The sequence below is a fragment of the Deinococcus depolymerans genome, assembly GCF_039522025.1.
Classification (GTDB): Bacteria; Deinococcota; Deinococci; order Deinococcales; family Deinococcaceae; genus Deinococcus; species Deinococcus depolymerans.
Genome location: NZ_BAAADB010000007.1, coordinates 112,442 through 168,492 on the forward strand (window position 1 = coordinate 112,442; position 56,051 = coordinate 168,492).

At 70.8% G+C, this 56,051-nt stretch carries 50 protein-coding genes (2 of these 50 running past the window's edge); 28 read left to right on the forward strand and 22 right to left on the reverse strand.

What is annotated here, in order from left to right:
- The 4 genes from ABDZ66_RS04965 to ABDZ66_RS04980 form a co-directional block, all read right to left on the reverse strand.
- Positions 1–854 carry the 5' portion of a 4Fe-4S binding protein gene (locus ABDZ66_RS04965; protein WP_343756752.1) on the reverse strand. The gene continues 160 nt to the left of window position 1, outside the view, so only the first 854 of its 1,014 coding nucleotides appear in the window; it begins with the start codon at positions 852–854; the stop codon falls past the left edge of the window.
- A 9-nt stretch (positions 855–863) separates the two neighbouring features.
- The gene (locus ABDZ66_RS04970) at positions 864–1,268 is read right to left on the reverse strand and encodes a YbaN family protein (protein WP_343756754.1); all 405 of its coding nucleotides are present in this window, start codon (positions 1,266–1,268) and stop codon (positions 864–866) included.
- Between the two features lie 71 nt (positions 1,269–1,339).
- The gene (gene rraA, locus ABDZ66_RS04975; protein WP_343756756.1) at positions 1,340–1,864 is read right to left on the reverse strand and encodes a ribonuclease E activity regulator RraA; all 525 of its coding nucleotides are present in this window, start codon (positions 1,862–1,864) and stop codon (positions 1,340–1,342) included.
- Positions 1,865–2,101: 237 nt separating this feature from the next.
- Entirely contained in the window at positions 2,102–3,214 is a 1,113-nt protein-coding gene (locus ABDZ66_RS04980; protein WP_343756758.1) for an XdhC family protein, read from the reverse strand.
- 444 nt (positions 3,215–3,658) lie between these two features.
- Between ABDZ66_RS04980 and ABDZ66_RS04985 the strand changes: the two genes are divergently transcribed.
- The 6 genes from ABDZ66_RS04985 to ABDZ66_RS05010 all read left to right on the forward strand — a co-directional run bounded on the left by ABDZ66_RS04985 (position 3,659) and on the right by ABDZ66_RS05010 (position 11,285).
- A complete protein-coding gene (locus tag ABDZ66_RS04985; RefSeq protein ID WP_343756760.1) occupies positions 3,659–4,636 on the forward strand; it encodes a LacI family DNA-binding transcriptional regulator in 978 nt (325 codons plus the stop codon).
- Positions 4,633–5,874, forward strand: a complete 1,242-nt coding sequence (locus ABDZ66_RS04990) for an extracellular solute-binding protein (RefSeq protein ID WP_343756762.1) — start codon at positions 4,633–4,635, stop codon at positions 5,872–5,874. The genes ABDZ66_RS04985 and ABDZ66_RS04990 overlap by 4 nt, the downstream gene beginning before the upstream one ends.
- A gap of 134 nt (positions 5,875–6,008) precedes the next feature.
- A complete protein-coding gene (locus ABDZ66_RS04995; protein WP_343756764.1) occupies positions 6,009–7,103 on the forward strand; it encodes a carbohydrate ABC transporter permease in 1,095 nt (364 codons plus the stop codon).
- On the forward strand, positions 7,100–8,620 hold the full coding sequence (locus ABDZ66_RS05000) for a carbohydrate ABC transporter permease (RefSeq protein ID WP_343756766.1): 1,521 nt from the start codon (positions 7,100–7,102) through the stop codon (positions 8,618–8,620). The genes ABDZ66_RS04995 and ABDZ66_RS05000 overlap by 4 nt, the downstream gene beginning before the upstream one ends.
- Before the next feature lie 73 nt (positions 8,621–8,693).
- The gene (locus tag ABDZ66_RS05005) at positions 8,694–10,553 is read left to right on the forward strand and encodes an amylo-alpha-1,6-glucosidase (protein ID WP_343756768.1); all 1,860 of its coding nucleotides are present in this window, start codon (positions 8,694–8,696) and stop codon (positions 10,551–10,553) included.
- Positions 10,554–10,760: 207 nt separating this feature from the next.
- On the forward strand, positions 10,761–11,285 hold the full coding sequence (locus ABDZ66_RS05010; RefSeq protein ID WP_343756770.1) for a hypothetical protein: 525 nt from the start codon (positions 10,761–10,763) through the stop codon (positions 11,283–11,285).
- 184 nt (positions 11,286–11,469) lie between these two features.
- On the opposite strand, the gene ABDZ66_RS05015 is transcribed toward ABDZ66_RS05010, so the two are convergent.
- Complete coding sequence (locus ABDZ66_RS05015; protein WP_343756772.1) at positions 11,470–12,258, reverse strand: enoyl-CoA hydratase-related protein; 789 nt, start codon at positions 12,256–12,258, stop codon at positions 11,470–11,472.
- 51 nt (positions 12,259–12,309) lie between these two features.
- Between ABDZ66_RS05015 and ABDZ66_RS05020 the strand changes: the two genes are divergently transcribed.
- The 9 genes from ABDZ66_RS05020 (at position 12,310) to ABDZ66_RS05060 (ending at position 24,626) form a co-directional block, all read left to right on the forward strand.
- Complete coding sequence (locus tag ABDZ66_RS05020) at positions 12,310–12,741, forward strand: RuvX/YqgF family protein (protein ID WP_343756774.1); 432 nt, start codon at positions 12,310–12,312, stop codon at positions 12,739–12,741.
- 198 nt (positions 12,742–12,939) lie between these two features.
- On the forward strand, positions 12,940–15,327 hold the full coding sequence (locus ABDZ66_RS05025) for an alpha-amylase family glycosyl hydrolase (protein WP_343756776.1): 2,388 nt from the start codon (positions 12,940–12,942) through the stop codon (positions 15,325–15,327).
- A 184-nt stretch (positions 15,328–15,511) separates the two neighbouring features.
- The gene (locus tag ABDZ66_RS05030; protein ID WP_343756778.1) at positions 15,512–17,215 is read left to right on the forward strand and encodes a long-chain fatty acid--CoA ligase; all 1,704 of its coding nucleotides are present in this window, start codon (positions 15,512–15,514) and stop codon (positions 17,213–17,215) included.
- Between the two features lie 271 nt (positions 17,216–17,486).
- Complete coding sequence (locus tag ABDZ66_RS05035; RefSeq protein WP_343756780.1) at positions 17,487–18,494, forward strand: alpha/beta hydrolase; 1,008 nt, start codon at positions 17,487–17,489, stop codon at positions 18,492–18,494.
- Positions 18,495–18,699: 205 nt separating this feature from the next.
- Complete coding sequence (locus ABDZ66_RS05040) at positions 18,700–19,785, forward strand: peptidase C39 family protein (RefSeq protein ID WP_343756782.1); 1,086 nt, start codon at positions 18,700–18,702, stop codon at positions 19,783–19,785.
- Positions 19,786–19,830: 45 nt separating this feature from the next.
- Positions 19,831–20,691 carry a hypothetical protein gene (locus ABDZ66_RS05045; RefSeq protein WP_343756784.1) on the forward strand — a complete coding sequence of 287 codons (861 nt, stop codon included), beginning with the start codon at positions 19,831–19,833 and terminating at the stop codon, positions 20,689–20,691.
- Between the two features lie 90 nt (positions 20,692–20,781).
- Positions 20,782–22,422 (forward strand): adenine deaminase C-terminal domain-containing protein, encoded by a 1,641-nt coding sequence (locus ABDZ66_RS05050; protein ID WP_343756786.1) that lies wholly within the window; start codon positions 20,782–20,784, stop codon positions 22,420–22,422.
- A 255-nt stretch (positions 22,423–22,677) separates the two neighbouring features.
- Entirely contained in the window at positions 22,678–24,216 is a 1,539-nt protein-coding gene (locus ABDZ66_RS05055; RefSeq protein ID WP_343756788.1) for a sensor domain-containing diguanylate cyclase, read from the forward strand.
- 26 nt (positions 24,217–24,242) lie between these two features.
- The gene (locus ABDZ66_RS05060) at positions 24,243–24,626 is read left to right on the forward strand and encodes a 2Fe-2S iron-sulfur cluster-binding protein (protein ID WP_343756790.1); all 384 of its coding nucleotides are present in this window, start codon (positions 24,243–24,245) and stop codon (positions 24,624–24,626) included.
- Between the two features lie 167 nt (positions 24,627–24,793).
- Here the strand turns inward: ABDZ66_RS05060 and ABDZ66_RS05065 are convergent, their stop codons facing one another.
- The 4 genes from ABDZ66_RS05065 to ABDZ66_RS05080 all read right to left on the reverse strand — a co-directional run bounded on the left by ABDZ66_RS05065 (position 24,794) and on the right by ABDZ66_RS05080 (position 27,882).
- Positions 24,794–25,630, reverse strand: a complete 837-nt coding sequence (locus tag ABDZ66_RS05065; protein ID WP_343756792.1) for a DUF421 domain-containing protein — start codon at positions 25,628–25,630, stop codon at positions 24,794–24,796.
- On the reverse strand, positions 25,627–25,824 hold the full coding sequence (locus tag ABDZ66_RS05070) for a hypothetical protein (protein ID WP_343756794.1): 198 nt from the start codon (positions 25,822–25,824) through the stop codon (positions 25,627–25,629). The genes ABDZ66_RS05065 and ABDZ66_RS05070 overlap by 4 nt, the downstream gene beginning before the upstream one ends.
- Before the next feature lie 67 nt (positions 25,825–25,891).
- Positions 25,892–26,920 (reverse strand): endolytic transglycosylase MltG, encoded by a 1,029-nt coding sequence (gene mltG / locus ABDZ66_RS05075; RefSeq protein WP_343756796.1) that lies wholly within the window; start codon positions 26,918–26,920, stop codon positions 25,892–25,894.
- The gene (locus ABDZ66_RS05080; RefSeq protein WP_343756798.1) at positions 26,917–27,882 is read right to left on the reverse strand and encodes a carbohydrate kinase family protein; all 966 of its coding nucleotides are present in this window, start codon (positions 27,880–27,882) and stop codon (positions 26,917–26,919) included. Before ABDZ66_RS05080 ends, mltG begins: the two co-directional genes overlap by 4 nt.
- A 90-nt stretch (positions 27,883–27,972) precedes the next feature.
- Here ABDZ66_RS05080 and ABDZ66_RS05085 point away from each other — a divergent pair, with 90 nt between their 5' ends.
- From ABDZ66_RS05085 to ABDZ66_RS05100, 4 genes are all read left to right on the forward strand, one after another.
- Positions 27,973–28,524 carry a putative pterin-binding protein gene (locus tag ABDZ66_RS05085; RefSeq protein WP_343756800.1) on the forward strand — a complete coding sequence of 184 codons (552 nt, stop codon included), beginning with the start codon at positions 27,973–27,975 and terminating at the stop codon, positions 28,522–28,524.
- Between the two features lie 4 nt (positions 28,525–28,528).
- Complete coding sequence (locus ABDZ66_RS05090; RefSeq protein WP_343756802.1) at positions 28,529–29,854, forward strand: sensor histidine kinase; 1,326 nt, start codon at positions 28,529–28,531, stop codon at positions 29,852–29,854.
- An 87-nt stretch (positions 29,855–29,941) separates the two neighbouring features.
- Positions 29,942–31,987, forward strand: a complete 2,046-nt coding sequence (locus tag ABDZ66_RS05095; RefSeq protein ID WP_343756804.1) for an ATP-binding protein — start codon at positions 29,942–29,944, stop codon at positions 31,985–31,987.
- 404 nt (positions 31,988–32,391) lie between these two features.
- Positions 32,392–34,425: a cation:proton antiporter domain-containing protein gene (locus ABDZ66_RS05100; RefSeq protein WP_343756806.1), complete on the forward strand. Its 2,034-nt coding sequence runs from the start codon at positions 32,392–32,394 to the stop codon at positions 34,423–34,425.
- Positions 34,426–34,482: 57 nt separating this feature from the next.
- Here ABDZ66_RS05100 and ABDZ66_RS05105 read toward each other — a convergent pair whose 3' ends face one another.
- From ABDZ66_RS05105 to ABDZ66_RS05120, 4 genes are read right to left on the reverse strand one after another with little or no spacing between them, the layout of a single operon-like run.
- Positions 34,483–35,133, reverse strand: a complete 651-nt coding sequence (locus tag ABDZ66_RS05105; RefSeq protein ID WP_343756808.1) for a hypothetical protein — start codon at positions 35,131–35,133, stop codon at positions 34,483–34,485.
- Entirely contained in the window at positions 35,130–36,578 is a 1,449-nt protein-coding gene (gene gatB, locus ABDZ66_RS05110) for an Asp-tRNA(Asn)/Glu-tRNA(Gln) amidotransferase subunit GatB (RefSeq protein ID WP_343756810.1), read from the reverse strand. The genes ABDZ66_RS05105 and gatB overlap by 4 nt, the downstream gene beginning before the upstream one ends.
- Positions 36,579–36,623: 45 nt before the next feature.
- Positions 36,624–37,016, reverse strand: coding sequence for a hypothetical protein (locus tag ABDZ66_RS05115; protein ID WP_343756812.1), 393 nt, complete (start codon positions 37,014–37,016; stop codon positions 36,624–36,626).
- A gap of 4 nt (positions 37,017–37,020) precedes the next feature.
- Positions 37,021–37,482: a GNAT family N-acetyltransferase gene (locus tag ABDZ66_RS05120; protein WP_343756815.1), complete on the reverse strand. Its 462-nt coding sequence runs from the start codon at positions 37,480–37,482 to the stop codon at positions 37,021–37,023.
- Between the two features lie 43 nt (positions 37,483–37,525).
- Here ABDZ66_RS05120 and ABDZ66_RS05125 point away from each other — a divergent pair, with 43 nt between their 5' ends.
- The 4 genes from ABDZ66_RS05125 (at position 37,526) to ABDZ66_RS05140 (ending at position 40,630) form a co-directional block, all read left to right on the forward strand.
- Positions 37,526–38,047: a DUF1697 domain-containing protein gene (locus tag ABDZ66_RS05125; RefSeq protein WP_343756817.1), complete on the forward strand. Its 522-nt coding sequence runs from the start codon at positions 37,526–37,528 to the stop codon at positions 38,045–38,047.
- Positions 38,048–38,082: 35 nt separating this feature from the next.
- Positions 38,083–38,994, forward strand: a complete 912-nt coding sequence (locus ABDZ66_RS05130; RefSeq protein ID WP_343756818.1) for a DMT family transporter — start codon at positions 38,083–38,085, stop codon at positions 38,992–38,994.
- 76 nt (positions 38,995–39,070) lie between these two features.
- Positions 39,071–40,015 carry a hypothetical protein gene (locus ABDZ66_RS05135; RefSeq protein ID WP_343756819.1) on the forward strand — a complete coding sequence of 315 codons (945 nt, stop codon included), beginning with the start codon at positions 39,071–39,073 and terminating at the stop codon, positions 40,013–40,015.
- Between the two features lie 114 nt (positions 40,016–40,129).
- The gene (locus tag ABDZ66_RS05140) at positions 40,130–40,630 is read left to right on the forward strand and encodes a hypothetical protein (RefSeq protein ID WP_343756821.1); all 501 of its coding nucleotides are present in this window, start codon (positions 40,130–40,132) and stop codon (positions 40,628–40,630) included.
- A 76-nt stretch (positions 40,631–40,706) separates the two neighbouring features.
- On the opposite strand, the gene ABDZ66_RS05145 is transcribed toward ABDZ66_RS05140, so the two are convergent.
- A complete protein-coding gene (locus tag ABDZ66_RS05145) occupies positions 40,707–41,054 on the reverse strand; it encodes a hypothetical protein (RefSeq protein ID WP_343756822.1) in 348 nt (115 codons plus the stop codon).
- Between the two features lie 128 nt (positions 41,055–41,182).
- Between ABDZ66_RS05145 and ABDZ66_RS05150 the strand changes: the two genes are divergently transcribed.
- From ABDZ66_RS05150 to ABDZ66_RS05160, 3 genes are all read left to right on the forward strand, one after another.
- Entirely contained in the window at positions 41,183–42,634 is a 1,452-nt protein-coding gene (locus tag ABDZ66_RS05150) for a sigma 54-interacting transcriptional regulator (RefSeq protein WP_343756823.1), read from the forward strand.
- A 390-nt stretch (positions 42,635–43,024) separates the two neighbouring features.
- Positions 43,025–43,738 (forward strand): hypothetical protein, encoded by a 714-nt coding sequence (locus ABDZ66_RS05155; RefSeq protein WP_343756824.1) that lies wholly within the window; start codon positions 43,025–43,027, stop codon positions 43,736–43,738.
- A gap of 467 nt (positions 43,739–44,205) precedes the next feature.
- Positions 44,206–45,027 (forward strand): CAP domain-containing protein, encoded by an 822-nt coding sequence (locus tag ABDZ66_RS05160; RefSeq protein ID WP_343756826.1) that lies wholly within the window; start codon positions 44,206–44,208, stop codon positions 45,025–45,027.
- 61 nt (positions 45,028–45,088) lie between these two features.
- Here ABDZ66_RS05160 and msrB read toward each other — a convergent pair whose 3' ends face one another.
- The 8 genes from msrB to ald all read right to left on the reverse strand — a co-directional run bounded on the left by msrB (position 45,089) and on the right by ald (position 54,917).
- Complete coding sequence (gene msrB, locus ABDZ66_RS05165) at positions 45,089–45,541, reverse strand: peptide-methionine (R)-S-oxide reductase MsrB (protein ID WP_343756828.1); 453 nt, start codon at positions 45,539–45,541, stop codon at positions 45,089–45,091.
- Between the two features lie 106 nt (positions 45,542–45,647).
- Positions 45,648–47,210: an acyl-CoA carboxylase subunit beta gene (locus ABDZ66_RS05170; protein ID WP_343756829.1), complete on the reverse strand. Its 1,563-nt coding sequence runs from the start codon at positions 47,208–47,210 to the stop codon at positions 45,648–45,650.
- Positions 47,211–47,456: 246 nt separating this feature from the next.
- Positions 47,457–48,038 carry a xanthine phosphoribosyltransferase gene (xpt, locus tag ABDZ66_RS05175; protein WP_088247021.1) on the reverse strand — a complete coding sequence of 194 codons (582 nt, stop codon included), beginning with the start codon at positions 48,036–48,038 and terminating at the stop codon, positions 47,457–47,459.
- A gap of 308 nt (positions 48,039–48,346) precedes the next feature.
- On the reverse strand, positions 48,347–49,282 hold the full coding sequence (locus ABDZ66_RS05180; protein WP_343756835.1) for a quinate 5-dehydrogenase: 936 nt from the start codon (positions 49,280–49,282) through the stop codon (positions 48,347–48,349).
- Positions 49,283–49,322: 40 nt separating this feature from the next.
- Entirely contained in the window at positions 49,323–50,342 is a 1,020-nt protein-coding gene (locus tag ABDZ66_RS05185) for a Gfo/Idh/MocA family protein (RefSeq protein ID WP_343756837.1), read from the reverse strand.
- Positions 50,343–50,683: 341 nt separating this feature from the next.
- Positions 50,684–51,577 carry an aldo/keto reductase gene (locus ABDZ66_RS05190; protein ID WP_343756839.1) on the reverse strand — a complete coding sequence of 298 codons (894 nt, stop codon included), beginning with the start codon at positions 51,575–51,577 and terminating at the stop codon, positions 50,684–50,686.
- A gap of 25 nt (positions 51,578–51,602) precedes the next feature.
- Positions 51,603–53,441, reverse strand: a complete 1,839-nt coding sequence (locus ABDZ66_RS05195) for an ABC transporter ATP-binding protein (protein ID WP_343756841.1) — start codon at positions 53,439–53,441, stop codon at positions 51,603–51,605.
- Between the two features lie 369 nt (positions 53,442–53,810).
- Positions 53,811–54,917, reverse strand: a complete 1,107-nt coding sequence (gene ald, locus ABDZ66_RS05200; protein ID WP_343756843.1) for an alanine dehydrogenase — start codon at positions 54,915–54,917, stop codon at positions 53,811–53,813.
- A 162-nt stretch (positions 54,918–55,079) separates the two neighbouring features.
- Between ald and ABDZ66_RS05205 the strand changes: the two genes are divergently transcribed.
- A complete protein-coding gene (locus ABDZ66_RS05205) occupies positions 55,080–55,550 on the forward strand; it encodes an Lrp/AsnC family transcriptional regulator (protein ID WP_343756845.1) in 471 nt (156 codons plus the stop codon).
- Between the two features lie 51 nt (positions 55,551–55,601).
- Positions 55,602–56,051 carry the 5' portion of a peptidylprolyl isomerase gene (locus ABDZ66_RS05210; RefSeq protein ID WP_343756847.1) on the forward strand. The gene runs 258 nt beyond the window's last position, so the window shows 450 of its 708 coding nt (coding positions 1–450); it begins with the start codon at positions 55,602–55,604; its stop codon lies beyond the right edge, outside the window.

Sequence of the window (56,051 nt, forward strand, 5' to 3'; positions counted from 1 at the left end):
GGCTGCAGGTCGCGCGTGATGGCGTCGGTGGGGCACACGTTCGCGCACACCGGGCAGTCGATGCAGGTATCGTCCACCAGCGGGGCGGGCCAGTGCAGGCCCACCCCGGCGGGCGGGGCGGGTTTCAGGGTCCGGGCGCGCCACTGCCATTCCTGCGGCGTGCGGTCCTCGGGCACGCTCCAGTCCACGAACGGCAGCGGACTTTCCGGGATGCTCTGCGCGACCTGCTGCCCGGCCGCGCGGAACATCGCGCCGAACGCGCCGCGCCGCGAGACCTTCAGGGCGCGGCCGGCGTCGTCCGGCGTGACCGCGCGGACCGTGACCTGCGCGGGGTGGCCGGTGGGCGCACGCAGGCGCTGCGTTTCCTCCAGCACCCGCGTCAGGCGGGCGGGCACGTCGGGCGCGCCGACCGCGCAGGTATCGCAGGCCCCGTGAATCAGGGTCAGCGGGGTGTTCCACGCGCCGGCCGCCGAGAGCAGCGCCGGGGTCACGCGCCCCAGGCAGGGCAGGCTGGGACCGCCGGCCCCGCTCTGCGAGCAGGTCAGGCTGGCGTCCTGCGCCGGGCGGCCCGGCTGGGACTGCTGGTCTTTCACGCTCTGCAGCGTGGGCAGCAGGTTGTACTCCAGCGCGCCCGTCGGGCAGACCTGCACGCAGATCCCGCAGCCGGTGCAGAGGTCCGGGTCGATCTGAATGCTGGCCCCGAGCATTCCGACGTTGATGGCGTCGTGCGGGCAGGCGGCGTGACAGGCGTCGCAGCCGCCGACCGCCTGCCGTTCCAGCAGGCAGCGGGGCGGCGTGAACCGCGGAACGTGATTCCCGGAATCATCCAGGCGGGCCAGAACACCTTGCAGCATGGCCGGAGTCTACGCGCCGGAGCGGCCGTCCGGGCGGGTCGGGACGCGCCGCGTGATGAACAGCACGCCCGCCAGCCCCACCAGCACCCAGGCGACCTGCCCCGCCAGCACCGGAATGCGGCCCACGCTGAACCCCACCGCCAGCGTGATGCACAGGCACGCGGCCCACTTGGCACGCCGCGGCATGCCCAGGCCGGCGCGGTAGTCGCGGATCAGGTCGCCCACGACCGGCCGGGACAGCAGCCACGCCTCCCAGCGCGGATCGCCGCGTGAAAAGCAGGTGGCCGCCAGGATGAACCACACCGTCCCTGGAAAGCCCGGCAGGAGCAGGCCCAGCACGCCCAGGCCGCAGAGCACGAAGCCCAGCGCGACCCACAGGGGCCGCGCCGGGGTGGGGGAAGGAGAGCGGGACATGCGTTCAGGGTAGCGCCGGGGGCCCGCAGGAAGGGCCAGGCGGCCACGTCCCCGGCCCGCACGCCCGGGCGTCAGGCCGGGTCGTGCGCGTCGGGGGGAAGGATCAGGATGCCGTCCTCGTCGGCGCTGATCCGGTCGCCGGGGTGGATGGTGACGCCCGCGAAGGTGACGGGCACGTCCCGCTCGCCGCCCGGCTGCTTGCCGCTGCGGCGTGGGTGGGCGGCCAGCGCGCGGATGCCGAGGTTCAGGCCCTGCAGTTCGGCGGTGTCGCGCACGCAGCCGTTCACGATCACGCCCGCCCAGCCGCCGCGCTCGCCCAGTTCCCCGAGTTGCCCGCCCAGCAGCGCGCAGTTCAGGCTGCCGCCGCCGTCCACGACGAGTACGCGGCCCTCGCCGGGGGTGGACAGGGTCTCGCGGACCAGCGGGTTGTTCTCGTGGACGCGCAGCGTGACGGCCCGGCCCGTGAAGCGCGGGCGGCCTCCGAATTCCCGGAACAGCGGCGCGACCACCGGCGCGTCCGGATACAGGTCACTCAGGTCGGTGGTGGGCAGGTCGGCCAGCGGCAGGTGCTGCGGCCCTTCCGGGTTGTGGGTCATGCCGCAGTCAAGCAGGCGCGCGACGTGGGGAACCGGTACCCGCGCGGGAACGCCCCTGCAACCCGCGCGGGTACGGGTCATACGGACTGCCGTTTGTTTCGTTGACAACCCGGAACAGCACCGGGTCGTCAACTCCACGTCCGGAGGGGCGCCCAGCTCCCACTCTGCAGGGCAGCTCTGCGAGTCGCATCCGCTCCGATTGAATGGTCTTTGCAGCCCATTCAATCGGAGTCCGTATCAGGCGGGTGTGGGCGCGGCCGGGTGGGTGGGAACGTCGTGGATGCGGCCCGCGTGTCCGCTGAGGAACGAACCGTCGTACCCGCGGCGCCACGCCATGAGTTCCGCCAGGATGCTCAGCGCGACCTCCTCGGGCGCCTCGGCACCCAGGCGCAGGCCGATGGGCGCGCGCAGGCGCGCGAGTTGCGCGTCGGTGAAGGTCACGCCCTCCCCTGCCAGGGTGCGCAGCAGGTCCAGTGCGCGGCTGCGTGGTCCCAGGACTCCCACGTACGCCGCGCCGGATTCCAGGGCGTGGCGCAGGCAGAGCCGGTCGCGGTCGAGGTGGTGGTTCATGACGATCAGGTGGGTGCGCGCGCCCGGCGTGAAGGCCGCGAGGTCCTCGGGGGCCAGGGCGTGCAGGGTCGCGCCGGGAAAGCGGCCGGGCGTGAGGTACGCGCCGCGCGGGTCGATCACGTGCACGTCGTAGCCCAGCGCGTGCGCCTGCGCGGCGAGCGGCATGGCGTCGTGCCCGGCGCCGTACAGCGCGAGCTGCGGTGGGGGGCTGCTGATGTCCACGAACACGGGCGTGCCGTCCGGGGCGGTCAGGGTGGCGGCGCGTGGTTCGCGGCTGCCGAGGCGTTCGAGGGCGGCGGGCACGGCGAAGGCCTGCAGGGCGGGGGGCAGGTCGCCCAGCAGCGGGCCGTCCGGGCCGATCAGGGCGCGGCCCTCGCCGGTCAGCGGCACGATCAGGGCGGCGGCCTGACCGGCCTGCAGCGCCGAGAGCCACGCGGCGGTGACGGGGTCGTGCGGGTCGACGCGTTCCACGCGCACGTCGACGCTGCCGCCGCAGCCGATCCCCAGGCCCCAGGTGGCGTCCTCGGAGAGGTCGTAGTGGGTCAGGGCGCTCTGGCCGCTGCGGATGACTTCCAGGGCGACCTCGACGACCTCGGCTTCCAGGCAGCCGCCGGAGAGCATGCAGACCTGCGCGCCGTCGTCGAGGACCAGCATGCGGGTGCCTTCGCGGCGGTAGGCGCTGCCGCGCACGCCGACGACGGTGGCGATGGCGGCGCGCTGGCCTCTGGCGTGGGCGTCGGCCAGGGCGCGCAGCAGGGCGCGGGTTTCGGCGGCGTTCATGGTGGGCCTACTGTAGCGCCGGGCAGGTTGGTGGATGGTGGCCCGTGGAAGGGCGCCGGTCGAATTGGGTGTCATACGGACTCCGATTGAATGGCTTACAAAGCCGTTCAATCCGAGCGGACTCGTAGGGCTGCGCCGCAGAGCGAGCAGGAGAAAACCGGGTTCCGGACGTGGAGTTGACGACCCGGTGCCGTTCCGGGTTGTCAACGAAACAAACGGAATCCGTATCAGGGGGATTGACAGGTCGGGCTGTGGGTGCAGAATGGGTTCTGTAACCGCTTACATTCGTCGGACCACCGGGTCCGGACGGCCTTCCGGTCTGGTGCACCGGGCACCGGAGGGCCACTGAACCGTCCCCGCAGTTGTAACCGGTTACACAGAGCGGCTGTTCCCCCATCCACACACCCCTCCCCGCCGCGCGGCAAAGGTCGGCACAATCACTTCATGAATCCAGGCACCCGCACCACCATCGACGACATCGCCCGCGAAGCCGGCGTCAGCAAGGGCACGGTCAGCCGCGTCCTGAACGGTCACCCGACCGTCGCCGACCGCACCCGCGCCCGCGTGCAGGCCGTCATGGCCCGCCTGGACTACGCCCCCGACCCCGCCGCGCGGCACCTCAGCTGGCGCACCGGCCAGACCCTCGGCCTGTCCCTCGACCGCGACGACCCCCTCCTGCACCCCTACCACGTCCTGCTGCGCCGCGCCCTGGAAAGCCAGACCGCCCCGCAGGGCGTGCAGCTCGTGGACCTGCGCGCCGACCTGACCCGCATGGCCCGCCTGCCCAGCGCCGTGCTGGTCATGCACGCCGTCGAGGGTGACCCCCGCCCCGCGTACCTGCGCTCACGCGGCGTGCCCTGCGTCCTGATCGGGCATCAACCCGGCGAGTTCTGGGTCGCGCCGGAAGACGTGGGCGGCGCCCGCCTCGCCACCGACCACCTGATCCGCGCCGGACACCGCCAGCTGGCCTTCCTGGGCCACGGCGACAGCCAGGTCGCCCAGGACCGCGAGCGCGGCTGCCGCGACAGCGCCCGCGCCGCCGGGCTGGACGTGCAGGCCATCACCAGCGACTTCACGGTCCTCGGCGGGTACCGCGCCGTCCGCCGCGCCTGGGAGACCGGCACGCGCTTCACCGGCCTGTTCGCCCAGAGCGACGAGAGCGCCGCCGGCGCCGTCGCCGCCCTCGAGGACCTGGGCGTGGACGTCCCCGGTCAGGTCAGCGTGGTGGGCTTCGACGGCCTGCCGGAACTGCCCATCCGACAGACACTCACCACCGTCGCGCAGGACATTCCCCGCATCGCCGCCACCGCCCTGGCCCTCGTGCAGGACGCCATCAGCGGCCAGGCCCCCAGAGGCGAATTCATTCCCGTGCAGCTCATTCCCGGCGCGACCGTCGCGCCGCCCCCCGGAGGCACCCCATGAACGCACCCCGACGCACCCTGCTCGGCCTGACCCTCGCCGCCTGCGCCGCCCTGGGCAGCGCCCACGCGCAGACGACCATCAAGATCAACGGGTACGGCGGCACCGACCCCGCCGTGGTCGGCGACCTGATCAACCGCTTCGTGAAACCGGCCCTCGCCAAGGACCGCATCACGGTCGTGTACGAACCCCTGCAGGGCGACTACAACAAGTCCCTGACCACCCTGCTGGCCGCCGGGAACGCCGGGGACGTGTTCTACCTGCCGGCCGAGACGCTCGACGGCTTCGTCGCCACCGGCAAGGTCCTGCCACTGAACGGCCTCGTGAACACCGGCCCGTTCATCAAGAGCCTGAACGCGGCCTTCACGCGCGGCGGCCGCCTGTACGGCGTCGCCAAGGACTTCAACACCCTGACCCTGGTGTACAACCGCTCACTGTTCGACGAGGCCGGCGTGAAGTACCCCGACGGCACCGACACCTGGGCGACCCTGCAGACCAAACTGACGACCCTGAAGCAGAAACTCGGGCCGGACTACGCCGGGATCTGCCTGCAACCCAACTGGGACCGCTTCGGGGCCTTCGCGTTCGCGACCGGCTGGACGCAGTTCGACAGCAAGGGCCGCACCAACCTCGCCGACCCGCGCTTCGCGGAGGCGTTCAACTTCTACACCGGACTGGCCCGCAACAAGGTCGGCATCCAGCCCAGCGAGGTCAGCGAAGGCTGGACCGGCGGCTGCCTGAAAACCGGGAAGGTCGCCGTGGGCATCGAGGGCAACTGGGTCGTGAACTTCCTGCGCGACAACGCCCCCAACCTGAAGTTCGGCACGGCCCTGATGCCGAAGAACCCGAAGACCGGCCAGCGCGGCAACTTCCTGTACACCGTCGGCTGGGCCATCAACAGCGGCACGAAAAACCGCGCGGCGTCCCTGAAAGTCCTGAACATCCTGACCAGCCCGCAGGTGCAGCAGTACGTCCTGGAGCAGGGCCTCGCCATTCCCAGCCGCACCGCGCTGACCAGCAACGCGTACTTCAGGAAGACCGACCCCGGCGCGCAGAACAGCCGCCTCGTGTTCGACGGAGCCGACGACGGCAATGTCCGCGCCTTCACGTTCGGTCCGCAGGGTGCCGACTGGAGCAAACCCATCAACGAGGCGCTCGCCGCCGTCCTGAGCGGCCAGAAGAGCGCGGCCGACGCCCTGAAGAAGGCGCAGGCGGACATGAACACCTTCCAGAAGCGCTGACTTCCGGTGCGCTGATGCGCTGATCCGGCGCGGCGGGAGGGCTCTCCCCTGCCCGCCGCGCCCCGCCCGTTCTTCTTCCTGTCCGGTCCCGGCCCTTCTCTGCCGGGGGCCGGCACCCCCCTGGAGGGCCTGCCATGCTCCGACGAGGCCAGACGCCCGCCGCGCTGCTGTTTCTCGCGCCGTTCCTGATCACCACCGCCATCTTCTTCTTCTACGCGTTCGGGCGGGCCATCTACTACTCGTTCACGGACTTCAACCTGTTCAACGATCCACGCCTGATCGGCGTGAAACCGTACGCGGACGTGCTGGGCGACCCGTCGTTCCGGCGGGCGCTGGCCAACAGTCTGGTGTTCGCGGTCATCACCACCACGTTGCAGACCGTGGGCGCGCTGCTGATGGCCGTCGCCCTGAACACCCGCATCCGCGGCATGGGCTTCTTCCGTTCGGCGTGGTACATGCCGTCCATCACGAGCAGCGTGGTGATCACGCTGATCTTCCTGTGGCTGTTCCAGCGGCGCGGCGTGGCGAACTACCTGATCACGCAGTGGCAGGCGTTCCAGCCGCTGATCCTGACCTTCCTGGGCGTGCTGATCGCCGCGCAGGTCGCGCAGGTGCTGTGGGAACGTTCGCGGCGACTGCCGGCCGGCTGGCTGGACCCGGCGCTGGCCGCCACGAGTGCGCTGCTGGCGGTGGCCGTGACGGCCGCGCTCGCCTGGACGGGCGTGGTCACGGCGCGTGAGGTGCCGCCCTTCGATTACCAGTACTTCGCGGACCGCTGGATCAGCGTGGGCGGCTTGCGCGTGCTGAGCGTGCCGATGCTGGTCGTGATCATCCAGAACACCTTCACGACCATTCCCACCCTGATGCTGTTCTTCCTGGCGGGCTTGCAGAACATTCCCGGCGCGCTGTACGAGGCGGCCGACATCGACGGCGCGACCCCCTGGCAGAAACTGACGCGGGTGACGGTGCCCATGCTGCGGCCCGTGACGTTCTACGTGATCACGGTCGGACTGATCGGGACCATGCAGATGTTCGATCAGGTGGCCGTGATCGGCAGCGCCGCGCCGGGCGACACGCTGATCACCCTGGCGTACTACGTGTACTCGAACACCTTCAAGGCCGGGGCCGCGCCCGTGAACATGGCGTCGGCCGGGGCGATCATCCTGGCGCTGATCATCCTGGTGATGGTGGCCGCGCAGCGCCGCTTCTTCCCGTCGGAGGCCCCATGACCGCCCCCGCTCCCATTACCCCCGCCGTGCGGGAACGCTGGCTGGCCCGGCGCCGCTGGGCGCGCGCCGCGTGGCTGTACGCGTTCATGCTGGTCATGAGCTTCTTCTTCCTGGGGCCGTTCGTGACCGGCCTGCTCAGCAGCCTCAAGGACAACCCCAACGAGTACCCGCCCACCCTGAACATCCCGCAGCTGACGCCCGCCGTGATCGGGCGCGCCTGGGCGCAGGGCGTGCAGGGCAGCGGCGACGGCTGGCAGGGCGGCCTGCACCCGGGCCGGACCGTCACCTTCGAGGTGCAGGTGCAGTCCCCGCCCGGCGCGCCGCAGGCCCCCCCCGCCGTCACGCTGTTCCCGTACCAGCCGGTCAGTCTGGTCGCCGTGGCCCGCCAGGCGCAGGCGCGCGACTACGCCACCCTGGACACCCGCGAGGTGGCCCGCCGCGGCGACACCCGCACGTACCGCGTGACCGTCCGCAGCCCGCTGCTGACCCGCCAGACCGGCGAGACCGTCCGCGCCACCCTGACCGAACCCGACACGGACCTGCGCGCCCGCCTGCGCAACGGGCAGACCGTTCCCGTGCGCCTGGACACCCCGCAGGCGCAGGAGCGGCAGTACGAACTGAACGCCGGGCAGACCGTGGAACTCACGCGCGGCCCCGCCGGGTACACCCTGCGCGGCCCGGTGTTCGAGCGCACGCCGCTGCAGGTGGACGTGCAGCGCGGCCAGCGCATCGTGGGCAGCACCCTGCCGCCCAGCGACCGGCAGGACTTCGGGCGGTCCTTCGCGTTCCGGAACGTCACGCCGGGCGTGCTGGGGTACACCTTCAACAACTACCGCCGGGCGTTCCGGGAGACGGCGGACCCCGCCTCGGGCCGCAGCCTGTTCTTCTCGTGGGTGCTGAACTCGTTCCTGTACGCCTTCCTGCGGGTCGCGGCGGCCGTGGTGTTCTGCTCGCTGGCCGGGTACGCCCTGGCCCGCATGACCTTCCCGGGCCGCAACCTGATCTTCCTGGTGGCCGTGCTGTTCGTGCAGATGGTGCCCAGTCAGGTGAACCTGGTCAGCAACTACGTGCTGCTCAAGGACCTGGGCCTGCTGAACCTGTGGGGCCTGTGGCTGAACGGGCTGGTCGCGGCGGGCGGCGTGTTCCTGATGAAGCAGTTCTTCGAGGGCATGCCGCGCGAACTGGAGGAATCCGCCGCCATCGACGGCGCGGGGCCGCTCACGACCTTCTTCCGGGTGATGCTGCCGCAGGCCGGCCCGGCCCTGATCGCGCTGTCCATCACGCAGTTCCAGGGCGCCTGGAACGATTTTTTCTGGCCGCTGGTGATCCTGCGGGACAACGCCAGCTTCACGCTGACGGTGGGCCTGTCGAACTTCCGGGAACTGTACGGCGGGCAGGGCGACTACGGCCTGATCCTGGCCGGCGCGGTCCTGAGCGCCATTCCGGTGATCGTGCTGTTCGTGGTGTTCCAGCGGTACTTCGTGGACACCGGGGCCGACAGCGCCGTCAAGGGCTGACCGGCCCCCCACTCCCCCGTGCCTCCCGCCCCGCTTCCTCCCCACGCCGACTCTTCACCGAAGGATTCCCACCATGCTGAACACCCGCACCGTCCTGAAAGAAAATGACCTGTACCTCGTCGGGGACGCGCACTACCGCGTCGCGGACGGCGAGAGCGGTCTGTACCGCCGCGACACCCGCGTCCTGTCCCGTTACGAATGGCAACTGGACGGCGAGACGCCCCAGACGCTCGCGCAGCACGAACACGGCCCGTACTGGCTGCACCAGCAGAGCGCGAACGCGAACGTGGGCTACACCATGCGCGTCGGCCTGCGCCGCGACCTGCAACTGACCGCCACCGAACTGCGCGACACGCTGCGCGTCACCCGCTACCTGGGAGACGGCCCGCACGAACTGCGGCTGCACCTGAACGCCGACTACCTGGACATGTTCGAGGTGCGCGGCTGGCCCGGCGAACTGGGCGCGCGGGACGTGCAGGTGCGCCCCGGCCCGGACGGCGTGGACTTCGAGCATACCGCCCTGGACGGCCTGCGCAGCCGCACCTGCGTGCGCACCAGCCCGCCCGCCCGCTGGGACGGCGGGGCGCTCGTCTGGACCCTCACGGACGCGCAGACGGACGTGCGGGTCAGCGTCTACCCGCTGCAGGGCGACGAGACGCCCACCCCCGGCGACCCGGACGCCCTGCACGCCGAGTACGCCCGCCTGACCGCTCAGGTCCGCGCGGACCTCACCCTGCCGGACCCGCAGGACCAGCGGATCCTGGAGCGCAGCGTCGCGGACCTGCGCAGCCTGAGCTTCGAGACCGCTTTCGGGGCGTTCCCGGCGGCGGGCCTGCCGTGGTTCGTCGCGCCGTTCGGGCGGGACTCCATGCTGATCGCCCTGATGGTCCACCGGCACCTGCCGCAGCTGGCACTGACCGTCGCGCGCTTTCTCGCGGCGCACCAGGGGCAGCGGCACGACCCGGTCACGCTGGAGCAGCCGGGCAAGATCCTGCACGAGATGCGCGTCGGGGAACTGACGCGGCTGGGCCGCACGCCGCACCGCCCGTACTACGCGACCGCCGACGCCACGCCGCTGTTCGTGTGGCTGATCGGGGAACTCGCGGAGGCGCACCCGGACCTCGCGCGGGAACTGCGCCCCCACTGGGAGGCAGCCCTGAACTGGCTGCTGACCGACGGCGACCCGGACGGCGACGGCTTCATCGAGTACACCCCGGACCCCGGCGGCATCACGAACGCCGTGTGGAAGGACAGCGGCGACAGCACCTTCACCGAGGACGGGCAGGACGTCAGCGGGCACGTGGCCGTCATCGAGGTGCAGGGCTACGCGTACGCCGCCTACCGCGCCGCCGCCCGCCTGTACCGCACGCTGGGCGAAGCGGACCGCGCCCCCGAGTGGGAGGACCGCGCCGCGCAGCTTCAGCGGGCCTTCCAGCGGGCCTTCTGGTGGCCGGAACGCGGGTACTACGTGCACGGCCTGAACGGCGACAAGCGGCCGCTGCGGGTGCTGGTCAGCAACGCCGCGCACACCCTGTGTACCGGCATCATCGCCCCGGAATTCGCCGCGCAGGTCGCCCGCACCGCGCTGGGCGCGGAACTCTGGAGCGGCTGGGGCATCCGCACGCTGGGCAGCGGGGAGCCGCGTTTCAATCCGGTGTCGTACCACAACGGCAGCGTCTGGCCGCACGACACCGCCCTGGCGGCGCTGGGCATGGCCCGCCTGGGCCTGCACGCCGAGGCGGCGCAGGTGACCCGCGCGCTGTTCGACGCGGCCCGCGCCGCCCCGGACGGCCGCCTGAGCGAACTGTTCGCCGGTTTCCCCCGCGAGGACGGCACCCCGCCCGTGCCGTACCCCGCCGCGTGCCACCCGCAGGGCTGGGACGCGGCCATTCCGCTGGCGCTGGCCGGACTCCTCCAGGCCCGCCGCGACTGACGCGGATGCCTGGCACGGACGGAGCGCTGCGCCTCAGAGCGAGTGGAAGCAGAACGGACTGACGGGCGTGGAGGCAGCAATCCGGTGCGCTGACGGGGTGTGAACGAGACGGCAGGCCGTGCGACTGGCGCACCTGCGGGGGCAGTCCCAGGGTTCCTTGGGACACCCCTCACGCGCCTGCCCCCGCAGGTGCGGCACACTGTGGGCATGCTGGACAACATTCTGAACACCGTCAAGCGCGGGGCCGAGCGCGTGCAGCGCCGCGGCGAGGAGGTCGCGCACGCCACGCGCCTGCGCATGGAGGTCTTTCAGCTGTCGCGTGAACTCGACGGCCTGTACGCCCGCCTGGGCCGCTCGTACCATGCGGGCGCCGAGCTGGAGGTCCTGAGCGGCGTGCGTGAGGACATCCGCCGCGTCGAGGAGGAGATCCGCGCCCGTGAGCGCCTGATCACCGAACTCGGCGCGGACCCCGCCCCGGACACGCCGGCCCACAGCGATCCCGCACAGCCCGCCCCCGCGCCCGCCCCTCACCCCACCCTGGAGGTCCGCATGACGAAAGACACGCCCACCACTCCCGACCCGACCGTGCAGCACAGCGACGAGAAACTCGTTCCTGGCGAGCAGACCGCCAGCATGGGCAGGGAAGCGGCCCGCGACGAGATGGCCCGCCACGATCACATGATCGAGGAGGGCCAGGCGGCCAGCCGCAACCCCGATCCGCTGGACAAGTAAGACGGACTCGGAGAGCTGCTCCGCAGAGGAGGAGAGAAACGGGTTCCGGACGTGGAGTTGACGACCCGGTGCTGTTCCGGGTTGTCAACGAAACAAACGGCAGTCCGTATAAGCCGCACCCGGGTTGAACGGTGTTGGTCAACCGTTCAACCCGGGTGCGGCAATCCGGAGAGCTGCTCCGCCTTTACCCTGCGTCCCGCACGAACTGTGCGGGGCGTTTCTCCTTGAAGGCGGTGACGCCTTCCTCATGTTCCCAGTGGTCGCCGGCGAGCTGCTGCAGGCGCGCTTCCTCTTCGAGCGCCGCGTCGAGGGTGCTGGTCATGGCGGCATTCAGGGCCTGCTTGGTGAGGTTCAGGGCGTGCGCGGGCCGCGCGGCGAGGCGTTCGGCGTACGCCTGAACGTCCTGCGCGAAGGTGTCGTCCGGGAACACCTGTTCGCACAGGCCCAGGCGCAGGGCGTCGTCGGCCCGGACGCGCTCGGCGAGGGCCATCATCTCGAACGCGCGGTGGTAGCCGACGAGGCGCGGCAGGAACCAGGTGCTGCCGGAATCCGGGACGAGCGCAATGTTGCTGAACACCTCGATCAGGCTGGCGGACTGCGCCCACAGGCGGATGTCGCCGCTCAGGGCGAGGCTGGCACCGGCCCCGGCCGCGACGCCGTTCACGGCCGTGATCACGGGTTTGCCCAGGCTGCGGATGGTGCGGATCAGGGGGTTGTAGGTGGCGTTCAGGTGTTCGGTGAAGGTCATGTCGCGGCCCGACACGTCCCCGAGGTCCTGTCCGGCGCAGAAGCCGCGCCCGGCGCCGGTGATGACGACCACCCGCACGTTCCCGTCGGTGTCGGCGGCGCGCAGTTCGGCGGTCAGGGCGAGCAGCAGGTCGTCGTTGGCGGCGTTCAGGCGGTCCGGGCGGTTCAGGGTCAGGGTTCGCACGCCCGCGCTGGTGTGCGCGGCAATCACGCTGGAGTGGGTCATGGGGTTCAGGGTAACGCCTGCCGGGGCGGGACGCGGGGTACACTCGCCCGCGTGAACGACCCCCACCCGGCCCCCGCCACGCCCCCCGTTCCGGAGACGCCGGCTGCCCTGCCCGTGATCCTGGCGCTGGACGTCAGCAAGACCCGCATCGGCTTCGCGGTGAATGCGGGCCGGCTGGCGTTCGGGCGGGGCAGCGTGGACCGCAAGCGGCTGCCGCTGGACCTGAAGGCCGTGCGGCTGAAGGTCGCGGAGACCGGCGCGACCCGGCTGCTGCTGGGCCTGCCGCTGCGCACGGACGGCGCACACAGTCCCGCCGCGGACCGGGTGCGGGCCTTCGGGAAGGTGCTGCAGGAGAAGGGGTACGCCGTCGAGTACCAGGATGAGCGCTTCACGACCCGCCGCGCCCGCGACCTGGGGGCCACCGATGAGGACGAGGCGGCCGCCGTGCAGATCCTGGAACTGTACCTGCTGGGCCGCTCCTGAGGCGGACTCCGGCTGACAGCTTCCGGTGAGGGGGGTGGGGGTCGCGGGCAGGGCGGCGCGGCAGGTGACCGGCCGCGCTTCCGCACCGGCGGGCCGGCATGGTACACCATCGTGGAATCGCTCCCGATGTTCCTGCCGTGTTCGCCCGTGATCACGGCTCCTTCCTGTCTCGGCCCGACCGTGGGCCGGAGGTCCTCCATGCACCGTCCTGCCCTGCTGTCCCGCCCCGCCCTGACCCTGACGGTCACCGCGCTGCTGAGTGCCTGCGGCGCGCCCGCACCCACACCCGCGCCCGCACCCGCGCGGCCTGACAGGCTGACCACGCAGGCGCTCAGTCCGACCAGCCTGGGCGCCCGCTACACCGACTCGACCGGCACGGCGACCGGCACGACCCACCTGACCTTCCGGGTGTACTCGTCGCGCGCCACGCGGCTGGAGGTGAACCTGTACGCCGCGCGCAGCGGCGCGGACGAGAAACTGCGCTACACCCTGACGAGGAACACCAGCACGAACGTCTGGTCGGTCACCGTGCCGGTCAGCAGCCTGACCGGCGCCGGGATCGGCACGGTGTACTACGGGTACCGCGCGTGGGGCCCGAACTGGCCGTACAGCGCCAGCTGGGTCAAGGGCAGCAGCGTGGGCTTCGTGAGCGACGTGGACGCCAGCGGGAACCGCTTCAACCCGAACAAGCTGCTGCTCGACCCCTACGCGCTGGAGGTCAGCCACGACCCGCAGGGCCCGGCCAGCGGGGTGTACTCGAACGCGGTGTACGCGACCGGCGCGGCGAACCGCGCGCTCGACAGTGGCCGCGCGGCGCCCAAGGGCATCGTGCTGAGCAGCACCGCCGCCGCCGTGGGCACGAAGCCCACCCGCTCGCTGAAGGACGACGTGGTGTACGAGGTTCACCTGCGCGGCCTGACGAAGGGGGACGCCAGCGTGTCCTGCGCGGGCACGTACGCGGGCGCCGCCGCGCGGGCCGCCAGCCTGAAGGCGCTGGGCGTGACGGCGGTGGAATTCCTGCCCGTACAGGAAACCGACAACGACGCGAACGACGTGACCGACGCCGCCAGCGGCCGCTCGGCGACCGGCACCACCGGCGACAACTACTGGGGCTACATGACCACCAACTACTTCGCCCCGGACCGCCGTTACGCCTGCGATCAGACGGCGGGCGGCCCCACGAAGGAATTCCAGGCGATGGTCAAGGCCTTCCACGATCAGGGCATCAAGGTGTTCATCGACGTGGTGTACAACCACACCGCCGAGGGCGGCACCTGGGGCCCGAACGACACCGCGACCACCCTCTCGTGGCGGGGCCTGGACAACGCCGCGTACTACACCCTGACGGCCGACAACCAGAACTACTGGGACAACACCGGGATCGGCGCGAACTTCAACACCTTCGGCGCGGCGGCGCAGAACCTGATCGTGGATTCCCTGAAGTACTGGCGCGACGAACTGGGCGTGGACGGCTTCCGCTTCGACCTGGCGTCCGTGCTCGGCAACACCTGCGTCAGCGGCTGCTTCAACTACGACAAGGTGAACGCGGGCACCGCCCTGAACCGCGTCGCGCGGGACCTGACCCCCCGCCCGGTGGGCGGCGGGAGTGGCGTGGACCTGATCGCCGAACCGTGGGCGATCGGCGGGAACTCGTACCAGGTGGGGAACTTCCCGTCCGGCTGGAGCGAGTGGAACGGCCAGTACCGCGACACCCTCCGCAAGGACCAGAACAAGATGGGCGTGGAGGTAATCACGCCGGGGCAGCTCGCGTCCCGCCTGTCGGGCTCCAGTGACCTGTACGGGGACGACGGGCGCCGCCCGCAGCATTCCGTGAACTTCATGGTCGCGCACGACGGGTTCACGCACGCGGACCTGTACCGCTGCACGACCAAGAACAACACGCAGGCGTGGCCGTACGGTCCGTCCGACGGCGGCGAGGACAACAACCACTCCTGGGATCAGGGGGGTGTGGCGGCCGATCAGCGCAAGGCGGCGCGCAACGGCATGGCGCTGCTGCTGCTGAGTGCCGGGACGCCCATGCTGACCGGCGGGGACGAGATCCTGCGCTCGGTGAACTGCAACAACAACCCGTACAACCTGGATTCCAGCGCCAACTGGCTGCCTGCCACCGCCAGCGCGGACGGCGCGACGTTCCGGACGTTCACGCAGAACCTGCTGGCGTTCCGCGCGGCGCACCCGGCGCTGCGGCCCGCGAACTTCTACGCGGCCACCGACACGAACGGGAACGTCATGGAGCAGCTGCGCTGGTTCAAGCCGGACGGGACGGTCGCGGACAGCGCCTACTTCAATGACGGGAACAACCACGCGCTGGCGTACCGCCTGGACGGGACCGAGTTCGCCGATCCGGCGGGCGCGATCTACGTGGCGTACAACGGCTGGTCCGGGAACGTGAACTTCACGCTGCCGTGGCCCGGCACCGGCCGGAGCTGGTACCGCGTGACCGACACCTGTGCCTGGGCGGAGGGCAGCGCGCAGGTGGACCTGAACGCCACGGCCGGGGTGGGCGGCGAGAACGCCACCTACGGCCTGTGCGGGCGTGGGGTGCTGGTCCTCGTCGCGCGCTGAGTGCCGCCGGGCAGTGGCGGCGGCGGGACCGGTCCCGCCGCCACCACCCGGTGTCCCCCACGCCGGAACCCGCCCGCGGCTGGTGCGGGTTCAATTTTCCTTATACTCCCGGCATTCACAGCACTCAGGTGACGCTGGCCGGGCCGCCTGTGGTCCGCAGGGCAGCGCACCCACGGAGGGTTCCATGCAAGGCAACATGATGGACGTTCAGCTGACCGTACCGACCATTCTCGAACGCATCCGCACGCAGTACGCCGGGCGCGAAGTGGTCAGCCTGCTGGTCGCCGGACGCGACGGGCAGGGCAACCCGGTCCCGCACAAGCACCGCACCACCTACGGACAGGTCGCGGACCGCGCGCTCCGCCTCGCGGGGGGCCTGCTGGGCCTGGGCCTGCAGAGCGGCGACCGCGTGGCGACGCTGGCCGTGAACTCGTTCCGGCACCTGGAGGCGTACCTGGGCGTGCCCAGCGCCGGGCTGGTGCTGCACACCGTGAACATCCGCCTGCACCCCGAGCAGATCGCCTGGATCCTGAACCACGCCGAGGACCGCGTGCTGCTGATCGAGAACGTGTTCGCCGCGATGATCCCCGCCCTGAAGGCCGCCTGCCCGAAACTGGAGCACATCTTCGTGCTGGGGCCCACGCCGCAGCCCATCCCGCTGCCCGGCGTGGCCGACTACGACACGTTCGTGCAGGACAGCGCCCCGCTGGCCCGCTACCCGCAGATTCAGGAGACCGACGCGGCCGCCATGTGTTACACCAGCGGCACCACCGGCAACCCCAAGGGCGTGGTGTACACGCACCGCTCCACGCTGCTGCACTCGATGATCAGCGCGCCCAAGGACGCCCTGAACGTCGGTGAGGCCGACAGCGTGCTGCCCATCGTGCCCATGTTCCACGTGAACGCCTGGGGCCTGCCGTACACCTGCGCCATGTACGGCGCCAAGCAGGTGTTCGCCGGGGTGTTCGCGGACGGCCGCAGCGTCGCCAGCCTCCTGCGTGACGAGCAGGTGACCATCACGGCGGGCGTGCCCACCATCTGGATGGGCCTGCTGGGCGAACTGGACCGCGCCGCTGCCGACGGGCAACCCTACGACCTGAGCCGCGTGGAACGCATGATCGTGGGCGGCAGCGCCGCGCCCGAAAGCATGATCCGCGCCTTCTCGGACCGCCACGGCCTGAGCCTGTTACAGGCCTGGGGCATGACCGAGACGCACCCGCTGGGCACCGCCAGCGCCGTTCCGGCCGGCGTGGACCCCACCAGCGACGAGGGCTTCGCCCTGCGCGCCAAGCAGGGCCGCACCGTGCCCCTGATCGAACTGGAGATCCTGGACGATGACGGCAACCGCCTCCCGCACGACGGGAAGACCATGGGCCGCCTGATCACGCGCGGCCCGTGGGTGGCGAACAGTTACTTCAAGGGCGAGGGGCAGAAGAACTTCTTCGACCTCGACGGGCAACTCTGGTTCGACACGGGCGACATCGCCACGCTGGACGAACGCGGCTACATGCACATCCAGGACCGCGCCAAGGACCTGATCAAGAGCGGCGGCGAGTGGATCGGCAGCGTCGACCTGGAAAACGCCATCATGGCCCACCCGGCGGTCGCGATGTGCGCCGTGATCGCCATGGACGACCCCAAATGGGACGAGCGGCCCCTGGCGATCGTCGTGCCCCGCCCCGGCCAGAGCGTCACGCACGAGGCCCTGATGGACTTCATCGCGCCCAGGTTTGCCAAGTGGTGGCTGCCCGACGCGACCGTGTTCACCGACCAGCTGCCCATCGGCGCGACCGGCAAGATCCTGAAACGCGAACTGCGCGACCAGTACCGCGGGTACAGCAGCAACCCCGGCCTCGTGCCGCCCGCCAGCCCCGACCGCAGCGAGTAATACGGACTCCGATTGAATGGGCTGCAAAGCCCGTTCAATCCGAGCGGATGCGACTCGCAGAGCTGCCCCGCAGAGTAAGAGAGAAACGGGTTCCGGACGTGGAGCCGGCAATCCGGTAAAGTTCCGGATTGTTGGCGAAACAAACGGAATCCGTATAAGCGAGTAAGCGGGAGGCGGGAAGCGGTGAAGGACTGACCGCTTCCCGCCTCCCGTTTCCCTGACTGGGCGCCGCGCACTGCGTCCTGCGCACCGCTCCCTTACACTTGCGGGCATGGCTGTTTCGGTGGATGGGCAGTGGGTGACGTTCTCGCCTCCGGCGGGTGCGGTGGGCCTGATCGGGGACATGACGGACTGGCGCAAGCGCGCGCCGCTGCCGGTGGTGGACGGCGCGCCGCTGCGCCTGCGGCTGCCGCGTGGGGCGTGGGTGGAGTACGCGTGGGTGGACGCGGCCGGCGAGGCGTTCGCGGACCCGGACAACGCGCAGAAATCGCTGAATCCGTGGTGGCCGTACCCGCGCGCGGCCGTGGTGGGCGAGTACGCCCGGCATCCGCTGTGGCAGGCGCCGGACGCGACCCTGAAGGGCACGGCGCACCGCCTGACCTGGGAGGGCACGGTGTTTCCGGGAACGCGGCGGGCGATCGTGTACACGCCGCACGGGTACGCGGGGGGGCCGCTGCCGGTGTACTACGTGCAGGACGGCGTGGCGTTCTACCGCACCGGGAAACTGGGCGACGTGATGGACCGCGCGGTGCAGGCCGGGCTGACGGAGGGCGCGGCCCTCGTGTTCGTGGAGCCGGGCGACCGGAACGGGGAGTACTACCTGAACCCCCGCTACCTGGACTTCCTGACCACCGAGGTCATGCCGCGCGTGGAGGGGCCGCTGGTGCAGGCGTCCGTGCGGGGCCTGTGGGGTGCGAGCCTGGGCGGACTGATCAGCCTGTTCCTGGGCGCGCGGCACCCGGAGCTGTTCAGCCGGGTGGCGGCGCACAGCGGGGCGTTCATCGCGCGGCCCGGCGCGACCCGGGACGGCGTGATCGACACCACCACCGCCGGCGAGTGGCTACTGGAGCAACTGCGCGCGAACCCGCCCACGCACCTGACGACCAGCCTGGATACCGGCACGCTGGAATGGCTGACCGGCCCGAACCGCCGCATGGCGGGCCTGTTCGCGGACCTGGGCCTGAACCACCAGTACCGCGAGTACCCCAGCGGGCACAACTGGGTCACGTGGCGCGAGGCGCTGCCCGAGGCGTTCCTGTACCTGCAGGGCGGGGCGTAAGGCGGGGTCCGTCTGTTTCGTTCACAACCCGGAACGACGCCGGGTTGCCAACTCCACGCCCGGAACCCGCTTTGCTCCCACCCGCTCTGCGGGGCAGCTCTGCGAGTCCGCTCGGATTGAACGGTTTTTGCAAACCATTCAATCGGAGCGGGCCGGGCACTCCTCACCACCGGGGCGGCGCGGCGCGGCATAGTCCGGGGCACACATGCGACTTCCTTTCCTCGTCCTTTCAGCTGTCCTGGGCCTCTCGGGTGCGGGCGGCGCTGGAGCCGTCACGATGACCTACCCGAACAGCACGACCATCCTTCACGAGCGGCCCGGCGACTGGGCGGGCGCGCAGGCCAGCGGCGTGACCGCAGGCGCGGGCGGCCTGAGCCTGAACGCTGGCGCGGCGAGCGGCACGCTGACCTCCGGCACGCTGAAGGCGGCCGCCTTCGATGAACTGGTGCCGTCGTGGAACGCCGTGACCCCGGCGGGCGGCAGCGTGAGCGTGGAGGTCCGGGCGGAACTGACGGGCGGCCGGTGGTCCCGGTGGTTCAGTTTCGGCAGCTGGAGCAGCGGCCCCGAGCGGGCCAGTCTGGACGGGCAGAAGGACGCCGCCGGGCAGGTCCTGACCGACACGCTGCGCCTGAACGCGAAGGCAGCGGCCTTCCAGTACCGCGTGACCCTGCGCGGCGCGGGGACCCGCGTGACCCTGCTGGCCTTCAACACCTCGGACCGGGCGCGGCGCGCGGCGGGCCTGGGCACGCCCGGCGACCGGGCCGCGTGGGGCCGCGAGGTGCGCGTGCCCATGCGCTCGCAGATGCTCTACCCGGACGGCGGCGAGGTCTGGTGCAGCCCCACCAGCGTCAGCATGATCCTGGCGCACTGGGGCCGCGCCGTGACCGTGCCGGACGCCGCGCGCGGCACCTTCGACCGCGTGTACGACGGCACCGGCAACTGGCCGTTCAATACCGCGTACGCCGCCACGCAGGGCATGCGGGCCTTCGTCACGCGCCTGCCCAGCCTCGCGCAGGCCGAGCGGTTCACGGCGGCCGGAATTCCGCTGGCCGTCAGCCTCGGCTGGAAGGCCGGGGAGTTGCCGGGCGCGGCCATTCCCAGCTCCAGCGGGCACCTGATGGTCCTGACCGGCTTCGACGCGAAGGGCAACCCGGTCCTGAACGACCCGGCCGCGCCCACCGACGCGGGCGTGCGCCGCACGTACCCCCGCGCGGCCTTCGAGAAACTCTGGCTGACCCACAGCGGCGGCCTGAGCTACGTGATCGCCCCCCCCGGCACGCGCCTGCCCTGATGCCCGTTCCCCTGCCACCAGAGGCGCGCGGGTAGACTCGCGGGTATGGAGTTCCCGACCGTCTGCCCGGCGTGCGCCCGTGAGAACCGTGCGGAGTTCACGGACAGTTCCGTGCATGACCTGACCTGCGGGCACTGCGGGGCGCGGTACTGCGTGTTCCTGCGCAAGCAGCGCTTCGAGGTGCTGTTCGACCTGGGCACGCGGGCGCTGATGGACGGGTACGCGCGTGAGGCGGTGGCGAGTTTCGCGGCGGCGCTGGAGCGGTTCTTCGAGTTCTACGTGTGGGCGTTCACGCTGGAGCGCGCCGCGAACGCCGAGCAGGAGTTCGGGGCGGCGCTCGCGGGTCTGGAGGGCACGTGGCGGCACGTGGCCAGTCAGTCCGAGCGGCAGCTGGGGATGTTCGCGCTGGCGTACCTGCTGCGTGAGGGCCGCGAGCCGGATTTCCTGACGGCGCGGGGCCTGGGCACGGATTTCCGCAACCGCGTGATTCACCGGGGTGCGCTGCCGTCGCGGGCCGAGGTGGAGGCGTACGCGGCGCTGGTGTTCGCGCTGATCGACCGCCTGCTGACGGAACTGGGGCCGGGCGCGGCGCACGCGGAACTGGCGCAGGAGCAGGGGTTCGCGGCGCATCTGGCGGCCCTGCCGGACGGGGTGACGGCGGTGTTCGAGGAACATCCGGGCATGTTCCGTGCGCGGCGTTCCGGGGGGCTGGCGTCCGCGCCGACACTCCCGCCCACGCCGGGGCTGGTGCCGGGTCAGGTGGCGGGGCAGACGCGCAAGCCCGGCAAGGCCGTGAACGACGCGCGGGCGTACCAGCAGGCGCTGTTCCGGCAGGCGCTGGAGGAACGCGGGGCGCTGCTGCGGTCGTTCAAGGGCCCGCCGCCGGGCGGGCCGGACCGGGAGTAGCGGGGGCGCGTCCGGGCAGGCGGGGTGCGCGGGCGGGCTTCTCCCCTACACTGCGTCATGTCTGGTGTGTCTGCGGGTGTGTCTGAAGGAATGCGTGGCCTGGATCGCCGCCGTCTGGTGCGGGTGGCGCGTGGTGAGGAACCGGGGGACCTGCTGGTGCGGGGCGCGCAGGTGGTGCAGCCGGCCACGCGCGAGGTGTTCGGGGCGGACGTGCTCGTCGCGGACGGGCGGATCGCGGCGCTGGGGTCGGGCTTTCAGGCGGCGCGGGTCGTTGAGGCGCGCGGGGCGTTCCTCGCGCCGGGCTTCATCGACGCTCACGTGCACATCGAGTCGAGTCTGCTGACCCCGGCGGGCTTCGCGGGCGCGGTGCTGGGGCGCGGCACGACGGGCGTGGTGGCCGAACCGCATGAACTGGTGAACGTGCTGGGTGCCGGCGGCCTGGAGTGGATGCTGGAGGCGGGGCGCACGTCGGGCCTGCGGGTGTGGGGGTCGGCGCCGTCGTGCGTGCCGGCCAGTCCGTTCGAGGCGGGTGGCGCGGTCGTGGACGCGGCGGCCACCGCGCGGATGCTGCGCGTGCCGGGCGTGCTGGGCCTGGCCGAGATGATGAACTACCCCGGCGTGCTGGGCGGCAGCGGGGACGTGTGGGAGGTGCTGGAGGCGGGGCGGGCGTCGGGCCTGCGGCTGGACGGGCACGCGTCGGGCGTGCGGGGGCGGGACCTGATGGGGTACGCGGCGGCGGGCCTGCACTCGGATCACGAGGCGACCACGCCCGACGAGGCCCGCGAGCGCCTGCGGGCCGGGCTGTGGCTGATGGTCCGTGAGGGCTCGGCGGCGCGGAATCTGGAGGCGCTGCTGCCGGTGCTGCTGGAACGCCCCCGGCGGGCGATGCTGGTCAGTGACGACGTGAGCGTGGACGAACTGCTGGAGCTGGGTCACCTGGACCGGCTGCTGCGGATGTGCGTGGCGGGCGGGCTGCACCCGGCGGACGCCGTGGCCCTGGTGACCTGCAACCCGGCCGAGTACTGGGGCCTGCATGAGTTCGGGCTGGTCGCGCCGGGGTACCACGCGGATTTCGTGCTGCTGCGGGACCTGTCGGACTTCGGGGTGCTGGAGACCTTCGTGGGCGGGCAGGAGGCGCGGGCCGGGACGGTCACGCCGCCGCTGCCGGGTGGGGGCGTGACCCTGGGGGCCGGGTGGGACGCGGCGACGTTTGACGTGCCGGGGCACTGGCCGGTCATGCAGGTCAGCGCGTCGCAGATCACGACCGGGGTGGGCGAGCCGGGCAGCGGGGACGCGCGGCTGGTCGTCGCGGACCGCTACGGGCGGGGCGAGTGGTCGGCGTGCCTGACCTCCGGCACCGGCATGGACGGGGGGACGCTGGGCATCAGCGTGCTGCACGACGCGCACCACGCGGCGTTCCTGGGCGGCACGGACGCGGACGTGCGGGCCGCCGGGCGGGCGCTGGAGGCGATGGGGGGCGGCGTGGTGGTCGTGTCGGGCGGCGAGGTGCGGGCCAGTCTGCCGCTGCCGTTCGCGGGCCTGATGACCGACCGGCCGCCGGCCGAGGCGGCCGCGCGGCTGGGCGAGGTGACAGCGGCGTGCCGGGCGCTGGGCTGCCGCCTGCCGTACCCGGTGACCACCCTGAGTTTCCTGGGCCTGACCGTGATTCCGGCGCTGAAGCTCACGCCGCGCGGCCTGCTGGACGTGAACGCCTGGGCGTACCTGCCCTGACCCGGCCGGCACCCCTGGGCCCTCCCAGCACCTCCCGCCGGCACGCAGTGACCCTGCGCCCAGTTACCCCCGGCTGGGGATACCCGCTGGGGGGGGCAGGCCCTAGACTGCCGTGAGGTCTTCCGTATTTCCCAGGTTCGTCCCAGGCCAGCTGCCGCCAACTCACTGACGCCCACGCAGGCGCTCCGGGCGTTCTCATGGTCCCGCGGCTGGCTGCTGGCGGCGCTGGTCATCACGCAGGCCCTGACGCTGCTGGTGGCCCTCTGGAGCGACCGGCAGGGGTCCGAACAGACCGTCAAGTCCCAGGCGCAGGGGGCGCTGGAGCAACTGGCGCGGGTCGCGTCCGAGAACGTCGCCGGGTACCTCCAGTTCGCGTCGCAGATCGTGCAGGTCAACCGCGCGAACATGGCCAGCGGCCTGCTCAGCGCCGACGACGCGGCCGGGCAACTCCTGAACTTCCAGGCGCTGCTAACCAGCGTGCCGCAACTGAACGGCGTGCTGGTCGGCCACAGCGACGGCCGCTTCGTGTTCCTGCGCCGCGACGGCCCGGACAGCCTGGGGCGCTTCTCCCGCGTGATCGAGGTCCGCCCGGAACGGCGCGTGCTGACCAGCACCTACGACGCGCGGGGCGTCCTGACCGGCCAGTCGGCGCAGGCGGACCCGTACGACCCGCGCGAGCGGCCCTGGTACCGGCAGGCGCAGGCGGCCGCCGGGCATGTCGTCTGGACCGACCCGTACGTGTTCGCGTCGTCCGGGCAGCCGGGCGTGACGGTCGCGTCGGCCCTGTCCACGCCGGGCGGCGCGGTCGTGATCGGCGCGGACGTGCAGCTGCGGCAGCTCGCCGAGTTCCTGCAGGACGTGCAGATCAGCGCGAACGGACGGGCGTTCGTCACGGACGAGCGCGGGCACGCCATCGCCACCTCGCGCGCGTGGCCCGGCGAGGCCAGTGCGGGCAGCATCCCGCTGCTGCGGGACGTGGCCGACCCGGCGCTGCGGGCGCTGCTGGACCGGGAGGCGCGCCCCGCCCTCGCGCCGGGCACGCACTGGTACGACGTGTCCGGGCAGCAGTTCGCCGCCGTGATCCGCCCGGTCGAGGTGCAGCCTGGCGTGACCTGGATGATCGGCGTGTACGCCCCCACCACGGACTTCACGTCGGGCCTCGGCGGCAACCGGCGCCCGCTGATCTTCGTGCTGCTGGTCAGCCTGATCGGCAGTCTGCTGGCGTGGCCGGTCGTGCTGCGCGCCACGCGCCCGCTGGTCGAGCTGCAGCGGCAGGCGACCACCGATTACCTGACGGGCCTGCCCAACCGCGCGAGTTTCGTGGCGCAGCTCGAGGAGTCGCTGCGCGGAGGGGGTGCCGGGGCGCTGGGACTGGCCGTGTTCGATCTGGACGGCTTCAAGGCCGTGAACGACACCTTCGGGCACCACGCGGGCGACGAGGTGCTGCACGCCGTGGGCGCGCGGATGCTCGCGGCGCTGCGGGCCGGTGACACGCTGGGCCGGCTGGGCGGCGACGAGTTCGCGCTGCTGGTGCAGGCCACGTCCCGCGAGGAGGTCCGCCTGCGCGTCGAGGGCGTACTGGAGGCCGTCGCACGCCGCCCGGTCGTCGTGGACGGCGTGGCGCACGCGCTGGCCTCCACGGCCGGACTGGCGTTCCTGGACCTGCACGAGGGCACCCTGAGCAGCGGTCAGTGGCTGGCGCGGGCCGATACCGCCCTGATCCGCGGCAAGCGGCGCGGCAAGGGCCGCGTGTGGGTGGAGGGCGAGGTCACCATGCCCACCCTGTTCCGCTGAGCGGGCGCTGTGCGATGCTGGGCGGCATGACGCAGACGTTCACGGTGCAGGTGGCGGGATTCGGAGAGATCGAGGCGGGCAGCGGCGAGCGGCTGGTGCGGGCGCTGGAACGGGGCGGCGTGGACATCCTGCACCGCTGCGGCGGCGTGGCGCGCTGCACGACCTGCCGCGTGACCTTCGAGGAGGGGGAACCGGACGCCATGACCGCCGCCGAGTTCGACAAGCTGAGCGAGAAGGGCCTGCTGGGTCAGGCGCGGCTGTCCTGCCAGATCGAGTGCGCGCCGGGCATGAGCGTCACGCCCCTGCAGACCGAGGCGAGCAGCGGCCTGGAGCGCGGCAAGGCGCCCGCCGAGCAGATCGAACCCGACCCGGTCTGGACCACCCGGCCCGGCGCGTCCACCGAGGGCTGAGCCGCGCGGCCCCGGCGCACCCCGGCCCTGTTATACGGACTCCGATTGAATGGGCTGCAAAGACCATTCAATTCGAGCGGATGCGAGGAGGAGAGAAACGGATTCCGGACGTGGAGTTGGCAGATCGGTGGTGTTCCGATCTGTCAACGAAATAAACGGAATCCGTATTAGCCGGGCGGTCCGGCACCGGGGCCGCGGCCACCCCCATCGCGCGCCGGCGGCGCGGCCGGGGTCGACCGGGGGGCGCCCTCGTCACGCAACGGGTCGGTGGTGGCGGGCGTCCAGCGGTCGCTGCCGCAGGCGCACACCGGCCGGTCCGTGGTGAGCGCGAGCTGCCCGGCGTCTTCCTGCTGGCCGCCCAGCGGGTCCGGCGTCCCGTGCAGGTCGCCGCAGCCCAGGCAGGCCAGGGGACCGTGGTACGCCTCGCCGGGCTGGATGACGCGGGGCGGTTCCAGGTCCCAGGGGGGCACCACGGGCAGGCCGGGCGGCGGATCGTGCGGGTGCGTGAAGACGGTCAGGTTGCCGTCCTGTTCGAAGTACGCGCGCTGCACCTCGCCCAGCTGCCGTACGCCCTGGGCGCGCAGACGTTCGAACAGATCCTCGCGGCTCAGGTTGGCGCGTCGCAGCGCCTCGCCGCTCAGGACGCCGCGCCGGACCAGTTCGACCGGCACGCCCTCGATGAACGTCTCGACCCGTTCGCTGCGGATCACGAGGTGCGACAGCAGCCGCTGCAGGCCCACCACCAGGGTCAGGACCAGCATGGCGTGCAGCAGCGGCACTTCCGGGTAGAACATCGGGTCGCCGGCCGCCGAGCCCAGCCCGATCACGATGGCGAGTTCCAGCGGGCTGAGCTGCGCCAGGCCGCGCTTGCCGGTCACGCGCAGCAGGAACACCAGCCACAGGAAGATCACGGCGGTGCGGAACACGATCTCCAGCAGGAACAGCGGGGGCGTGTCGCCCAGCAGCATCCGCGCCCAGTCGAAGGGAATCACCTCGGCGCTCACGGGTTCCCCGCTGGCGTGCCCGGCGGCAGGCCCAGTCCGGCCAGGATGCGGGCGCGGTCCCAGCCGGTCAGGGCCGACAGGGCCGCCACGGCCGCCTCGAATTCGGGAGTGTCGGGCGTGGGGGGCAGCGCCCGCAGACGCTGCCAGAGTGCGTTGCGGCGCCGCAGCCAGTCACCCCGCGTGGAATCGGTCATGGCCGGAGTGTAGGCCCCGCCTCCGTTCCCGGGCCTTCAGGAAGGGTTCAGCAACCCGGGGAACGGCTCAGCGGTAGCGGGCCACGTCCCGCAGGTGCGCGGCGTAATCGTGGTTCACGTAGATCTTCCCGTTCAGGCCGTGCAGGAAGTACACGGCGTCCCGGCCGTCGCTCATCTTGCGCTCGGGGTTCAGGACGGCCAGCAGCGCCGCCTGACCGGGGTTGTTGATCGGCCCGGCCGGCAGGCCCAGGCGGGTGTACGTGGAGTACGGCGTGTCGCGCGTGAAATCCCCGGCGCTGCGGTCCAGCTGTGGCAGGTCCTTACCCAGCCCGTACGCCACGGTGGGATCGCTGCCGAGCGCGATGCCGTCGCGCAGGCGGTTCAGGAACACGCCGGCAATGATGGGCATCTCGGCGTCGTTGGCGGCCTCGGCCTGCACCATGCTCGCCAGGATCACCCAGTCACGCACGCCCAGACCCAGGGCCCTGGCGGCCGCCACGTTCGCAGGCGTGAATTCGGCCTCCATGCGCCGCACCATGCTCTGCACGATCCGCTGCGGGGTTTCCGCGGGCCGGAACTCGTACGTGGCAGGAAACACGAAGCCCTCCAGGTTCGGCTGCGTGCCCGCGTGCCGGCTGAGCCGGGTGTCCTTCAGGACCTTCAGGATGGCCGCCCCGTCGAAGCCGGCCTTCTGGAAGATGCCCGGCAGGTCCTTCACGCGCCGACCCTCCGGAATGGTGACGGATATGGTCGGAATGCGGGCCGGGCCGGCCAGTTTCTCCGCGACCTGCGCGGCCGTCATCTGCCCGTTCAGGTCGTACAGTCCCTCTTTCAGGCTGCCGGCCGTGCCGTTGCGCCGCATCAGGAAACGCAGCGCGTCCGCGTTCTTCACGACGCCCTTTTGCTGCAGCGTGCGGGCCACGCCGCCCAGCGTGTCGCCCGGCTTCACTTCCAGCGTGAACGCCGCGCCGCCCGCCGGGCCCAGCAGCGACTGCAGGTACAGCGCCGCGCCGCCCGCCGCCAGCAGCGCCAGCAGCAGCAGGACCAGCAGCGCCCGCGCCCAGCTGGGCAGGCCGCGCCGCGCGGGGCGGGTCACGCCTCACCGCCGGTGGTCACGCCGTGACGGGCCAGCCGGCCGCGCAGGTCGTCGTCCGCCGGGGGCCGCGCCCCGAACCGCGCGACGACCCAGCCGCCCACCTGTACCGCCAGGTCCGCGGCGCGCACGGCGTCCCCGTGCGTGAGCCAGCCGGCCAGGAAGGCCCCGCCGAACGAGTCCCCGGCGCCCGTGGCGTCCACGGCGCGGTCCTGCGTGGCGGCGACCGCCACCCGCGCCTGACCGGGACCCTCGATCAGCACGCCGTCCTCGTCGAGCTTCATGACGATCAGGGCCCGCGGGTAGTGCGCGCGGAACCAGTCCATCGCGGCGTGCCGGTCCGCGTGACCGCTCATGGCGCGCGCCTCGTCGTCGTTCGGGAAGAACACGTCGAACGGCACGTCCTCCAGCACCCGCAGGAAGGTCTCGCGGCCCATCTGCTGGATCATCTGGAAACTGCCGGGGTCCAGGCTCAGGGTCGCGCCCGCGGCCTTGGCGACCTGCGCGGCGTGCAGCGCCGCCCCGCGCGGCGGGTCACGGAACAGACTCCAGGCGGTCAGGTGCAGGTGCCCCGCCCGGCGCAGCGTGTCCAGCGGCAGTTCGCCGGGCAGCAGTTCCCAGTCGGCGCCCTGGCCGGTCAGCATGGCCCGCTGGCCACGCCGGTCGATCAGGCCCAGGATCACGCCGGTCGGATGCTCGGCGCTCAGGACGACGTCCGCGCCGACGCCCTCGGCCCGCAGTTCGGCGGTTGCCAGCTCACCGAAGCGGTCCTGGCCGATCTTCCCGGCGAACCGCGCAGGATACCCGGCCCGGCTGGCCCACACCGCCAGGTTCGCGGCGCTGCCCCCGCCGGACAGTTCGATGCGGCCGGTGCTGTCGCCGCCCGGAAGCAGCATGGTGTCGGGTTTCGCCAGGACGTCCCAGGTCAGGTCACCCAGCGAAACAAGAGGGTTACGGTCAGTCATTCCAGCTGGAAGCATAGCGCCTCCCCTGACCCTCTTCGCTCCCGTCACGCCCCTTGAGGACCGGCGGTCGGAACAGGTAGCATACCCGGCGTGCTCCCGGACAAGTCACGCCTTATTCCCGGCTTCATCCTGATGGCCGTGACCCTCGTCACGGTGGATCCGGCCAGGGCCGGCAGTTCCAAGAGCACCCGCGCGGCCTTCACGTACGTTCAGGGCGCCGCCACGCCCTTTCCGGCCAGCGCCGGCGAGCCGGTCCTGCTGACCCTGCAGGGCCGCCACCCGGAACGCCTCACGCTGCGGCAACTGCGGGCCCTGCCCGCCGTGCGCTACACCACCACGCAACCGCAACTGCAGGAGACCTTCGAGTACCAGGGCGTGCCGCTGCGGGACCTCGCCCGGCGCGGCCAGTTCGACGGGCAGGACATCCGCGTGACGGCCGACGACGGCTTCATCGCCATCATCCGCGCCAGCGACTACCAGCAGTTCCCGGTCATGCTCGCCTACCAGGCGAACGGCCGGCCCATCCCGGACCTGAAGAAGGGTCCGCTGACCATCGTGTTCCCCCCGGACCCCAACCGCTTTCCCGTCCGCACATACGGCAGCCAGTGGGCCTGGTACGTGACCAGCGTCGGCCCCCGCTGATCCCGTGACCGCCCCCGAGCAGACCCACCCAACCCAGGGCAGTGCCCGCCGCCACCGCACGGAACGGCGGGTCCTGGGCTTCCTGCTGCGCCGCGAGGACCTTCTGCTGGCCCTGCTGCCCAGCCTGATCTCCATCATCCTGCTGATCGTGTCCTTCCTGCCCGCCTTCCGCATCCTGAACAACCCCGAAACCACCTGGACCGGCTACAACTACCAGGGCTTCCTGAACCGCGTGCAGCAGTACGCACGCGCCAGCAGCAACCCGCGCAGCACCCTGGCCGAACGCCAGAAGATCCGCCGCTGGATCCTCTCGGACATCCAGACCGCGCAGCGGCAACTCACCAACGGTCACCCCGACAGCCAGTTCGCTCAGCTGCGCGAACGTGAACGCGACGCCGGCGTTCACCTCGCGGACGTCGCGCCCCTCATCAGGAGCGGCCGCGCCGAGGACACCGAGCGGGCCGTCCGTATCGCCGAACAGCTGAACGCCGCCGCGCACACCCACCTGAACGGCGTGCGCTTCCAGCTGGCACGCACCCTGCACTTCATGCGGATCACGATGCTCTTCACGGCGCTCCTGAGCGGCACGCTCGGCACCTGGCTGATCCTGCGCGCCCTGAACGCCGCGCGGCGGGAACAGGAGGCCCGCGAGGCCCGCGAGGCCCAGCACCGGCAGGCGCTCAGCATGGCCACCCACGAACTCCGCCGCCCCCTGCAGGCCCTGCTGCTCTCCACCGACGCCCTGCGCGGCACCGAGAACCTCCGCGCCCGCGAGAAGATCCTGCGCCTGATCGAGGATCACGCCGCCCAGCTGGCCGTCCGCACCGACCTGGAACGCCTGGAACTGATGTACGTCAACATCGAACCCCGCCCCGAACGGACCGACCTGGGCGGCCTGATCGCACGCCTCGAAACGGACCGCGTCCGCACGCGCCGCCCCGCCAGCCCCGTTCACGTGCAGACCGACCCCAACCACCTGCAACAGGTGCTGGAGAACCTGATCGAGAACGCCCAGCGGTACTCGGACGACGCCATCCTGGTCACACTCGACCCGGCCACCCCGGAACGCGGCCCCATGATCCGCGTGCTGGACAACGGCCCCGGCCTGAGCAGCGACCTGCTGGAACGCGTCTTCGAGGTCGGTTTCCGCAAACCCGGCAGCCCGCACCGCGACGGGCGGGGCCTGGGCCTGCCCATCGCGCGCCGCTACGCCACGGCCAACGGCGCGCAGCTCACCCTGCACTCCCCGGATGGGGGGGGCCTGGAAGCCCGCATCGTCTTCCCTGCCCCGCCGGACACCGTCCCGGAGGGCCCGCAGGTTCCCGCGTGACCCGGCCAGCTGCGACGCGGGCGGCGCGGACACGGTGCCTGCACGCGCCGCCCGGCGGGATCCGCCTTACACTGCCCCTGAGTCTCTATGCCTGACGCCGATCACGCCGCCCTCGACCTGCCCTCCCTGCTGACGCTGCTGGAGCGGACGAAACTGGAGCCGCAGGAGGTCGCGAACATCGCCGCAGAGCGGCTGGAACAGGCCAGGGCGCAGGGCAATCAGCCGGCCGAGCAGCTCCTCCTGGTCACCCTGGGCAGGGCCAGCATTTACCTGGTCCAGCCCGCGCTGGCGCGGCTGCAGCTGGACGAAGCGCTGCAGCTGGCCGGCCCGGACGCCGAACAGCGTGCGCGGGCACTGACGCACAAGCTGGACCTGTTCATCGTGCACGGCGAGACGGACACCCTGGACGGGGATTACGCGCAGCTGGTTCAGACCTTCGATGCGCTCTCGCACGTTGAGGAGAAGGTGTCCGCTTTGATCCTGATGGCCGGCGTTCAATTCTACCGTGAGGACATTCCGGCCGCACTCGATCTTTTCAAGCAAGTCGAGGCCATCTCGACCGAGCAGAATTATCAGACCGGAATTGGCAGGGCCACTTCTAATATAGGTTTCATTGAGTATCACAATGGGAATTACGCAGTCGCCCTCGCCCGTTACAGGAAATGCCTAGCTGTACTGGGACCTCGACCGGAAGTAGAGGCCATGATTGCCCTGATCTTCAAAGCGTTAGGGCAACTGGAGCGGGCTCTGCCCATCCACAAACGCCTTACAGAAAGTCTCTCACTCAATTCACTCAACGCGACCGAGATGATGATAGTGGCAAACTTTGCCGATACTCTCTACCGCGCCGGTCAGCATGAGGAGGCCATTGCAGTGATCGAGCGCTTCGGCCTGACCGACACGCCGGTGGAGCGGACACGCGCCGCCCTGCACGACACGCTGGGGCACTCGCACGCCGCGCTGGGCCGCCCGGTCGAGGCCCGCCGCTTCTTCACGTCCAGCATCGAGATCTACGACCGCCTGACCGAGGGCGAGGAGATCGCCTGGCCGATCCTGGGCCTCGCGGAACTGGAACTGGAACACGACCCGGCGCTGGCGCTCGCCCATGCCAGTCGGGCGCTGGCGCTGCTGGAACGGCCCAATTCAAACCGCTCGTACCGTTCGCGGGCGCTGCAAGTCCTGTCGAGAGTGCATGCCGCCTGCGGTGATTACCGGCAGGCGTACAGTTTTGCCGAGCAGCACCGCACCTTCCAGGCCGAGCTGGACCGGGAGGCCGAGCGGCAGCGTCTGGACGTGGCCCTGGCGGAACTGGAGTTCGAGCGTGCCCAGGCCATCGCGGATATACAACGGACGGCGCTGGGGCAGGCGCGCGGCGAGGTCGCGGCGCTGCACGCCCACCTGGAGGCGCGGGTGCAGCAGCGCACGCAGGAGCTGCAGGCGGCGAACGAGGAACTGAGCGCGTTCGCGTGGTCGCTCAGCCATTACCTGCGGACGCCCATGCAGCTGGTGATGGGGCACACGGAGTTGCTGGTGCGCGTACCGGAGGAAGAACGGGCCGTTCATGCGGACGCGGTCGCGCAGTCCATCGGGCGCATGTCGGAGATGCTCGACGGCCTGCTGCGTTACGCCGAACGGCACCTGAAACCGCTGGAGTCGCTGCCGGTCGCGCTGGCCGGCCTGATTCAGGAGGCCTGGACGGAACTGGCGCTGGGTGACCGGGTGCAGCTGGTGGTCAACCCCCTGCCGGTCGTGCGGGGTGACGCGGCGGCCCTGCGGCTGGTGTTCCGGAATCTGCTGGCGAACGCCGCGCAGCATTCCCGGGACCGGGAGGGAGCGCGGGTGGTGGTGCGGGCCACGCTGGAGCAGGGCATGCACGTGATCGAGGTGCGCGACAACGGGGTGGGATTCGATCCGGAGGCGGCGCAGCGGCTGTTCCGGGTGTTCAGCCAGTTGCCGGCCGGGCAATCGTTCGAGGGGCTGGGGTTGGGCCTGGCGGACGTGTGGCGCGTGGTGATCGCACACGGCGGGCACGTGCGGACGGAGGGCAGGCCCGGGGAGGGCGCGTCGTTCTTCGTGTCCCTGCCGGCCACGCCCGAACTTGTGCTGGGTGCGCCGACCAGCGTCAGCGCCTGATCGCGGCGGGCCGGGACTGATACGGATTCCGATTGAACGGGCTTTGCAGCCCATTCAATACGAGCGAAGCGAGTGGGAGCTTGGCGGGTTCCGGACGTGGAGTCGGCAATCCGGTCAAGTTCCGGATTGTAGGCGAAACAAACGGAATCCGTATGATACGGATTCCGCCTGTTTCGTTCACAACCCGGACCGGGTTGCCACCTCCATGTCCGTCCGCTTGACGCCCACTCTGCGGGGCAGCTCTCCGCGTCGCTTCGCTCGGGTTGAACGGTTTCGGTGAACCTTTCAACCGGAGTGCGATGATCCGGACCCGGGTGGACGTGGGCGCACCGCCCGAGTGGACGCCGCCTGAAGATGCGGGGCCTGAAGGTGCGCGCCCCGGGGTGGGGGTGGCATGCTGGGGCATGTCGCGTTTCGTGTTGCTGTTCCTGCTGGCCGGGTCTGCCCTGGCTGCCGCTCCGGAAGCCCATGCGGGGCCGCCGGCCTTTCTGGTGCAGTTGACGTTGCTGCTGGGCGTGTCGGCGCTGGCGGCGTACCTGTCGTTCCGGTTGCGGCTGATTCCGATCATCGGGTTTCTGGTGGCGGGCGTGGTGGCGGGGCCGGGCGCGCTGGGGTTGATCCGGGATCAGGAGCTCATCTCGGCGGCGTCGGAGGTGGGTGTGATGCTGCTGCTGTTCACCATCGGGATCGAGTTCAGCCTGGAGCGGTTGTCGCGGATTGCGCGGCAGATCTTCGTGGGCGGCGGGTTGCAGGTGGGCCTGACGGTGCTGGTCGCGGCGGGCGCGTTGCTGCTGACCGGGGTGGCCGCGCCGGACGCGGTGTTCACGGGCTGCCTGATCGCGCTGTCGAGCACGGCGATCGTGATGCGCCTGCTGGGCGAGCGCGGCGAGACGAACGGCCCGGCCGGGCAGGTGAGTCTGGGCATCCTGATCTTCCAGGATCTGGCGGTGGTGCTGATGGTGCTGCTGATCCCGATGCTGGCCGGGCAGGGTGGGGGCGCAGCGGGCGTGGTGGCAGCGCTGGCGAAGGCGGGCGGGATCATCGCGTTCGTGCTGGTCGCGGCGCGTCGGCTCGTGCCGCCCGTCATGGAGGTCGTGGCGCGCACGTGCAGCAGCGAGATCTTCCTGCTGACGGTCGTGGCGCTGTGTTTCGGCACGGCGAGCCTGACGGCCGTGGCGGGCGTGAGCCTGGCGCTGGGGGCGTTCCTGGCGGGCCTGCTGGTCAGTGAGAGCCGGTACGGGGCGCAGGCGATGGGTGAGATCCTGCCGCTGCAGATTCTGTTCAGCGCGGCGTTCTTCCTGTCGGTGGGGTTGCAGCTGGACCTGGGGTTCCTGCTGGGGCACCTGGGCGTGGTGCTGGGCGCGGCGGCGCTGATCGCGGCCCTGAAGGTGGGCGTGACTTTCCTGAGCGTGCGCCTGCTGGGCGAGTCCACGCGCACAGCGCTGCCCGTGTCGTTCCTGACGGCGCAGGTGGGTGAGTTCTCGTTCGTGCTGGCGGCGACCGGCACGGCGCTGGGCCTGAGTTTCGCGGGCATGGGCGCGCAGGGGAGCGGGGTGTTCATCGCGGCGACGGTGCTGCTGATGGCGTTCACGCCCGCCCTGAACGCCCTGGCGGACGCGCTGGGCCGCCGCCTGCCCGCCGCCTCTGGCCGCGCGTCGTCCGGGCCGGTGGCAGGAACGGAGGACAGCGGAACGCACGGCCTGCCGGTGGCGGGGCGGGTGGTGTTCGCCGGGTACGGCGCGCACGCCCGCCTCGCGGCCCGCGCCCTGAGCCGCGCGGGCGTGCCGTACAGCGTCATCACCCGCAACCCGGACGGGGCCAGTGAACTGGAGGGGCGGGGCGCACCGGTGCTGATCGCGGATTACACGCGGGCCGGGCTGCTGCGGGACCTGGAGATCGCCTCGGCCCGCGCGCTGGTGATCGTGGACGACGACACCGAGATGACGGAACGGACCGTCAGCGTGGTCCGCTCGGTCGCGCCGGACCTGCGGCTGATCACGCGCGCCACGTCCCCCGAGGGATTCCAGGGGTTACAGAATCTGGGTGCACAGCACATCCTGAGCGCCCCGCGTGAGGTGGCGGCCGGGATTCTGGACCTGCTGACGCCGCCCGGGGTGACGCGCGCCGACATCACCCGCCACCTCGCGGAGCACCCGCCCGTGACCCTGAGTGCCACGCAACGCGCGCAGTGCGACCATGCCGGGCAGAACGCCGGGCCGGTCACGCCGGAGGCGGACGTGTGCCTGGAGTGCGTGGCGGCGGGCGACACCTGGGTTCACCTGCGGGTGTGCATGACCTGCGGGCACGTGGGCTGCTGCGATTCCAGCCGGAACAGGCACGCCACCGCGCACGCCCGGCGCCAGGGCCACCCGGTCATCCGCAGCGCCGAGCCGGGCGAAACCTGGGCGTACTGCTACGAGCACCAGTGGACGAAGTAGGGCAGAAACGGGGGCTGGTTGATGGTTGATAGAAGACCGACTCCCAGCCTCCCTCCCCTATTCCCCGCCCGGGACGGGTTGCACCTGCAGGGCGCGCAGGGCCAGCAGCGTGGCGGTCACGTCGAGCAGGCCGCCCAGGCCGTACACGAGTTGCGTGCTGAGGTCCGGGTCGCCGCTGAAGCCGGGGATGGGCACGACGTTCAGGACGGCCATGCCGAGGCTCAGGGCGGCGGCGAGGTTCAGCCAGTCCATCAGTTTCCGGCGGGGCGCGGCGGCCAGCGGTTCGCTGCTGAGGCGTGCCAGCGTGCCGTACGTGGCGTTACTGGCGATGATCGCCGCGCCCCAGAGGGTCAGCAGGGCGCTCAGGGCGACCGGGTTCGCCTCGGGGGCCGCGCCGCCCAGCACGCTGAACAGCGTCAGGGCCCACAACGCGCCGCGCAGTGAGGTCAGCCACGGGAAGCTCAGGGTCAGGGAGCGCCAGACGCCGTCCGTGTCGGGGGTGGGGCGGGCGTTCAGGGTGCGGCCCAGCAGGGTGGTCCACCACGCCATGACCAGCGCGGCGAGCAGCGCCTCGGCGGCATTGAAGTACCGGCTGAGGTCCTGCGAGTGCCACGCCGAGAATGCCGCTGTGCCCAGCAGCGCCGCGACCTGCGCCCACAGGGCCGTCAGCGCTGCCGCGCGCCAGCGGGCCGGGGTCAGGCGGTTCACAGGCCCAGCTTGGCGCTCAGGCGTTCGCGGACCACCTCGGGTTTGGCCTGGCCGCCCATGGCCTTCATGACCGGCCCGAACAGCGCGTTCATGGCCTTGGCGTTCCCCGCGCGGACCTTCTCGACGGTGGCGGGGTCGGCGGTCATGGCGGCGTCGATGGCAGCGTCGATGGCGGCGGTGTCGGTCACGACGCTCAGGCCGCGCTCCTGCACGAGGACGGCCGGGTCGTGGCCGGCCAGCACGTCGGGCAGCAGGTCCTTGGCGATCTTGCCGCTGATGGTGCCGGCGTCGATCAGGCCCACCAGCGCGGCCAGATGCGCGGGCCGCAGGGGGCTGGCCTCCAGCGTCTCCTCACGCGCGGCCAGCAGGCCGGACACGTCGCCCAGCAGCCAGTTCGCGAGTTTCTGCGCATCGGGTTTCTCGGCGTCCGGTCGGGGCTGCGTCTCCAGCGCCTCGTCGTAGAAGCGCGACAGCGGCACGCTGAGGCTCAGGGTCTGCGCGTCGGCCTCGCGCACGCCCGCCGCGCGGTAGCGGTCCAGTTTCTGCGCGGGCAGTTCGGGCATCCGCGCCCGCACGCGCGCGATCCATTCGGGCGTGATGTCCAGCGGGGGCAGGTCCGGCTCGGGGAAGTAGCGGTAGTCGGCCTCGCCTTCCTTGGTGCGCATCAGGAAGGTCTTCTGGCCGCCCTCGTCCCAGCCCAGCGTGTCCTGCGTGATACGCCCGCCGGCGTCCAGGATGCGGGCCTGCCGGGCCGTCTCGAACTCGATGGCGCGCGCCACGGAGCGGAACGAGTTGAGGTTCTTCACCTCGCACTTGGTGCCCCACGGCTCACCGGGCCGGTGCAGGCTGAGGTTCACGTCGCAGCGCATCTTGCCTTCCTCGGGCGTGGCGTCACTGACGCCCAGCGCCTGCGCGATGGCCTGCACGCTCTCCAGGAACGCGCGGGCCTGCTCGGCGCCTGTGATGTCGGCCTCGGTGACCATCTCCAGCAGGCTGGACCCGGCGCGGTTCAGGTCCAGCATGGAGTACGGCGCGTACGTGGGGTGCGTCAGTTTGCCCGCGTCGTCCTCCAGGTGCGCCCGCTTGATCCGCACGCGGCTCACCTCGCCGCCGGGCAGGGTCACGTCCAGGAAGCCGTCGCGGGCGATGGGCCGGTCGTACTGCGACAGCTGGAAGTTCTTCGGGGCGTCCGGGTAGAAGTAATTCTTGCGGTGAAACTGCGTGAAGCCGCTCACGTCGCAGTTCAGGCCCAGTCCGAACATCATGGCGAGTTCCACTGCCTCGCGGTTCAGGGTGGGCAGCGTGCCCGGCAGGCCCAGCGTGAACGGGTCCGTGAACGTGTTCGGGTCCGCCCCGTGATACTCCTGCGGGCACGCGCTGAAGATCTTGGACCTTGTCTTCAGCTGCAGGTGAACTTCCAGACCGATAACCGCCACATACGACATGCCACGCAGGATACCGCCGCGCCACCACGCCCGGTCCGGCGCGGGCTAGGAGGTCCCGCCAGCCGGTTCGGGCGGCAGGAAGTACGCGCGGGCCTCCGGACTATTCAGCACCCCGGGCGGGTAGAAGGCGTGCAGGTACGCCGGATCGAACAGGTGCGGGGTGCGGGCCGCGAACGCCTCCCAGCCCTCCGTGCTGTTCCCGGCGCGGTCCAGATGGTCGAGCACCGCGAAGAACCACGCGACGGTCTGCGTCTCGCTGTACTTGTCCTGAAGGCCCAGGCGGTCGGCCAGGGCGCGCAGGCCCGCGCGGAATTCGGCCAGGGCGGCCAGCGCGGGCCGGTCGCGCAGCAGCGTCCACGCGACGAACAGGTGTGCCGCGTGCCCGAATCGGCCGTACCGCTCAGTCGCCTGCGTGAAGGCCCGCCTGAAGGAGGTCATGTGGCTATTCTGCCCGCGCGGCCCGCAGGGTCAGGTTCATCTCGTGGGTGCTGTCCGCGAAGCCCAGCGCCGCGTACAGCGGGCGGGCCATGTCGCTGCTGCCCAGGCTGACGCGCGTGACCCCACGTGTCCGCAGCGCGTCCAGGCAGGCCGTGACCAGCGTGCGGGCGTGCCCGGCGCGGCGATGGTCCGGGTGCGTCCAGACGTTCACCACCCGCGCCCGCCACGGCTGCGGATCACCGCGCGTGGGGCCCCAGTGCAGCAGGGTCACACCCGCCCCGGCGATCACCTCTCCCCTACCCTCCAGCAGGAAGCCCAGGTACAGACCGTCCCGCAGAGCGGATTCCACCCACGCGGCGTACGCGGGCCGCTCCGCGAGGTCGCGGGCGTCCGGGTAGCGGTGCGCGGCAATGGTGGCGGCGTCGGCGGGCGTGACGGGGCGCGTCAGGCCCCCAGTCTGCCGCACCGGAGTGCGCCCGGCGGCGCGGAGTCTGATAGAACGGCTGCATATGACGTTCGTGGCGCTGCTGCACGCGGTGAATCTGGGAGCGCGGCGCAAGGTGCCCATGACCGACCTGCGCGCCCTGCTGACCGGCCTGGGCCTGCGGGAGGTCCGCACGTACATCCAGAGCGGGAATGCCGTGTTCAGCGCGGACCCCGACCCGGACCTGCGCGGGCGGCTGGAGGCGGCGCTGGAAACACGGTTCGGTTTCCCGGTGCCCGTGACGCTCCGCACGGAGGCTGAGTGGCGGGAGGCGGCAACCGGTTGTCCCGCCCACCTGCGCAGCGAGGCGGTCGTGGTGGCGTTCCTGCGCGACCCGCCTGACCCGGAACGCGTGGCGGCCCTGCACGCGCGGGATGTGACCCCGGAACGCTGGGAGGTGGTCGGCCAGCACCTGTACCAGACGGTTCCGGAGGGTGTGCGGAACATGAAGCTGTCGGCCGCCGTGATCGAGCGGACGCTGGGCGTGGGCGTGACCGTCCGCAACGAACGGACCGTGGGGGCCATCGCGGCGATGCTGGACACCTGAGCCCCGGTGGGGACGTGGCTGGTTTAGCCTGCCGCATGACCCGCAAGTTCCCGCCCGCCGCGTTCCTGTCGGCCGCGCCGCTGCTGTTCGTGCTGCTCTGGAGCACCGGGTTCCTGGGCACCAAGGGCGCGGCCCGCAACGCCGATCCGTTCGCGTACCTGACGGTCCGGTTTGCCCTGGCGGCCCTGCTGATGCTGGCCCTGACGGCCGCGCTGCGCGCCCCGTGGCCCACGCGGGCGCAGGCGGGCCGGGCGGGCGTGACGGGCCTGCTGCTGCACGCCGGGTACCTGGGCGGCGTGACCACCGCCATCTGGCTGGGCCTGCCCGCCGGGATCACCAGCGTGCTGGTGGGCGTGCAACCCCTGCTGACGGGTCTGCTGTCCTGGCCGGTGCTGGGCGAACGGGTCACGCGGGCGCAGTGGGCGGGCCTGCTGCTGGGCTTCGTGGGCGTGCTGCTGGTCGTGGGCGGGCAGGGCGTCGGAAGTCAGACGGGGGCCAGCCGCCCGGCCCTGCTGGCCGCCGCGTTCGCGCTGATCTGCACCACTGCCGGCACCCTCTACCAGCGCCGCGCGGGCGGCGACATGCCGCTGCTGGGCGGCACGGCCGCGCAGTACGTCGTCAGCGCCGCCGCCCTCGGAACCGTCACGCTGGCACGCGGGGGCGGCGTGATCCACTGGGACGCGGAATTCATCGTGTCCCTCACGTGGCTGGTGCTGGTCCTGTCGGTCGGGGCGATCCTGCTGCTCATGCGCCTGCTGCGGGACCTGCCGGCGGCGCGCGTGAACAGCCTCTTCTACCTCGTGCCGCCGCTGGCCGTGCTGGAAAGCTGGGCGCTGTACGGCGAACGCCTGAGCCCCCTGTCGCTGGGCGGCCTGCTGCTGTGCGTGACCGGCGTGGCCCTCGCCGCCCGGCAACCCACCGCCCCCTTCCGACAGGACGGACCGTGACCAGTCCAGCCGAAGGAGGCGGGCGCGCGCCACACCTGAGGCACCCCGCGTTCAACCCGCACGGTACCGTGATTACATGCTTCCCTCCATACGCGCTGCCGGCTGTTTCGCCCTGCTCACCATCGGTGCAGGTCTGCCCGGACCGGCGTCTGCCCAGAGCGCCGCTCCACTGCAGGGACTGACAGACGCCGAGCTTGACCTACTGCTGTCCGCCACGGACCTCCTCGACCCGAACGGTTTTCTGCCCGGCGTGATCGCACCTGACCTGCCCTTCCGGGTAGCGCCGTTCATGAACCGCACGGTCGTGGGCAGCGTCATCCAGCCGTTCAGCACGAAAGTCGTCGTACGCACCACCCTGAATCCCGAAACGGCGAGCGCCATCGCTGAGGGCCTGCTCCGCCGGGACGGGTGGCTGGACATGTACCCCACCAACCCCACTATGGAGGTCTTTCAGGACGCTCCGGGCAGCACCACCCGAGGCGCGCCGCTGCTGTGCAAACCCGGCCTGGGCGGTCAGATGAACATCAACGTATTCCCGAACGGATCCGGGCTGACGCAGGTCAACTATTCGTTCCAGGCCTTCGGCGCCGCCTGCCCTTCCGGCAGAGCCCGGACAACCCCGAATGCCTACGAATCTGTCTACGAAAATGCAGTTGACCCGCTTCAGACCCTGCTGAGCTCTGGCGTGACCCTCCCAGTCCTGTCCGCCCCCGCCGAAGCCCTGATCGAACCCAGCGGCAACGAGTACAGCGGCTCGTACTACAAAACGTACGCGAAAGTCTTCTCCTCGCTGAGCGCCGAGCAGGTCCGCGCCGCCTACGTGGGCCGCCTGAACGCGCAGGACTGGGCCACCACCAGCAGCACCCGCAAGGGCTCCGAACTGATCAGCACCGTGCGCCGCACCTTCGGAAAACGCACCCTGACCGCCACCTTCGCCCTCACCCCCCGTCCCGGCCAGACCCGCATGAACGGCACCAAGAGCCTTCAGCAGTACGACGTGAAATTCGAATTCACGTACTGAACGGCAGCGCGTCAGCGGGAAACCCAACACAACAGAGGCGCCCTGCCTCGGGTCAATCCCAAGGATCCCTGTGTGCCCGGCAACCCGCCGCCCGCCCGGCGCGTACTGCCTGACATGAGCGAACTGAACGGACGGATCGGCGGCGTCACCCAGGGCTACGACCTGCACGCCGCCTGGAACGGCGAACGCCTGACCGGCCGCATCGGCGGGACCTTCCAGGGCAAGGACATCAAGCTCACGGTCCGCGCCGGGGACGTGGACGGCCGCATCGGCGGCACCTTCGCCGGGTTCGACGCCGACGGCGACGTGACTCCCCAGAGCGTCAGCGTGCGCCTCGGCGGCCACATCGACGGGGACGACGTGCACCTCCAGATCAGCGGCGACCGCGTCCGGGGCCGCTACTCCGGCCGGATCGACGGCAAGACCGTGGACCTGCACGTCAGCGGTGACCGCCTGCACGGCCGCATCGGCGGCGTGCTGGACGGCAAGGACGTGAACCTCACCCTGGGCGGCGTGCCCGTGGAGGTCGCCGCGCTGGCCGCCGTCTGCGCGTACAAGGCCCTCGAAGACCAGCAGGCGCACGACGCCTCCGCCGCCAGCAGCAGCGGGGGGTGAATGGGCAGCAGGCAGTGGGGCGTGGGCCGGAGCCAGGGTTCCGTCCACGCCCCACTGCCTAGCCCTTTTTCACGGTTTACTCGCCTCTGTCCTTGCGGGGCAGCAGGAAGAATCCGGCGGCGCTGCCCAGGGCGAGCAGGACGGCGGGCGCGCCGGTGGCCCAGCTGGCGGTTCCGGCGAGGGCAGTCGTGAGGCCGAGAATGCCGAGGATCCAGCCGCAGGCGAGCAGGGCGAAGGTGGTCCAGGGGAGGCGGCTGACGGTCAGCAGGGTCAGGGGCAGGAGCGCGGCGGACAGGAGGATGCGGACGCTGCCGCTGGCCTGAAGGTCAGCGGTGGCGGCAATCAGTGCCCAGACGGTCAGCGCGGCGGCGGGGATCAGCAGCAGCGTGGCGGCGGGGCTGGTGGGTGTCCGGGTGCTGGTCATGCGGTCAGCGTAGTGGGTGGCGATCCGGCCTGCACGCGAGGTTGCGCCTTGCGGGCGGGCGCGGCGGTGGGGGATTCCCAGCAAGCCGCACATTCCCGCGTGTGGGTGCGTGGTACGTTCCGCGCATCATGACCGTGACTGCGAAGGCGAGGACGTTGGGAGAACTGCTTCAGACCGAAGGGTACGCCGGGCGCGCGCCGTTCGACGGGAAGATCCGGCTGGTGCAGGATGAAGTGCGGGAGAACCTGACCCGCAAGTTGCGGGGCGGCGAGGAGTTGTTCCCCGGTGTGGTCGGGTACGACGACACGGTGATTCCGCAGCTGGTGAACGCGCTGCTGGCGCGGCAGAACTTCATTCTGCTGGGTCTGCGGGGTCAGGCGAAGAGCCGGATTCTGCGGGCCATCACGGGCCTGCTGGACGAGGAAGTGCCGGTCATTGCGGGCGTGGACATGCCGGACGACGTGCTGAACCCGGTGGGCGCGGAGGGCCGTCACCTGCTCGAAGCGCACGGGCTGGACCTGCCGATCCGCTGGCTCCCGCGCGCGGACCGGTACGTGGAGAAACTGGCGACGCCGGACGTGACGGTCGCGGACCTCGTGGGCGACGTGGACCCGATCAAGGCGGCGCGTCTGGGCACCAGCCTGGGTGACGTGCGAAGCATGCACTTCGGGCTGCTGCCGCGTGCGAACCGGGGCATCTTCGCGGTGAACGAACTGGCGGACCTGTCCCCCAAGGTGCAGGTGGCGCTGTTCAACATCCTTCAGGAGGGGGACGTGCAGATCAAGGGCTACCCGGTCCGGCTGGAACTGGACGTGATGCTGGTGTTCAGCGCGAACCCGGAGGATTACACGGCGCGCGGGAAGATCGTCACGCCGCTCAAGGACCGCATCGGGTCAGAGATCCGCACGCACTACCCGACGGACGTGCGCCTGGGCATGGACATCACGGCGCAGGAGGCCGCGCGGGCCGAGGGTGTGATCGTGCCGCCGTTCATCGCGGAACTGATCGAGGAGATCGCGTTCCAGGCGCGCGAGGACGGCCGCGTGGACAAGCTGAGCGGCGTGTCGCAGCGCCTGCCGATCTCGCTGATGGAGGTCGCCGCCGCAAATGCCGAGCGCCGCAGCCTCGTGGCCGGGGACGCCCCGGTGGTGCGGGTCAGTGACGTGTACGCGGGCCTGCCGGCCATCACCGGGAAGATGGAACTGGAGTACGAGGGGGAACTCAAGGGTGCGGACAACGTGGCCCGCGACGTGATCCGCAAGGCAGCGGGGGCCGTGTACGCCCGCCACTACGGCAGCGCGAACACCCGCGACCTGGAGAAGTGGTTCGAGGCCGGGAACGTGTTCCGTTTCCCGCAGGGTGGGGACAGTGCCGCCGCGCTGAAAGCGGCCGGCGAGGTGCCGGGCCTGAGTGACCTGGCGGCCGAGGTGGCCGCGAGCAGCGACGACGCCGTGCGCGTGTCTGCCGCCGAGTTCATTCTGGAGGGCCTGTACGGCCGTAAGAAACTCTCGCGTGCCGAGGAACTGTACGCCGCGCCGGAACCCGAAACGCGCCAGCAGCGCGGCGGCCGCTGGAACTGATACGGACTCCGATTGAAGGGGCTGCAAAGCTCCTTCAATCCGAGCGGATGCGACTCGCAGAGCTGCCCCGCAGAGAAGGAGAGAAGCGGGTTCCGGACGTGGAGCTGGCAATCCGGTGAACTTCCGGATTGTCGGCGAAACAGACGGAATCCGTATGATACGGACTCCGATTGAATGGGCTGCAAAGGCCATTCAATCCGAGCGGAGCGAGCAGGAGAGAAACGGGTTCCGGACGTGGAGTTAACAGATCGGTGGTGTTCCGATCTGTTAACGAAACAGACGGAATCCGTATGAGACAGCAGGCGAACCGCAGACAGTGGGGAGTGGATCGGGGCGGGCGTCCCGTCCGCTCCCCACTGTCTGTATGCCGCTTCCTATTACCCTGGGGGGATGCTGCCCTCTGCTCTGGCTGATCTGATCGGGTTTCACGCGCCGCTGTCGGTGGTGCAGCGCGGGCAGGGGGGCGCGGTGACGCTGCTCACGCCGGGCGTGAACGTGCTGGCGCTGAACGCGACGTTCCTGCCGGGCGATGTGGGCGGCGTGGACCTGCGGGACGTGCAGGACTGGCATGAGGGGCAGGGGCTGCCGCCGCTGGTGGCCTGGGTGGGCGGCGAGGTTCCGGCGGGCCTGAAGGTTCAGGAGGTCGCGCGGGTGCGGGTGGGCGACTGGGCCGGTGAGGCGGGGCCGCCGGATGACCCGGTGGTCGTCGAGCAGGTGGGGCGTCTGCACCTGAGCGCGTGGGCGGGAGCGCTGTGCGCGGCGCACGGCACGCCGGGGTGGGCGGAGGGGCTGGCGCGGCAGCTGGCGGGACCGCTGGAGGCCGCTGCCGGGGCCTTCGCGCTGCTGATGGCGTACCGGGACGGGCAGCCGGTCGGGGCGCTGCTGTGGCAGGCGCGTGGGGCGGGCGGCGCGGCGCACCTGTGGGGCGCGGCCGACGCCGGGGTGGGCGAGGCGCTGCTGAACGCGGCGGCGGCCCTGGGTGCGGACCTGGCGGTCACGTTGCCCGGCGATGCCCGGTGGGACGGGCCGTCCGTACGCGCAGTCACGGAGGTACGGTATGGCCTGCTGATTCCCGTGCCGGGCGAGGCGACCCGGGGGGGGTAAGGGCGGGGCAGGTTTCGCTTGGACGTCGTACGGATTCCGGTTGAAAGGGTTGCACCCTCTTTCAACCCGAGCAGAGCGCGCAGGAGGGAAATGGATTCCGGGCGTGGCGTTGGCAACCCGGTGGTGTTCCGGGGTGTGAACGAGACCGACGGCAGTCCGTATCGGATGAGGCTGCGCTGCTCACAGGTGGCAGTTGCCAGGAAGCTGCCCGGAGTCCGTGAAATTCTCCTCATACGGATTCCGTTTGTTTCGCCGACAATCCGGAACTTCACCGGATTGCCGGCTCCACGCCCGGAACCCGTTTTTCTTCCACTCGCTTCGCTCCGATTGAATGGGCTTTACAGCCCATTCAATCGGAGTCCGTATCACTGGGTGGGGGATCAGCACACCCATCGCCGCACGGCCAACATGAGAAATGAGAAAGATTTCCTCATGGTAAAGAGACTTCGGCACGTTCTAATGCCCCCATGCTCCCCCAACCCCTGCGCGGCGCCAGTGTCGCCCTGCTGATTCTGACCCTCAGCGCCTGCGGCAGCACCGGCAGCACCCCCACCCCCACCCCGACCGACCCGGCCCGGAACGTCAGCGACACGCTCTCCCCGCAGGGCGTCGCCAGCCCCGTCACCCTGACGCTGGGGCAGCCGCAGCAGCTGACCGTCACGGTCGGCGGCCGCGCCCCTGCGCCCGGCCAGCTCGTGTGGACCACCAGCAACGCGGCGGTCGCCAGCGTCACGCAGGCCGGACTGGTCACGCCGGTCAGCGGCGGGAACGCCACCGTCCGCGCCGCCCTGAGCCGCAACGCGGCGGCCTTCATCGACTTCCCGCTGACCGTCAGCGGCGCCGCGCCCACCCCCACTCCGGCACCGGCTCCCGCGCCCGCCACGGACTTCGCGCAGCAGATTCTGGATCTCGTGAACGCCGCCCGCGCGCAGGGCCGCACCTGCGGGGCCACCGCCTACGCCGCCGCGCCCGCGCTGACCCTGAACGCGCAGCTGGGACAAGCCGCGCAGGGCCACGCCGCCGACATGGCCGCCCAGAACTACTTCAGCCACGACAGCAAGGACGGCCGCACCGCCGGGCAGCGCATCGCCGCCGCCGGGTATGCGTACCGCACCTGGGGTGAGAACATCGCCGCCGGGCAGGCCACCGCCGCGCAGGTCATGGACGGCTGGCTGAAAAGCGAGGGGCACTGCAAGAACATCATGAACCCCGCCTTCCGGGAACTCGGCGTCGGGTACGCGACCAGCACCTCCGGGCCGTACTGGGTGCAGGACTTCGGGGCCCGCTGACCGTCACGACATCAGGGAGGGGGAGGCTGCGACGGGCCTCCCCCTCCCTGGCTGTTGCTCTTTACCCGAACAGCGCCCGGTACTCGCCGTACCCCTGCGCGTCCAGTTCCGACACCGGCACGAAGCGCATGGCGGCCGAGTTGATGCAGTAGCGCAGCCCCCCATGCTCCTGCGGGCCGTCCGGGAAGACGTGTCCCAGGTGCGAGTCCGCCACCGCCGAACGGACCTCGGTGCGGGCGTACCCGATCCTGTAATCGGTGTTCTCGGTCAGCGTGACACTGGGAATGGGCCGCGTGAAGCTGGGCCACCCGCACCCCGCGTCGTACTTGTCCAGGCTGGAGAACAGCGGCTCGCCGCTCACGACGTCCACGTAGATGCCCTCCTCCGTGTGATCCCAGTACTCCCCGGTGAAGGCCCGCTCGGTGCCCTCGTGCTGGGTCACGCTGTACTGCATGGGCGTCAGGCGCTCGCGCAGCTCGGCATCGGACGGTTTCACGAACGGCTTGTCAGTCATGGAAGCAGTCTAGGCGCAGCGGGACGCCGGGACGGTGACCGAACGTAGGAAGTGGTGAGCGGGTCCGGGCCACTGTTCCCCCCACCCACCACAGCCCGCACTGCCCTTACAGCGGAATGTTGCCGTGCTTCTTGTAGGGCCGGGCCTCTTCCTTGTCGCGGAGCATGGTGAAGGTCTGGATCAGGACGCGGCGGGTGTCCTCCATGGGGATCACGTCGTCGATGTAGCCCTTGGCGGCGGCCACGTAGGGGTTGTCGAAGGCGTCCTTGTACTCGGCGATCTTCTGCGCGCGGGTCGCGTCGGGGTTGTCGCTGTTCTGGATGTCGCGGCGGTACACGATGTTCGCGGCGCCCTCGGCACCCATGACGGCGACGGCGGCAGTCGGCCAGGCGTACACGACGTCGGCGCCCATGTCGCGGCTGTTCATGGCGAGGTACGCCCCGCCGTAGCTCTTGCGGGTGATCAGGGTGACCTTGGGAACGGTCGCCTCGGCGTACGCGTAGAGCATCTTCGCGCCGTGCCGGATGATCCCGGCGTGTTCCTGCGCCACGCCCGGCAGGAAGCCCGTCACGTCCACCAGCGTCAGGATCGGGATGTTGTAGCAGTCGCAGGTGCGGATGAACCGCGCGGCCTTGTCCGACGCGTCGATGTTCAGCGTGCCCGCCATGACGCGCGGGTTGTTCGCCACGATGCCCACCGACTCGCCGTTCAGGCGTGCGAAGCCCACCACGATGTTCTTCGCCCAGTTCGGCTGGATTTCCAGGAAGGTGCCGTCGTCCACGAGTTCGTGAATCACGTCGTGCATGGCGTAGGGTTTGCGCTGGTCCGGCACGACGATGTCCAGCAGCCGCTCGTTCGTGCGGTCGGCCGGGTCGCCCGTCGGATGCGCGGGCGCCTTCTCGCGGGCGTTCTGCGGCAGGTAGCCCAGCAGGTCGCGCACGCCGGCCAGGACCGCCTCGTCACCGTCGTACTCCAGGTGCGCCACGCCGCTCTTGCGGGTGTGGACGTCCGCGCCGCCCAGCTGGTCGAAGGTCACGTCCTCCCGCGTCACGGACTTGATGACCTCGGGACCCGTGATGAACATGTAACTGCTGCCGCCGCTCATCAGGATGAAGTCCGTCAGGGCCGGCGAGTACACCGCGCCGCCCGCGCAGGGCCCCAGGATCGCGCTGATCTGCGGCACGGCGCCCGAGTAGATCGCGTTGCGGTAGAAGATCTCGCCGTAGCCGCTTAAAGAGTCCACGCCCTCCTGGATGCGCGCCCCGGCGCTGTCGTTCAGGCCGATCACCGGGCACCCCGTTCTGGCGGCCATGTCCATGATCTTCGTGACCTTCGCGGCGTTCATCTTGCCCAAGGAACCGCCCAGCACCGTGAAGTCCTGACTGAACACGAACACCTGCCGCCCGTGGATCGTGCCGCGCCCGGTCACGACGCCCTCGCCCGGCGCGTCCACGCCCTGCATCAGGCGGCCGCCCCGGTGCTCCACGAAGGTCCCCATCTCCAGGAAGGAACCGGGGTCGAGCAGCGCGTCGATCCGCTCGCGGGCCGTGAGTTTCCCGCCGGCCTTCTGTTTCTTCAGGCGTTCGGGGCCGCCGCCCTGCTCGACCCGCGTGCGGCGCTGCTCCATCGCCGCGATCAGTTCCTGTAACTCCACGCCCGGATTTGTCATGCCCGCATGGTATCCAAACGGGCGTTAGGCACCCGCGTGACCGGGCCGGGGACAGATGGCGGATGGCGGATGGCGGATGGCGGATGGCGGATGGCGGATGGCGGATGGCGGATGGCGGATGGCGGATGGCGGATGGCGGATGGCGGATGGCGGATGGCGGATGGCGGATGGCGGATGGCGGATGGTCAACAGCGTGTGCGCGACCCCGCCTCCACTGTCAAGCCCCACCCACTGCCCACTTCCCTCTTACCGCCCCGCTTCGACCTCGATGCCGTCCGCCTCGCTCATGCGGACGATGTTCGCCAGGGTGTGGATAGGCACGTTCAGGTCCGCGAGTTTCGCGCGGCCGTCCTCGAACTGCTTTTCCACCACGCAGCCGATACCCAGCAGCTCGGCGCCGCTGACCTCGATCATGCCTGCCAGCGCCCGCAACGTCCCGCCGGACGCCAGGAAATCGTCGATGACGACCACGCGGTCCCCGGCACCCAGGAACTCGCTGCTGATGAACAGGTCCACCACGCCGCCCTTGGTGCGGCTGACGGACTGCGCCGTGAAGGCGGGTTCTTTCATGGTGACGGGTTTCTTCTTGCGGGCGTACACCATCGGCACGCCCAGCACCATGGCCGTGGCGATGGCGGGCGCGATCCCGCTGACCTCGATGGTCACGATCTTGCCGGGGTTCAGCGGCGCGAAGTGCGCGGCGAACACCTCGCCCATCTCGCGCGTCAGGTGCGGCAGGAGCTGGTGGTTCACCAGTCCGTCCACCTTCAGAATCCCACCGGGAAGAACTTCACCCTGCTGCCGAATCGCGTCCACGAGTGCCTGCATGCCCCGGAGTGTACCCGCTGGGGCAGTGGGCCCTGAGCATTGAGCTGTGATACGGACTGCCGTTTGTTTCGCCGACAATCCGGAACTCCACCGGATTGCCAGCTCCACGTCCGGAGGGGCGTTTCTCTCCTTCTCTGCGGAGCAGCTCTGCGAGTCGCATCCGCTCGGACCCAGCGGGCTTTGCAGCCCATTCAATCGGAGCGGATGCGAGTAGGAGAGAAACGGGTTCCGGACGTGGAGTTGACGACCCGGTGCCGTTCCGGGTTGTCAACGAAACAAACGGCAGTCCGTATGAGCGCCGCGTTCCCTTACAGCTCGTTGATTTCGGGTTTGAAGCCCACCTGCCGGATGTACTCCAGGTATTCGGGGCCGGTGAGTGCCTCGCGTTTGCCGCTCAGGGCGACGAACATGGCTTCGAGGACGTTGGTGGCGAAGTTGCGGCTGCCCATGCGGGGCGTGGTGGTGATCAGTCGGGCCACGCCGCGCGCTTTCATCCAGTCGCGGTCGGCCTGGGTGATGGTCTGCGTGAGGATGGTCTTGCCGGTCAGGTCCTGCGGGGCGTAGCGTTTGGCGTAGTGGGTGTCTCCGGCGATCACGTCGGCCCAGGCGTAGTACTTGGTGCCGTTGCCCTGCACGCTGGTCTCCTGCTTGGCGCCGGTCGGGTAGAACCAGTCCTGCGGGAGTTTGGTGATGACGGGCAGGATCAGGCCCGCCACGCGCCGCAGGGATGCCAGCGAGCGCAGGGGCCGGTCGATGTTCAGGCCAAACACGATGTCCCCGAACACGATGTCCGCGCCGTGTTCGGCGAGGGCCTCGGCCATGCCGAAACGGTCCACGGCGGAGACCATCAGGACCCGGCGCGTGCGCCAGTTCAGGACCGGGTCGAGCTGGGCGATGGCGTCGCGTTCCAGGGTGTTCTTCAGGCCGCTGCCGTCCAGCACCGGGGTGATGCGCGCCCCGGCGACCAGCTTGCGGACGTTCGTGAAGGTGTAGCGTTTCCCGCCGGCCAGCAGGTACAGGTCCGCGCCGCCCAGCCCGAAGGCGTCCACGCGGCCGTCGAGGGCCTGGAACAGGGCGGCCATCCTCTTCGCGTCACCGTCCGTGCCGATCCGCTCGATGATGAAGGGCTGGCCGAGCACGGTGACGGTCTCGCGGGCGTTGCGGGCGCTGCTGCCCAGGCTGACGCTGACGACATGCTTGTGCCCGGCGGGCGCGGGCTGCCAGCCCTGGAGGGGATCGGTCATGCGGGGCATTCTACGCGCGGGGCCGGGAGCTACGTCCGGTTCAGGTGGGCGCGTCCAGCGTCACGCGCGCCCCCGCGCGGGCCGAGGCGTACAGGGCGTCCAGCACACGTGCCTGCGCGACCGCGTCGGCGGGGGGGTACAGCGCCGCTTCCTGCCCGCGAGCGACCCGCTGGAAGTGCGCGACCATGCGCGCGTACCCGTTCGAGGGCGGGAACTCCTCGCGGGTTTCCTGGCCACCCACGTTCAGGTGCAGCGTCACGGGCTCGTGCGTGTGGCTGTGGTACACGCGGGGCACGTCCAGCGTGCCGCGCGCACCCACGACCGTCAGGCGACTGAAGCTGGGGTCCGTCCAGTCGAAGGCGCAGTCCAGGCTGCCCAGCGCGCCCCCGAAGTCCAGGGTGCCGCTGAGGGCCACGTCGATGTCGCCCGTGCCGGGTGACGCCCCGGCGGGCGTCCAGCGAGCGGCAGCAGTCACGGCCCTCGGTTCGCCGAGCAGCAGGCGCATCAGGTTCACGGGGTAGGTGCCCACGTCGAACAGCGCCCCGCCGCCCTGCGCGGCGTTCCAGCGGAAGTCGTCGGGGTTGGTCATGTGGAACCCGAACGCACCGTGCACGGACCGCACGTCGCCCAGCGTGCCGCCGCGCACGAGGTCCACGATCCGCAGGACATGCGGCTGGAAGCGGTACGCGAAGGCCTCCAGCAGCGTGCCGCCCGTCTGCGCGGCTGCGTCCGCGAGCTGCTGCGCCTCGGCGGCGTTCAGGGTCAGGGGTTTCTCGGTCAGGACGTGCTTCCCGGCCCGCAGCGCCGCCAGCGTCCAGGGCAGGTGCGCGTCGTTCGGCAGGGGGTTGTACACGGCGTGCACGTCGGCCGTGATCAGGTCATCGTACGTGCCGGCGACCCGCACGCCCCATTCCCGCGCGAACGCCTGCGCCCGCGCCGAGTGCGGGTCGCGCACGCCCACGCACGCGACCTCGCCGCCCGCCTCGCGGATCGCGGGAATCAGGGCGCGGGCAATGCGGGCGGCGCCCAGCAGCCCCCAGCGGAACGCAGGTTCAGTCATACCCGCAGCCTACCGCAGTCCCCCCGGCTCCCCTGGAGTCATGGATTCCGTCTGTTTCGTTCATCACCCGCCAACGCACCGGATTGCCAATTCCACGCCCGGAACCCGCCCTGCTCCTCCTGCTCTCCGAGTCGCATCCGCTCGGATTGAACGGCTTTGTCAGCCGTTCAATCGGAGTCCGACTCATGCGGATTCCGTTTGTTTCGCCAACAATCCGGAAGTTCACCGGATTGCCGGCTCCACGTCCGGAACCCGCTTCTCTCCTTCTCTGCGGGGCAGCTCTGCGAGTCGCATCCGCTCGGATTGAACGGGCTTTGCAGCCCATTCAATCGGAGTCCGTATCAGACTTCGCCGCCCCAGTCCGCGCCGTGCGCGCGCCACGCGGCCTCGATGTGCGTCAGGACGTCCAGCGGCAGCGGGCCTTCCTGCACGATCCGGACGTTGCGTTCCAGGTTCTCGATGCTGGCGGTGCCCACGATGGCGCTGTGCACGCCCGGCGCGTACGCACTGAAGCGCAGCGCGAACTGCGTCCAGTCCAGCCCGGCGGCCTCGCGCACGCCGTTCAGGTCGAGCTGGCCCAGCCGTTCCCAGTACGTCTCAGCGTAGTCGCCGGCCGGACGCTGCGTGAAGCGCCACGCGGCGTTCGCGATAGGCCGCTTGGCGATCACGCCCAGCCCGGCGTCCTGCGCGGCAGGCAGCACCTGATGGCGGCTCCACTGGTCGGCGAGGTTCACGCTCGTCTCCAGGCTCCCGAAGCGCCCGGACTGCGCGGCCCAGGCCAGCGCCTCGTTCTCGCCGCTGTACGCCGCCACGCGGATCAGGCCGGCAGCGCGGGCGTCGTCCAGCGCGCCCAGCAGGTCCTCGCGGCGCAGCGTGTCGGGCGGGCAGGAGTGCAGGTGGAAGATGTCGATCCAGTCGCAGCGCAGCCGCGTCAGGGCCTGCTCGATGCCCAGGCGGATGGCCTGCGGGGTCCAGTCGTCGGCGCCGTCCGCGCCGTACCCGCCCTTGCTGCTGAGGATGAAGTCGTGCCGCCGGTACGACAGGTGCCGCCCGATGCGTTCCTCGCTGAGACCGTAGCCGCGCGCCGTGTCCACCAGGGTCACGCCCCGGTCCACCGCGCGGTTCAGCAGCGTCCCGACGTGCTCCTCGGTCAGCGCCGCGTCCCCGACCTGCCCGGCCCCCAGGCCCAGCGCCGAGACGCGCAGGCCAGTCGTTCCAAAGTCCCGTTGCTCCATACCCGGCATTCTGCACCCGCGCGGGTCAGGGGGCCGCCAGCTGCGCCCGGGCGTCCTCCTGCGACCGGAACTGCAACTCGTACAGGTCACGGTACAGGCCGCCCTGCGCGATCAGCGCGGCGTGCGGGCCGTCCTCGACGACGCGGCCCCCGTCCATGACCACGATCCGGTCGGCATTCCGGATGGTGCTCAGGCGGTGCGCGATCACGAACGTCGTGCGGCCCTGCATCAGCCGCTCCAGCGCCGCCTGCACCAGCGCCTCGGACTCGTTGTCGAGCGCGCTCGTCGCCTCGTCCAGAATCAGGATGCGGGGGTCCTTCAGGACCGCCCGCGCGATCGCCACGCGCTGCCGCTGCCCGCCGGACAGTTTCACGCCCCGCTCGCCCACCACCGTGTCGTACCCCTGCGGGAAGGCCGTGATGAACTCGTGCGCGTTCGCGGCGCGGGCCGCCGCCTCGACCTCCTCGGGACGCGCGCCGGGACGGCCGTACAGGATGTTCTCGCGCACCGTGCCACTGAACAGCAAGGTTTCCTGCGGCACGAGGCCCACCTGCGCCCGCAGGTCCGCCAGGGCGTACTCGCGCACGTCCCGGCCATCCACGCGCAGCGTGCCGCCCGTCACATCCCAGAAACGCGGAATCAGGTTCACCAGCGTCGTCTTCCCCGCCCCGCTCGGCCCGACGAGCGCCACGACCTGCCCGGCCGGGACGTCCAGCGTCACGTCCCGCAGCACCGCGCCCCGCTCACCGTCCGCGCCGTACCCGAACGAGACTCCCTCGAACGCCACCCGGCCCTCCGCGCGGGCCAGCGGCGCCGGCTGCGCGGGCTGCGGCAGGTCACTGCGCTCGTCCAGCAGCTCGAAAATCCGGCCCGACGCGCCCAGCGCCTCCTGAAACTGATTGAAGATCCCGGTCAGGGCCGCCACCGTCCCCCCCACCTGAAGCGCGTAGAACAGGAACGTCACCAGATTCCCCGGCGTCAGGCTGCCCGCCATCACCTGCCGCCCCCCGTACCACAGCACCACCGCCAGCGCCCCGAACGTCAGGAAACTCATCACGCCCGCCATCAGCGCCTGCCACTGCGCGCGCCGCAGCGCCGCCCGGAAGCTCGCCAGCACGCCCTCCCCATACCGGCCCTGCTCCACGCCCTCCGCCGTGAAACTCTGCACGACCCGCACGCCGCTGATCGCCTCCTCGGCACTGGCGTTCGCGCCCGCCACGGCGTCCTGCACCTCACGGCTCACCCGGCGGATCTGACGCCCCACCACCACCGCCGTCCCGATCACCAGCGGAATCACCGCCAGCGTCAGCAGGCTCAGGCGCGCGCTCGTGCTGACCAGCAGCACCACCGCCCCCACCAGACTCACCGACTGCGCCGCCAGTTGCGCCAGCGCCGTACTCGTCACCGTCTGCACGGTCCCCACATCCGAGGTCAGGCGGCTCGTCAGGTCCCCCGTCTTATGCTCCCCGAAAAAACGCGGCGAGAGCGTCAGCAGGTGCGAGAACACCGCCCGCCGCAGGTCCGCCACCACGCCCGCCCCCACCCGCGAGAGCAGGTACGACTGCGCCGCCCCGAACACCGCCGACAGCGCGAAGATCCCCAGCAGCAACAGCACCGTCCGGTCCAGCTGCGACGTGTCCGACGACCCCACCCGCAGGAACGACGCATCAATCAGACGCCCGAACAACGCCGGGAACACCAGATTCAACCCACTCGACACCAACGTCGCCAGCAACCCCACCACGAACAACGCCCGGTACGGCCGCGCAAACGCCAGCAACCGCACCAGCTGACGCGGATCCCGCCGCACACGCGGAGCATCCGGACTCAAAGGAAGTGCAGGGCGGCCAGGACGGGAGAACATGACCACAGGGTACGCGGGATGAGGAGTGCCCTGTGGGGAGAAGGGAGTGGGAAGGGCAACACAGCTGCTTCGCAGGACACAGCTGCTTCGCAGAACCCCTCAGTCAGCTGCGCTGACAGCTCCCCTCAAGGGGAGCCTTGAAAGGCGACCGTCATCGCCACCAGGCCCGTCGTGCGCGCAGCGCGCGGGGCGCACGCGGCGTTAGCGGAAGATGGCGTGTGAGGCGTGGCCGTCCCCGCCCCACACCCACCGACCAAGCACGCGAAATACCTGCCCAGTGCCAACGAAAGCCCCCCCGTCCCCTCTGGGGATGGGGGCTGGGGGGTGGGGCCATCAGTAGAACCTCCAGGCCAAACGCCCGGAACTCGATCAGGCCAGAGCCGTTTCCGGAGCCGTGTACGGCAGCTCGAAGGCGTCCGCGACGCCCTGGTAGGTCAGTTTGCCCTGGTGGGTGTTCAGGCCGAGCATCAGCGCGGGGTTGCGGTGCAGGGCGCTGGGGCCGTGGTCGGCGAGCAGCAGGGCGTACGGGAGGGTCTGGTTGGTAAGGGCGAAGGTGCTGGTGCGGGGGACGGCGCCGGGCATGTTGGCGACGCCGTAGTGGATGACGCCGTCGACGATGTAGGTGGGGTCGTCGTGGGTGGTGGCGTGGATGGTTTCGACACAGCCGCCCTGGTCGACGGCGACGTCGACGATGACGCTGCCTTCGGGCATGAGGCCCAGCATGTCGCGGGTGACGAGGTGGGGGGCCTTGGCGCCGGGGATGAGGACGCCGCCGATGAGGAGGTCGGTGGTGGGGAGCAGGTCGCGGATGTTGGCTTCGCTGCTCATCATGGTGGTGATCTTGCCGAAGAAGACGTCGTCGAGGTACGCGAGGCGGCGCTGGCTCACGTCAAGGATGGTGACCTTGGCGCCGAGGCCCATGGCCATCTTGGCGGCGTTGGTGCCCACCACGCCGCCGCCGATGATGGTGACGTGGCCGGGTTGCACGCCGGGAACGCCGCCGAGGAGGACGCCGCGTCCGCCGACGGGTTTCTGCAGGTGGTACGCGCCGGCCTGGACGCTGAGGCGGCCCGCGACCTCGCTCATGGGGGTCAGCAGGGGGAGGCTGCCGTCGCCCGTCTGCACGGTCTCGTAGGCGACGCCGGTGGTGCCCGCCGCGAGGAGGGCATCGGTGAGGGGGCGGTCGGCGGCGAGGTGCAGGTACGTGAACAGCAGCAGGTCGGGGCGGAGGTAGTGGTACTCGCTCTGGATGGGTTCCTTGACCTTCACGACCATCTGCGCGGCCCAGGCTTCGTCGGCACTTCCCAGGGTGGCGCCGGCGTTCACGTAGTCCTGGTCGGGGATGCCGCTGCCGAGGCCGGCGCCCTGCTGGACGGTGACGGTGTGGCCGCGGCGGACGAGGGTGGCGACGCCGCCGGGGGTGAGGGCGACGCGGTTTTCCTTGACCTTGATTTCTTTGGGGAGTCCGATGTGCATGGGTGTGACCTCGCTGGCCGCGCAGGTGTCTCCTGCCGGCGGTGGTACTTCGTCTGTGACGCAAGATTAACAGTTCTTCACGGACCGGCGATTGCCGGTAACGGCCCGATTCGGGGTAGCTTCGCAACGCTGTTGCCCGTTCATGTCAGAATACGATCAATCATGTCTCAGAACCTTCTTGACGCACTGGACCGGCAGATTCTCGGGATCCTGCAGCGCGACGCCCGCATCGCGAACACGGAACTCGCCGACGAGATCGGCCTGACGCCCGCCCCGACGCTACGCCGCGTGCGCCGCCTGGAGGAGGAGGGCGTGATTCAGCGGTACGTGGCGCTGCTGGACCCGAAGATGGTGGGTCGGGAACTGATGGTGATCGTGCGCGTCACGCTGGACAAGCAGACCAAGGCGGGCTTCGAGGAGTTCGCGAAGAAGATGCAGGACCGCCCGGAGGTGCTGGAGTGCTTCCTGTGCCTGGGCGACATCGACTACCTGCTGAAGGTGTGCGTGCCGGACCTGGACGCCTACCAGCATTTCCTCGTGAACACGCTGGCCGCCATTCCCGGCGTGCGCAACACGGCCAGCACCATCGTGGTGAAGCAGGAAAAGCACACGACCAGCCTCCCGCTCGACTGACCACGCCCGGCGTTCAGGACGATCTCATGGGCGCTGTGGGAGACTGCGGGCATGCATCAGCGTGTTCTGTCCTGCGTGGCCCTGCTGGGCGTTCTGCTCTCCGCCTGCGCCCCGGCCGCGTCGCAGTCGGCGGCGCCGGCCGCGCCCGCGCCGCAGAAGGCCCCGCCCGCCCCCGTGTCGTTCGAGGCGATGCCGTTCCTGTCGGAGGGTCCGGTGCGGTCGTTCCCGGCGCCGCCGCCCATGACCATCAATCCGGCCCGGACGTACCGCGCGGTCCTGAAGACAGCCCAGGGGGACGTGACGGTGGACCTGTACGCGAAGGCGTCGCCGGTCGCGGTGAACAACTTCGTGTTCCTGGCCCGCCATCACTTCTATGACGGCACGCGCTTTCACCGGGTGATCGAGGGCTTCATGGCGCAGGGCGGCGATCCCCTCAGCGCCGATCCGGCCCGGTCGGCGGAGTGGGGAACGGGCGGCCCCGGGTACCAGTTCATGGCGGAA

What these genes read in the sequence shown, in the direction of transcription:
- ABDZ66_RS04970 (WP_343756754.1), bottom strand. Translation starts at nt 1,268, where the DNA reads ATGTCCCGCTCTCCTTCCCCCACCCCGGCGCGGCCCCTGTGGGTCGCG.
- rraA (WP_343756756.1), bottom strand. Translation starts at nt 1,864, where the DNA reads ATGACCCACAACCCGGAAGGGCCGCAGCACCTGCCGCTGGCCGACCTG.
- ABDZ66_RS04980 (WP_343756758.1), bottom strand. Translation starts at nt 3,214, where the DNA reads ATGAACGCCGCCGAAACCCGCGCCCTGCTGCGCGCCCTGGCCGACGCC.
- ABDZ66_RS04985 (WP_343756760.1), top strand. Translation starts at nt 3,659, where the DNA reads ATGAATCCAGGCACCCGCACCACCATCGACGACATCGCCCGCGAAGCC.
- ABDZ66_RS04990 (WP_343756762.1), top strand. Translation starts at nt 4,633, where the DNA reads ATGAACGCACCCCGACGCACCCTGCTCGGCCTGACCCTCGCCGCCTGC.
- ABDZ66_RS04995 (WP_343756764.1), top strand. Translation starts at nt 6,009, where the DNA reads ATGCTCCGACGAGGCCAGACGCCCGCCGCGCTGCTGTTTCTCGCGCCG.
- ABDZ66_RS05000 (WP_343756766.1), top strand. Translation starts at nt 7,100, where the DNA reads ATGACCGCCCCCGCTCCCATTACCCCCGCCGTGCGGGAACGCTGGCTG.
- ABDZ66_RS05005 (WP_343756768.1), top strand. Translation starts at nt 8,694, where the DNA reads ATGCTGAACACCCGCACCGTCCTGAAAGAAAATGACCTGTACCTCGTC.
- ABDZ66_RS05010 (WP_343756770.1), top strand. Translation starts at nt 10,761, where the DNA reads ATGCTGGACAACATTCTGAACACCGTCAAGCGCGGGGCCGAGCGCGTG.
- ABDZ66_RS05015 (WP_343756772.1), bottom strand. Translation starts at nt 12,258, where the DNA reads ATGACCCACTCCAGCGTGATTGCCGCGCACACCAGCGCGGGCGTGCGA.
- ABDZ66_RS05025 (WP_343756776.1), top strand. Translation starts at nt 12,940, where the DNA reads ATGCACCGTCCTGCCCTGCTGTCCCGCCCCGCCCTGACCCTGACGGTC.
- ABDZ66_RS05030 (WP_343756778.1), top strand. Translation starts at nt 15,512, where the DNA reads ATGCAAGGCAACATGATGGACGTTCAGCTGACCGTACCGACCATTCTC.
- ABDZ66_RS05035 (WP_343756780.1), top strand. Translation starts at nt 17,487, where the DNA reads ATGGCTGTTTCGGTGGATGGGCAGTGGGTGACGTTCTCGCCTCCGGCG.
- ABDZ66_RS05040 (WP_343756782.1), top strand. Translation starts at nt 18,700, where the DNA reads ATGCGACTTCCTTTCCTCGTCCTTTCAGCTGTCCTGGGCCTCTCGGGT.
- ABDZ66_RS05045 (WP_343756784.1), top strand. Translation starts at nt 19,831, where the DNA reads ATGGAGTTCCCGACCGTCTGCCCGGCGTGCGCCCGTGAGAACCGTGCG.
- ABDZ66_RS05050 (WP_343756786.1), top strand. Translation starts at nt 20,782, where the DNA reads ATGCGTGGCCTGGATCGCCGCCGTCTGGTGCGGGTGGCGCGTGGTGAG.
- ABDZ66_RS05060 (WP_343756790.1), top strand. Translation starts at nt 24,243, where the DNA reads ATGACGCAGACGTTCACGGTGCAGGTGGCGGGATTCGGAGAGATCGAG.
- ABDZ66_RS05070 (WP_343756794.1), bottom strand. Translation starts at nt 25,824, where the DNA reads ATGACCGATTCCACGCGGGGTGACTGGCTGCGGCGCCGCAACGCACTC.
- ABDZ66_RS05080 (WP_343756798.1), bottom strand. Translation starts at nt 27,882, where the DNA reads ATGACTGACCGTAACCCTCTTGTTTCGCTGGGTGACCTGACCTGGGAC.
- ABDZ66_RS05095 (WP_343756804.1), top strand. Translation starts at nt 29,942, where the DNA reads ATGCCTGACGCCGATCACGCCGCCCTCGACCTGCCCTCCCTGCTGACG.
- ABDZ66_RS05100 (WP_343756806.1), top strand. Translation starts at nt 32,392, where the DNA reads ATGTCGCGTTTCGTGTTGCTGTTCCTGCTGGCCGGGTCTGCCCTGGCT.
- gatB (WP_343756810.1), bottom strand. Translation starts at nt 36,578, where the DNA reads ATGTCGTATGTGGCGGTTATCGGTCTGGAAGTTCACCTGCAGCTGAAG.
- ABDZ66_RS05115 (WP_343756812.1), bottom strand. Translation starts at nt 37,016, where the DNA reads ATGACCTCCTTCAGGCGGGCCTTCACGCAGGCGACTGAGCGGTACGGC.
- ABDZ66_RS05125 (WP_343756817.1), top strand. Translation starts at nt 37,526, where the DNA reads ATGACGTTCGTGGCGCTGCTGCACGCGGTGAATCTGGGAGCGCGGCGC.
- ABDZ66_RS05130 (WP_343756818.1), top strand. Translation starts at nt 38,083, where the DNA reads ATGACCCGCAAGTTCCCGCCCGCCGCGTTCCTGTCGGCCGCGCCGCTG.
- ABDZ66_RS05135 (WP_343756819.1), top strand. Translation starts at nt 39,071, where the DNA reads ATGCTTCCCTCCATACGCGCTGCCGGCTGTTTCGCCCTGCTCACCATC.
- ABDZ66_RS05140 (WP_343756821.1), top strand. Translation starts at nt 40,130, where the DNA reads ATGAGCGAACTGAACGGACGGATCGGCGGCGTCACCCAGGGCTACGAC.
- ABDZ66_RS05145 (WP_343756822.1), bottom strand. Translation starts at nt 41,054, where the DNA reads ATGACCAGCACCCGGACACCCACCAGCCCCGCCGCCACGCTGCTGCTG.
- ABDZ66_RS05150 (WP_343756823.1), top strand. Translation starts at nt 41,183, where the DNA reads ATGACCGTGACTGCGAAGGCGAGGACGTTGGGAGAACTGCTTCAGACC.
- ABDZ66_RS05155 (WP_343756824.1), top strand. Translation starts at nt 43,025, where the DNA reads ATGCTGCCCTCTGCTCTGGCTGATCTGATCGGGTTTCACGCGCCGCTG.
- ABDZ66_RS05160 (WP_343756826.1), top strand. Translation starts at nt 44,206, where the DNA reads ATGCTCCCCCAACCCCTGCGCGGCGCCAGTGTCGCCCTGCTGATTCTG.
- msrB (WP_343756828.1), bottom strand. Translation starts at nt 45,541, where the DNA reads ATGACTGACAAGCCGTTCGTGAAACCGTCCGATGCCGAGCTGCGCGAG.
- ABDZ66_RS05170 (WP_343756829.1), bottom strand. Translation starts at nt 47,210, where the DNA reads ATGACAAATCCGGGCGTGGAGTTACAGGAACTGATCGCGGCGATGGAG.
- xpt (WP_088247021.1), bottom strand. Translation starts at nt 48,038, where the DNA reads ATGCAGGCACTCGTGGACGCGATTCGGCAGCAGGGTGAAGTTCTTCCC.
- ABDZ66_RS05180 (WP_343756835.1), bottom strand. Translation starts at nt 49,282, where the DNA reads ATGACCGATCCCCTCCAGGGCTGGCAGCCCGCGCCCGCCGGGCACAAG.
- ABDZ66_RS05185 (WP_343756837.1), bottom strand. Translation starts at nt 50,342, where the DNA reads ATGACTGAACCTGCGTTCCGCTGGGGGCTGCTGGGCGCCGCCCGCATT.
- ABDZ66_RS05190 (WP_343756839.1), bottom strand. Translation starts at nt 51,577, where the DNA reads ATGGAGCAACGGGACTTTGGAACGACTGGCCTGCGCGTCTCGGCGCTG.
- ABDZ66_RS05195 (WP_343756841.1), bottom strand. Translation starts at nt 53,441, where the DNA reads ATGTTCTCCCGTCCTGGCCGCCCTGCACTTCCTTTGAGTCCGGATGCT.
- ald (WP_343756843.1), bottom strand. Translation starts at nt 54,917, where the DNA reads ATGCACATCGGACTCCCCAAAGAAATCAAGGTCAAGGAAAACCGCGTC.
- ABDZ66_RS05205 (WP_343756845.1), top strand. Translation starts at nt 55,080, where the DNA reads ATGTCTCAGAACCTTCTTGACGCACTGGACCGGCAGATTCTCGGGATC.